Annotated in this window: 51 protein-coding genes and 1 tRNA gene (1 of these 52 cut by a window edge); 39 read left to right on the top strand and 13 right to left on the bottom strand. The window is 65.6% G+C overall.

Annotated features, from left to right (window positions below; all coding sequences use genetic code 11):
* Nucleotides 1-1030, bottom strand: the 5' portion of a protein-coding gene (locus tag ACP156_RS18805; RefSeq protein WP_425052911.1) for a PLP-dependent aminotransferase family protein. Its footprint begins 188 nt before the window's first position; only the first 1030 of its 1218 coding nucleotides appear in the window; the start codon lies at nucleotides 1028-1030; its stop codon lies off the left edge, out of view.
* Between the two features lie 237 nt (nucleotides 1031-1267).
* On the opposite strand from ACP156_RS18805, the gene rplK reads away from it, so the two are divergent.
* Together rplK and rplA are read left to right on the top strand one after the other, a co-directional pair.
* Nucleotides 1268-1693: a 50S ribosomal protein L11 gene (rplK, locus tag ACP156_RS18800; protein WP_425052910.1), complete on the top strand. Its 426-nt coding sequence runs from the start codon at nucleotides 1268-1270 to the stop codon at nucleotides 1691-1693.
* 1 nt (nucleotide 1694) lies between these two features.
* Nucleotides 1695-2414, top strand: a complete 720-nt coding sequence (gene rplA / locus ACP156_RS18795; protein WP_425052909.1) for a 50S ribosomal protein L1 — start codon at nucleotides 1695-1697, stop codon at nucleotides 2412-2414.
* A 67-nt stretch (nucleotides 2415-2481) separates the two neighbouring features.
* Here rplA and ACP156_RS18790 read toward each other — a convergent pair whose 3' ends face one another.
* Nucleotides 2482-3261, bottom strand: a complete 780-nt coding sequence (locus tag ACP156_RS18790) for a YkgJ family cysteine cluster protein (RefSeq protein ID WP_425052908.1) — start codon at nucleotides 3259-3261, stop codon at nucleotides 2482-2484.
* 524 nt (nucleotides 3262-3785) lie between these two features.
* Between ACP156_RS18790 and rplJ the strand changes: the two genes are divergently transcribed.
* The 22 genes from rplJ to ACP156_RS18680 all read left to right on the top strand — a co-directional run bounded on the left by rplJ (nucleotide 3786) and on the right by ACP156_RS18680 (nucleotide 32900).
* Complete coding sequence (gene rplJ, locus ACP156_RS18785) at nucleotides 3786-4304, top strand: 50S ribosomal protein L10 (RefSeq protein ID WP_425052906.1); 519 nt, start codon at nucleotides 3786-3788, stop codon at nucleotides 4302-4304.
* 73 nt (nucleotides 4305-4377) lie between these two features.
* The gene (gene rplL / locus ACP156_RS18780; RefSeq protein WP_425052905.1) at nucleotides 4378-4761 is read left to right on the top strand and encodes a 50S ribosomal protein L7/L12; all 384 of its coding nucleotides are present in this window, start codon (nucleotides 4378-4380) and stop codon (nucleotides 4759-4761) included.
* 246 nt (nucleotides 4762-5007) lie between these two features.
* Nucleotides 5008-9144 carry a DNA-directed RNA polymerase subunit beta gene (rpoB, locus tag ACP156_RS18775; protein ID WP_425052904.1) on the top strand — a complete coding sequence of 1379 codons (4137 nt, stop codon included), beginning with the start codon at nucleotides 5008-5010 and terminating at the stop codon, nucleotides 9142-9144.
* A gap of 91 nt (nucleotides 9145-9235) precedes the next feature.
* A complete protein-coding gene (rpoC, locus tag ACP156_RS18770) occupies nucleotides 9236-13477 on the top strand; it encodes a DNA-directed RNA polymerase subunit beta' (RefSeq protein ID WP_425052903.1) in 4242 nt (1413 codons plus the stop codon).
* Between the two features lie 202 nt (nucleotides 13478-13679).
* On the top strand, nucleotides 13680-15422 hold the full coding sequence (locus ACP156_RS18765) for a PHA/PHB synthase family protein (RefSeq protein WP_425052902.1): 1743 nt from the start codon (nucleotides 13680-13682) through the stop codon (nucleotides 15420-15422).
* A gap of 97 nt (nucleotides 15423-15519) precedes the next feature.
* Entirely contained in the window at nucleotides 15520-17349 is a 1830-nt protein-coding gene (gene ilvD, locus ACP156_RS18760) for a dihydroxy-acid dehydratase (protein ID WP_425052901.1), read from the top strand.
* Nucleotides 17350-17438: 89 nt separating this feature from the next.
* Nucleotides 17439-18416 (top strand): sugar phosphate isomerase/epimerase family protein, encoded by a 978-nt coding sequence (locus tag ACP156_RS18755; RefSeq protein ID WP_425052900.1) that lies wholly within the window; start codon nucleotides 17439-17441, stop codon nucleotides 18414-18416.
* A 3-nt stretch (nucleotides 18417-18419) separates the two neighbouring features.
* Nucleotides 18420-19274: a PfkB family carbohydrate kinase gene (locus ACP156_RS18750; RefSeq protein ID WP_425052899.1), complete on the top strand. Its 855-nt coding sequence runs from the start codon at nucleotides 18420-18422 to the stop codon at nucleotides 19272-19274.
* Nucleotides 19275-19349: 75 nt separating this feature from the next.
* Complete coding sequence (locus tag ACP156_RS18745) at nucleotides 19350-20210, top strand: D-amino-acid transaminase (protein WP_425052898.1); 861 nt, start codon at nucleotides 19350-19352, stop codon at nucleotides 20208-20210.
* Nucleotides 20211-20315: 105 nt separating this feature from the next.
* Nucleotides 20316-21128 carry a BtpA/SgcQ family protein gene (locus ACP156_RS18740; protein WP_425052897.1) on the top strand — a complete coding sequence of 271 codons (813 nt, stop codon included), beginning with the start codon at nucleotides 20316-20318 and terminating at the stop codon, nucleotides 21126-21128.
* 141 nt (nucleotides 21129-21269) lie between these two features.
* Nucleotides 21270-22382, top strand: a complete 1113-nt coding sequence (locus tag ACP156_RS18735) for a M42 family metallopeptidase (RefSeq protein ID WP_425052896.1) — start codon at nucleotides 21270-21272, stop codon at nucleotides 22380-22382.
* On the top strand, nucleotides 22379-23866 hold the full coding sequence (locus ACP156_RS18730; protein ID WP_425052895.1) for an FGGY-family carbohydrate kinase: 1488 nt from the start codon (nucleotides 22379-22381) through the stop codon (nucleotides 23864-23866). Before ACP156_RS18735 ends, ACP156_RS18730 begins: the two co-directional genes overlap by 4 nt.
* The gene (locus ACP156_RS18725; RefSeq protein WP_425052894.1) at nucleotides 23863-24414 is read left to right on the top strand and encodes an SIS domain-containing protein; all 552 of its coding nucleotides are present in this window, start codon (nucleotides 23863-23865) and stop codon (nucleotides 24412-24414) included. Before ACP156_RS18730 ends, ACP156_RS18725 begins: the two co-directional genes overlap by 4 nt.
* Nucleotides 24415-24417: 3 nt before the next feature.
* Nucleotides 24418-25155 carry a creatininase family protein gene (locus ACP156_RS18720; RefSeq protein WP_425052893.1) on the top strand — a complete coding sequence of 246 codons (738 nt, stop codon included), beginning with the start codon at nucleotides 24418-24420 and terminating at the stop codon, nucleotides 25153-25155.
* A 182-nt stretch (nucleotides 25156-25337) separates the two neighbouring features.
* Nucleotides 25338-25715 (top strand): fluoride efflux transporter CrcB, encoded by a 378-nt coding sequence (gene crcB, locus ACP156_RS18715; protein ID WP_425052892.1) that lies wholly within the window; start codon nucleotides 25338-25340, stop codon nucleotides 25713-25715.
* Entirely contained in the window at nucleotides 25712-26758 is a 1047-nt protein-coding gene (locus tag ACP156_RS18710) for an RluA family pseudouridine synthase (RefSeq protein ID WP_425052891.1), read from the top strand. The genes crcB and ACP156_RS18710 overlap by 4 nt, the downstream gene beginning before the upstream one ends.
* Nucleotides 26755-27435: an HAD-IA family hydrolase gene (locus tag ACP156_RS18705; RefSeq protein ID WP_425052890.1), complete on the top strand. Its 681-nt coding sequence runs from the start codon at nucleotides 26755-26757 to the stop codon at nucleotides 27433-27435. Before ACP156_RS18710 ends, ACP156_RS18705 begins: the two co-directional genes overlap by 4 nt.
* On the top strand, nucleotides 27432-28151 hold the full coding sequence (locus ACP156_RS18700) for an ATP12 family chaperone protein (RefSeq protein WP_425052889.1): 720 nt from the start codon (nucleotides 27432-27434) through the stop codon (nucleotides 28149-28151). Before ACP156_RS18705 ends, ACP156_RS18700 begins: the two co-directional genes overlap by 4 nt.
* Before the next feature lie 191 nt (nucleotides 28152-28342).
* On the top strand, nucleotides 28343-29362 hold the full coding sequence (locus ACP156_RS18695; protein ID WP_425052888.1) for an amino acid ABC transporter substrate-binding protein: 1020 nt from the start codon (nucleotides 28343-28345) through the stop codon (nucleotides 29360-29362).
* Nucleotides 29363-29497: 135 nt separating this feature from the next.
* Nucleotides 29498-30766: an amino acid ABC transporter permease gene (locus ACP156_RS18690; protein WP_425052887.1), complete on the top strand. Its 1269-nt coding sequence runs from the start codon at nucleotides 29498-29500 to the stop codon at nucleotides 30764-30766.
* A gap of 1 nt (nucleotide 30767) precedes the next feature.
* The gene (locus ACP156_RS18685) at nucleotides 30768-32084 is read left to right on the top strand and encodes an amino acid ABC transporter permease (RefSeq protein ID WP_425052886.1); all 1317 of its coding nucleotides are present in this window, start codon (nucleotides 30768-30770) and stop codon (nucleotides 32082-32084) included.
* Between the two features lie 12 nt (nucleotides 32085-32096).
* On the top strand, nucleotides 32097-32900 hold the full coding sequence (locus tag ACP156_RS18680) for an amino acid ABC transporter ATP-binding protein (protein ID WP_425052885.1): 804 nt from the start codon (nucleotides 32097-32099) through the stop codon (nucleotides 32898-32900).
* A gap of 168 nt (nucleotides 32901-33068) precedes the next feature.
* Here the strand turns inward: ACP156_RS18680 and ACP156_RS18675 are convergent, their stop codons facing one another.
* From ACP156_RS18675 to argB, 3 genes are read right to left on the bottom strand one after another with little or no spacing between them, the layout of a single operon-like run.
* On the bottom strand, nucleotides 33069-33578 hold the full coding sequence (locus tag ACP156_RS18675; RefSeq protein WP_425052884.1) for a SixA phosphatase family protein: 510 nt from the start codon (nucleotides 33576-33578) through the stop codon (nucleotides 33069-33071).
* On the bottom strand, nucleotides 33575-34261 hold the full coding sequence (locus ACP156_RS18670; protein WP_425052883.1) for a ferredoxin: 687 nt from the start codon (nucleotides 34259-34261) through the stop codon (nucleotides 33575-33577). Before ACP156_RS18670 ends, ACP156_RS18675 begins: the two co-directional genes overlap by 4 nt.
* Nucleotides 34233-35093 carry an acetylglutamate kinase gene (gene argB, locus ACP156_RS18665; RefSeq protein WP_425052882.1) on the bottom strand — a complete coding sequence of 287 codons (861 nt, stop codon included), beginning with the start codon at nucleotides 35091-35093 and terminating at the stop codon, nucleotides 34233-34235. The genes ACP156_RS18670 and argB overlap by 29 nt, the downstream gene beginning before the upstream one ends.
* 102 nt (nucleotides 35094-35195) lie before the next feature.
* Between argB and ttcA the strand changes: the two genes are divergently transcribed.
* The 5 genes from ttcA to yihA all read left to right on the top strand — a co-directional run bounded on the left by ttcA (nucleotide 35196) and on the right by yihA (nucleotide 41045).
* The gene (ttcA, locus tag ACP156_RS18660) at nucleotides 35196-36065 is read left to right on the top strand and encodes a tRNA 2-thiocytidine(32) synthetase TtcA (RefSeq protein ID WP_425052881.1); all 870 of its coding nucleotides are present in this window, start codon (nucleotides 35196-35198) and stop codon (nucleotides 36063-36065) included.
* Between the two features lie 76 nt (nucleotides 36066-36141).
* A complete protein-coding gene (locus ACP156_RS18655; RefSeq protein WP_425052880.1) occupies nucleotides 36142-37692 on the top strand; it encodes a putative bifunctional diguanylate cyclase/phosphodiesterase in 1551 nt (516 codons plus the stop codon).
* Nucleotides 37693-37819: 127 nt separating this feature from the next.
* Complete coding sequence (yidC, locus tag ACP156_RS18650) at nucleotides 37820-39658, top strand: membrane protein insertase YidC (RefSeq protein WP_425052879.1); 1839 nt, start codon at nucleotides 37820-37822, stop codon at nucleotides 39656-39658.
* Nucleotides 39655-40398 (top strand): MOSC domain-containing protein, encoded by a 744-nt coding sequence (locus tag ACP156_RS18645; protein WP_425052878.1) that lies wholly within the window; start codon nucleotides 39655-39657, stop codon nucleotides 40396-40398. Before yidC ends, ACP156_RS18645 begins: the two co-directional genes overlap by 4 nt.
* Nucleotides 40398-41045 carry a ribosome biogenesis GTP-binding protein YihA/YsxC gene (gene yihA, locus ACP156_RS18640; RefSeq protein ID WP_425052877.1) on the top strand — a complete coding sequence of 216 codons (648 nt, stop codon included), beginning with the start codon at nucleotides 40398-40400 and terminating at the stop codon, nucleotides 41043-41045. The genes ACP156_RS18645 and yihA overlap by 1 nt, the downstream gene beginning before the upstream one ends.
* Nucleotides 41046-41057: 12 nt before the next feature.
* Here the strand turns inward: yihA and yidD are convergent, their stop codons facing one another.
* From yidD to rpmH, 3 genes are read right to left on the bottom strand one after another with little or no spacing between them, the layout of a single operon-like run.
* On the bottom strand, nucleotides 41058-41279 hold the full coding sequence (gene yidD, locus ACP156_RS18635; protein ID WP_425052876.1) for a membrane protein insertion efficiency factor YidD: 222 nt from the start codon (nucleotides 41277-41279) through the stop codon (nucleotides 41058-41060).
* Nucleotides 41276-41674, bottom strand: coding sequence for a ribonuclease P protein component (gene rnpA, locus ACP156_RS18630; RefSeq protein ID WP_425052875.1), 399 nt, complete (start codon nucleotides 41672-41674; stop codon nucleotides 41276-41278). The genes yidD and rnpA overlap by 4 nt, the downstream gene beginning before the upstream one ends.
* 37 nt (nucleotides 41675-41711) lie before the next feature.
* Nucleotides 41712-41846: a 50S ribosomal protein L34 gene (gene rpmH, locus ACP156_RS18625; protein ID WP_425052874.1), complete on the bottom strand. Its 135-nt coding sequence runs from the start codon at nucleotides 41844-41846 to the stop codon at nucleotides 41712-41714.
* 289 nt (nucleotides 41847-42135) lie between these two features.
* Here rpmH and ACP156_RS18620 point away from each other — a divergent pair, with 289 nt between their 5' ends.
* From ACP156_RS18620 to ACP156_RS18605, 4 genes are all read left to right on the top strand, one after another.
* On the top strand, nucleotides 42136-42870 hold the full coding sequence (locus ACP156_RS18620) for a TVP38/TMEM64 family protein (RefSeq protein WP_425052873.1): 735 nt from the start codon (nucleotides 42136-42138) through the stop codon (nucleotides 42868-42870).
* Nucleotides 42870-44285 (top strand): dihydrolipoyl dehydrogenase family protein, encoded by a 1416-nt coding sequence (locus ACP156_RS18615; RefSeq protein WP_425052872.1) that lies wholly within the window; start codon nucleotides 42870-42872, stop codon nucleotides 44283-44285. The genes ACP156_RS18620 and ACP156_RS18615 overlap by 1 nt, the downstream gene beginning before the upstream one ends.
* A 16-nt stretch (nucleotides 44286-44301) precedes the next feature.
* On the top strand, nucleotides 44302-45705 hold the full coding sequence (locus ACP156_RS18610; protein WP_425052871.1) for a sensor histidine kinase: 1404 nt from the start codon (nucleotides 44302-44304) through the stop codon (nucleotides 45703-45705).
* 53 nt (nucleotides 45706-45758) lie between these two features.
* A tRNA-Arg gene (locus ACP156_RS18605) sits at nucleotides 45759-45835 on the top strand.
* Nucleotides 45836-46244: 409 nt separating this feature from the next.
* On the opposite strand, the gene ACP156_RS18600 is transcribed toward ACP156_RS18605, so the two are convergent.
* The 5 genes from ACP156_RS18600 to ACP156_RS18580 form a co-directional block, all read right to left on the bottom strand.
* Nucleotides 46245-47024 (bottom strand): citryl-CoA lyase, encoded by a 780-nt coding sequence (locus ACP156_RS18600; RefSeq protein ID WP_425052870.1) that lies wholly within the window; start codon nucleotides 47022-47024, stop codon nucleotides 46245-46247.
* Nucleotides 47021-48235: a CaiB/BaiF CoA transferase family protein gene (locus ACP156_RS18595; protein ID WP_425052869.1), complete on the bottom strand. Its 1215-nt coding sequence runs from the start codon at nucleotides 48233-48235 to the stop codon at nucleotides 47021-47023. Before ACP156_RS18595 ends, ACP156_RS18600 begins: the two co-directional genes overlap by 4 nt.
* Nucleotides 48225-49748, bottom strand: a complete 1524-nt coding sequence (locus ACP156_RS18590) for a tripartite tricarboxylate transporter permease (protein WP_425052868.1) — start codon at nucleotides 49746-49748, stop codon at nucleotides 48225-48227. The genes ACP156_RS18595 and ACP156_RS18590 overlap by 11 nt, the downstream gene beginning before the upstream one ends.
* Before the next feature lie 3 nt (nucleotides 49749-49751).
* Entirely contained in the window at nucleotides 49752-50246 is a 495-nt protein-coding gene (locus ACP156_RS18585) for a tripartite tricarboxylate transporter TctB family protein (protein ID WP_425052867.1), read from the bottom strand.
* Nucleotides 50247-50337: 91 nt separating this feature from the next.
* A complete protein-coding gene (locus ACP156_RS18580; protein ID WP_425052866.1) occupies nucleotides 50338-51321 on the bottom strand; it encodes a tripartite tricarboxylate transporter substrate binding protein in 984 nt (327 codons plus the stop codon).
* Between the two features lie 123 nt (nucleotides 51322-51444).
* Here ACP156_RS18580 and ACP156_RS18575 point away from each other — a divergent pair, with 123 nt between their 5' ends.
* The 6 genes from ACP156_RS18575 to ACP156_RS18550 all read left to right on the top strand — a co-directional run.
* A complete protein-coding gene (locus ACP156_RS18575; protein ID WP_425052865.1) occupies nucleotides 51445-52113 on the top strand; it encodes a response regulator transcription factor in 669 nt (222 codons plus the stop codon).
* 8 nt (nucleotides 52114-52121) lie between these two features.
* On the top strand, nucleotides 52122-53480 hold the full coding sequence (locus ACP156_RS18570) for a sensor histidine kinase N-terminal domain-containing protein (RefSeq protein ID WP_425052864.1): 1359 nt from the start codon (nucleotides 52122-52124) through the stop codon (nucleotides 53478-53480).
* Complete coding sequence (locus tag ACP156_RS18565; RefSeq protein WP_425052863.1) at nucleotides 53450-54499, top strand: ABC transporter substrate-binding protein; 1050 nt, start codon at nucleotides 53450-53452, stop codon at nucleotides 54497-54499. The genes ACP156_RS18570 and ACP156_RS18565 overlap by 31 nt, the downstream gene beginning before the upstream one ends.
* 201 nt (nucleotides 54500-54700) lie before the next feature.
* Nucleotides 54701-56197 carry an aminotransferase class V-fold PLP-dependent enzyme gene (locus tag ACP156_RS18560; protein ID WP_425052862.1) on the top strand — a complete coding sequence of 499 codons (1497 nt, stop codon included), beginning with the start codon at nucleotides 54701-54703 and terminating at the stop codon, nucleotides 56195-56197.
* Nucleotides 56198-56215: 18 nt separating this feature from the next.
* Nucleotides 56216-56785: a CMD domain protein gene (locus ACP156_RS18555; protein ID WP_425049227.1), complete on the top strand. Its 570-nt coding sequence runs from the start codon at nucleotides 56216-56218 to the stop codon at nucleotides 56783-56785.
* 14 nt (nucleotides 56786-56799) lie between these two features.
* A partial coding sequence (locus ACP156_RS18550; protein WP_425049228.1) for an alkylhydroperoxidase domain protein occupies nucleotides 56800-57406 on the top strand: 607 nt, incomplete at its 3' end.

Genomic DNA, 57406 nt, shown 5'->3' with positions numbered 1-57406 from the left:
CGACCGCCGCGAGTTGCGGTGTCGTGACGCCCTCGGGCAGCTTCAGCCACAGGAAAATCCCTCCGGGCGGCTTGGCGAATTCGACCGTCGTTCCAAAACACTCGTCCACCGCGTCGATCATCGCGTCCAGCTTGCCCTCCAGCACGGCATTGCAGCGGCGTACATGGTCGTCGAAGTGGTCGGGGCAGTATTCGGCCAGCATCATCTGTTCCAGCGCGGGCGAGCCGGCATCGGTCTTCAGCGCAATGAGGCGTCCCAAAACCGGCCAGCCGGCGTTGATGTAGCCCACGCGCAAGGCCGGTCCGACGGTCTTCGAGAAGGTGCCGATGTGGATGACCATGCCGCTATCGTCCAACGCCCGCAGCGCGGGCGGCCGTTCATTCGCCCAGACGAGATCGGAATAGCACTCGTCCTCGAAGATCGGCACACCGTGTTGCTTTGCCAACTCTAGCATCCGGTGGCGGCGGTCGAGCGGCAGGATGGTGCCGGTGGGGTTATGAACGGTCGCGATGGTGAAGATGTACTTCGGCCGGATCCCTTTCGCCGCCAGATCGTTCAGCACCGTCTCCAGCGCGTCCATCCGCATCCCCTCTGCATCAAGCGGAACGGGGATCATATCGACTCCCATCGCACGGAGCTTCGAGAAGGTGCCGCCGTAGTTGGTTTCCTCGACGATGACGGTGTCGCCGCGTTCCAGCAGCAGCTTGTTCACCAGTTCCATCGCCTGCAACGAGCCAGAGGTCAGCAGGATGTCATCCGCCGTGGTGTCGATGCCGGAGTAGCGCTTCAGTTTTTGCACGAGGTACTCTCGCAGGGGCCGGTAGCCCTGCGGGCCGCTGCGCAGGCTGTAGGTCGCGATGTCCGCGCCCTCGCGCGACAGCGCCCGGTCCATTGCGGCGCGCAGGTCGTCCACCGGAACGGTTGCGTTGTCGATGTGGCCGCCGATGAAGTTGAACTCGGGAAAACCGGACCAGCGCTTTGCCGGCGCCGGTGTGCTTTCCGGCAGCAGCGGAGAAAAGTCGAACGTCATCGTTTATCCTGTTATCTGTTTCGCTGGACCGTAGGGGGCACAGGACACTGGTGGCAAGCGGCGTGATTGCAGGGCCGCCGGGCTTGCAGAATCCCTTTCCCGGGTGTATGCGCCGCGTCTGTCGTCGGAAGATGGCACCCTGTGTGGGAGGCGAGGGCATCGCGATGTCCGGACCAGACCACATCAACCGAAGCCTGCGGAACGCGTTTCGCGGGTGTTGAGAAAAGGAATTGGCACATGGCCAAGAAAGTAGCCGGCACCATGAAGCTTCAGGTGCCCGCCGGTCAAGCGAACCCCTCTCCGCCGGTCGGCCCGGCGCTGGGTCAGCGCGGCATCAACATCATGGAATTCTGCAAGGCGTTCAACGCCAAGACGCAGGAAATGGAGCCCGGTGCGCCGTGCCCGACCGTGATCACCTACTACCAGGACAAGTCCTTCACGATGGACATCAAGACGCCGCCCGCGTCTTACTATCTGAAGAAGGCTGCCAAGCTGAAGTCCGCCGCCAACAACCCCGGCCGCGAGACTGTTGGTTCGGTGTCTGTCGCTCAGGTGAAAGAGATCGCCGAAGCGAAGATGAAAGATCTGAACGCGAATGACATCGACGCCGCGATGCAGATCATCCTGGGCTCCGCCCGCTCCATGGGCATCGAGGTGAAGTAAGATGGCAAAGCTCGGAAAACGCACCCGCGCCGCGCGCGAAGCCTTCGCCGGCAAGGAAAACCTGTCGGTCGAGGAAGCTGTCGAACTGGTGAAATCGAACGCCAAGTCGAAATTCGACGAGTCGGTCGAGATCGCGATGAACCTGGGCGTCGACCCGCGTCACGCCGACCAGATGGTTCGTGGCACCGTGACCCTGCCCAACGGCACCGGCAAGACCGTTCGCGTCGCCGTGTTCGCCCGTGGCGCGAAGGCTGATGAAGCCACCGCAGCCGGCGCGGACATCGTTGGCGCCGAGGACCTGATGGAAACCATTCAGGGCGGCACCATCGACTTCGACCGCTGCATCGCCACCCCGGACATGATGCCGATCGTCGGCCGTCTGGGTAAGGTGCTTGGCCCGCGCAACCTGATGCCGAACCCGAAGGTCGGCACCGTGACCATGGACGTCAAGGAAGCCGTCGAGGCGGCCAAGGGCGGTCAGGTTCAGTTCAAAGCCGAGAAAGCGGGCGTCGTGCACGCCGGTGTCGGCAAAGCCTCGTTCTCGGCCGATCAGCTGGCCCAGAACGTGCGTGCTTTCGTGGACGCGGTGAACAAGGCGAAGCCGACGGGCGCGAAAGGGACCTATATGAAAAAGGTCTCGATCAGCTCGACCATGGGCCCGGGCGTGTCGATCGACGTGCTGTCGGCCACCGGCAACGCACCGGCCGAAGCCGCCGAGTAAGGCGCTTCACGACTGGAATTCGGAAAGGGCGGGCCTTCGGGTCCGCCCTTTCTGCTTTTGGCGGTGGTCAGCGGCCACCGGCCTTGGCCGCATCCCGGCAGGCATCTTCCAGCGCGCGCGGCTTGTGGCGCGCCGCGTCCAGCGTCGCCGTGCGATCCTCGCCTTCGACCGCGCCTTCGGCGACGCGGGCCATGGCATAGGTCGGAACGCGGGCCAGCCCCTTCAGCAGGTCGCGAGCCAGTGCATGAACGGCGAGATAGTCAAGGTGGCTGCCCAGCAGTCCTGCGCCTGCTTCCTGTCCTCCCTCGGCATTGACCCGGCAGGCCTCGGCATCGGTTGAAATGAACGACCGGCAGATCGTCGGGCGCGCGTCATAAGCGCGGCAGGCGCGGGTCTCGGGGTCGAGCGCCGGGCAGGCAGCCGGATGCCAGCCGCGACCGTCCGGCTGACCGGCAAGCGGGGCGAGCGCGTCGTGCAGCCGTATCGCCTCGGCTTCGGTGATGGTGCCGCCGTCGCCGCCTTGCAGGATACAGCAAAAGGCGCAGCCCTCGGCGCAGGCGGCCTCGGTCACGGCGCGGGGCGGGTTCTGCATAAGCGTATCGCGCGAGACGTCGCCCAGACGAGCCGCCGCCTGTCCGCGGGCCAGTTCCCCGGCGGCCTGCGGCAGCGACATGCCATGCGCCGCCGCGGTGTCGAGATACGCAGCCAACATCCGGCGGGCGCGGGCTTCGGCGTCCTTGCCTGCGCCGGTGGCGCGGGCGCGGTCGAGGCGGGCGCGGAGATCGGCGACAGAGGTCGGGCGGCCCTTTGGCTTGCCGGTTGCGCGGCGGTCGGTGCGGGGGCTCATGCGGGCTGACTGATCCTGTAGCGCGGTGTTTGCCAGAGTATACGGGGCGGACGGTTGCACCGCCAGATGATCGCCCGACGTCACAGAACCGCCCGATTTTTACGCAAGCTCTTGATTTGGGCGGTCCGGTCGCGCAAACTGCCGTCCGTGATGGGTTACCTGGTTCACTTGCCGGACATCGCCTGAGACCGGCACTCCCGCGGCGTTTCGCGTCCGCGTGGATTTTTCTGTCGTTCGGGTCTTCACAATCTTTACACGAGCGTCTAAACACACCGCTTGTCCGGTGCCCGAGTCTCTTGGGTGCCCGGATGATTCGTCCGAGACGGTGGGTGGCCCGAAATCCTTCGACGCCATAATTCCTGCCCGAGACGGGAAGAGACCAAGAATTCTTCGGATGGCCCCCGAACCTTCGTCGGGCCGTTCCGGGGCGAATTGGCTGGACCCGTAAGGACCCGACGCCGGGCATCGCCCGGTGAACTAGGAGCCGGGGGGTCGCCAAGGCCCTCCATACTTGGAGTAAAACTGTGGATAGAGCCCAGAAAGAGAAAGTGGTCGATGAACTCGGCCAGATCTTCGAAAGCTCTGGCGTCGTGGTGGTTGCACACTACGCGGGTCTCACGGTTGCCGAGATGCAGGACCTGCGCGCACGCATGCGTGATGCGGGCGGGGCCGTGCGTGTTGCCAAGAACAGGCTCGCCAAGATCGCCCTGGAAGGTAAGCCGAACGCTTCGATCGCTGATTACCTGACGGGCATGACCGTACTCGCCTATTCCGAGGACCCCGTGGCAGCAGCCAAGGTGGCCGAGGACTTCGCCAAGGATAACAAGAAGTTTGAGATCCTTGGCGGTGCTATGGGCGAGACGGCTCTGGACCGGGCCGGTGTCGAGGCCGTGTCGAAAATGCCGTCGCGCGATGAGCTTATTGCTTCCATCGTCGGCTGCATCGGCGCGCCCGCTTCGAACATCGCCGGCGCCATTGGCGCACCTGCTTCGAACATCGCAAGCATCCTCTCGACTATCGAGGAAAAGGCCGAAGCGGCCTAAGGCAAACGGGATATCCCGCGTGGGGTTGTACCCTCTCGCGTTGGAACACATCTAGGAAAACGGAAACAGTACAATGGCTGATCTGAAGAAACTCGCCGAAGAGATCGTGGGCCTGACCCTGCTCGAGGCTCAGGAACTGAAAACCATCCTGAAAGACGAATACGGCATCGAGCCCGCTGCTGGCGGCGCTGTCATGATGGCCGGTCCGGCTGCCGGTGGCGACGCTGGCGCTGCCGAAGAAGAGAAGACCGAATTCGACGTCATCCTGAAATCGGCTGGCGCTTCGAAAATCAACGTCATCAAAGAAGTCCGCGCCATCACCGGCCTGGGCCTCAAAGAAGCCAAGGAACTGGTCGAAGCCGGTGGCAAAGCCGTCAAAGAAGGCGTTGCCAAAGCTGAAGCCGAGGAAATCAAAGGCAAGCTCGAGGCCGCTGGCGCCGAGGTGGAGCTCAAGTGATTTCCGTCGTCCCGATGCGGGACGGATGAGAAGTTCGAACACGGCTGGATCCGGGCATTCCCGGGTCCAGCCATCCGCGTCTCAGGAAGGGCTTTGCAGCCCAGAGCCCTTCCTAAGGTGCGGAAACCGATCGGGCGGCAGCCGGTGGGACGGCTGCCAGGGATAGATCGGTCCCACCTGACCCAAGGGCGCATTGCCGTAGCCCCGACGGCGATGCGTTTGCGAAGATGAGAGGTGTATTCCCTTATGGCGTCCAGCTACCTTGGCCAGAAGCGTCTCCGTAAATATTATGGCAAGATCCGGGAAGTCCTGGAGATGCCGAACCTCATCGAGGTTCAGAAATCCAGCTATGAGCTGTTCCTGAAATCCGGCGACGCGGTCGAGCCCGCGCTGGACGAAGGCATCAACGGCGTGTTCCGTTCGGTCTTTCCGATCAAGGACTTCAACGAGACCGCCGTTCTGGAGTTCGTGAAGTACGAACTCGAGAAGCCGAAATACGACGTCGACGAGTGCATGCAGCGTGACATGACCTACAGCGCACCGCTGAAGGTTACGCTTCGCCTCATCGTGTTCGATGTCGATGAAGACACCGGCGCGAAGTCGGTGAAGGACATCAAGGAACAAGACGTCTTCATGGGCGACATGCCCCTGATGACCCCGAACGGCACGTTCATCGTGAACGGCACCGAGCGCGTCATCGTTTCCCAGATGCACCGTTCGCCGGGCGTGTTCTTCGACCACGACAAGGGCAAGACCCACGCCTCGGGCAAGCTGCTGTTCGCCTGCCGCATCATTCCCTACCGCGGCTCCTGGCTGGACTTCGAGTTCGACGCCAAGGACATCGTGTTCGCGCGCATCGACCGTCGCCGGAAGCTTCCGGTGACCACCCTCCTGTACGCCCTCGGGCTGGACCAGGAGGCGATCATGGACGCCTACTACAACACGGTCACCTACCGGCTTGAGAAGAACCGCGGCTGGAAAACCAAGTTCTTCCCCGAGCGCGTTCGCGGCACCCGCCCGCCGTTCGACCTGGTCGACGCGGCCACCGGCGAGGTGTTTGCCGAGGCTGGCAAGAAGATCACCCCGCGTGCGGTCAAGAAGATCATCGACGAGGGCCAGATCACCGATCTGATGGTTCCGTTCGAGCAGATCGTGGGCAAATACGCCGCGAAGGACATGATCAACGAGGAAACCGGCGCGATCTATGTCGAAGCCGGCGACGAGCTGACGTGGGAAACCGACAAGGAAGGTGAAGTCACCGGCGGCACGCTGAAAGAGCTGGTCGACGCGGGCGTCACCGAGATCCCGGTTCTGGACATCGATAACGTCAACGTCGGTCCGTACATGCGCAACACCATGGCGCAGGACAAGAACATGGACCGCGGCACGGCGCTGATGGACATCTACCGGGTCATGCGCCCGGGCGAGCCGCCCACCGTCGAGGCTGCGTCGGCCCTGTTCGATACCCTGTTCTTCGACAGCGAGCGCTACGACCTTTCGGCCGTGGGCCGCGTGAAGATGAACATGCGCCTGGCTCTGGACGCGCCGGACACGCAGCGGACGCTGCGCAAGGAAGACATCGTCGCCTGTGTGAAGGCGCTGGTCGACCTGCGGGACGGCCGTGGCGAGATCGACGACATCGACCACCTCGGCAACCGCCGGGTGCGCTCGGTCGGCGAACTGATGGAGAACCAGTACCGCGTCGGTCTGCTGCGGATGGAACGCGCGATCAAGGAACGCATGTCGTCGGTCGAGATCGACACCGTCATGCCGCAGGACCTGATCAACGCGAAACCGGCCGCCGCCGCCGTGCGCGAGTTCTTCGGCTCGTCGCAGCTGTCGCAGTTCATGGACCAGACCAACCCGCTGTCCGAAGTGACGCACAAGCGTCGCCTGTCGGCGCTTGGCCCGGGCGGTCTGACCCGCGAACGTGCAGGCTTCGAGGTGCGCGACGTTCACCCGACCCACTATGGCCGGATGTGCCCGATCGAGACGCCGGAAGGTCCGAACATCGGCCTGATCAACTCGCTCGCCACGTTCGCCCGCGTGAACAAGTACGGTTTCATCGAGACCCCGTACCGCGTGGTCAAGGAAGGCCAGGTCACGGACGAAGTGCACTACATGTCCGCGACCGAGGAAATGCGTCACACCGTGGCGCAGGCCAACGCGACGCTGGACGACAACGGCAAGTTCGTGAACGAGATGGTCAACACCCGCCAGTCGGGTGAATACACGCTTGCGCCGAACGAGGCCGTCGACCTGATCGACGTGTCGCCGAAACAGCTGGTGTCGGTCGCGGCGTCGCTTATTCCGTTCCTGGAAAACGACGACGCCAACCGCGCTCTGATGGGCTCGAACATGCAGCGGCAGGCCGTGCCTCTGCTGCAGGCCGACGCGCCCTTCGTGGGGACCGGGATCGAGGGCAAGGTCGCCATCGACTCGGGCGCCGCGATCCAGGCACGCCGGGGCGGGATCATCGACCAGGTCGACGCGCAGCGGATCGTTATCCGCGCGACCGAAGACCTGGAGCCGGGCGATCCGGGCGTCGACATCTACCGGCTGCGCAAGTTCCAGCGTTCGAACCAGAACACCTGCATCAACCAGCGTCCGCTGGTGAAGGTGGGTGACAAGGTCGGCAAGGGCGAGGTCGTGGCCGATGGTCCGTCGACCGATCTTGGCGAACTGGCTCTGGGTAAGAACGTGGTCGTCGCGTTCATGCCGTGGAACGGCTACAACTACGAGGACTCGATCCTGATCTCCGAGCGTATCGTGCGCGACGACGTCTTCACCTCGATCCACATCGAGGAATTCGAAGTCGCCGCCCGTGACACCAAGCTTGGGCCGGAAGAGATCACCCGTGACATCCCGAACGTCGGTGAAGAAGCGCTGCGCAACCTCGACGAGGCTGGCATCGTTTACATCGGCGCCGAGGTCGGACCGGGCGACATTCTTGTCGGCAAGATCACTCCGAAGGGCGAAAGCCCGATGACGCCGGAAGAAAAGCTTCTGCGCGCCATCTTCGGTGAAAAGGCTTCGGACGTGCGCGACACCTCGCTGCGGCTGCCGCCGGGCGACTTCGGCACGATCGTGGAAGTCCGCGTGTTCAACCGTCACGGCGTGGAGAAGGACGAACGTGCCCTCCAGATCGAGCGGGAAGAGGTGGAACGCCTGTCGCGCGACCGCGACGACGAGCTGCACATCCTCGAGCGCAACATCTACGCGCGTCTGAAGGACATGATCCTCGGCAAGACCGCGGTGAAGGGTCCGAAAGGCGTCAAGCCGGGCTCGGAAATCACCGAGGACCTGCTGGAGATGCTGTCTCGCGGCCAGTGGTGGCAACTTGCGCTGAGCGACGACGCCGAGGCCCAGATGGTCGAGGCGCTGAACGCGCAGTTCGAGGCCCAGAAGCGGGCGCTGGACGCACGCTTCGAGGACAAGGTCGAGAAAGTCCGTCGTGGCGACGACCTGCCGCCGGGTGTCATGAAGATGGTCAAGGTCTTCGTCGCGGTGAAGCGCAAGCTGCAGCCGGGCGACAAGATGGCCGGCCGTCACGGCAACAAGGGCGTTATCTCGCGCGTGGTGCCGATCGAGGACATGCCCTTCCTTGCGGATGGTACTCCGGTCGACTTCGTTCTGAACCCGCTCGGCGTGCCGTCGCGGATGAACGTCGGCCAGATCCTTGAGACCCACATGGGCTGGGCCGCACGGGGTCTGGGCATCCAGATCGACGACGCGCTGGGGTCCTACAAGCGGGACGGCGACCTGACTCCGGTCAAGGAAGCGATGCGGATCGCCTATGGTGACGATGTCTACGAAGAAGGCATCGCCGGCATGGACGACGACCAGCTTCTGGAAGCGGCGGGCAACGTGACCCGTGGTGTTCCGATCGCGACTCCGGTCTTCGACGGCGCCAAGGAAGCGGACGTCAACGACGCGCTCAAGCGGGCCGGCTTCAACGAAAGCGGCCAGTCGGATCTGTTCGACGGGCGGACGGGCGAGAAATTCGCGCGGCCGGTGACGGTGGGGATCAAGTACCTGCTGAAACTGCACCACCTTGTCGACGACAAGATCCACGCGCGGTCGACCGGCCCGTACTCGCTTGTTACCCAGCAGCCGCTGGGCGGTAAGGCGCAGTTCGGCGGTCAGCGTTTCGGGGAGATGGAGGTCTGGGCTCTGGAAGCTTACGGCGCCGCCTACACCCTGCAGGAAATGCTGACGGTGAAGTCGGACGACGTGGCGGGCCGGACCAAGGTCTACGAAAGCATCGTCAAGGGCGAGGACAACTTCGAGGCGGGCGTTCCCGAGAGCTTCAACGTGCTCGTCAAGGAAGTCCGCGGCCTCGGCCTGAACATGGAACTCCTGGATGCGGAGGGGGAAGAGTAAAGGTGCGCGACCAGCGCGCACCCTACCAACCGTAGGGTGCGTGGCTTCCACGCACTTTCCCCCTCCCAACGCCCCTGATTAGGAATTCGAGATGAACCAGGAACTGACCACCAACCCGTTCAACCCGCTTGCGGCGCCGAAGACCTTCGACGAGATCAAGGTCTCGCTGGCGTCGCCCGAGCGGATCCTTTCTTGGTCCTACGGTGAGATCAAGAAGCCCGAGACGATCAACTACCGGACCTTCAAGCCCGAGCGCGACGGCCTGTTCTGCGCCCGTATCTTCGGGCCGATCAAGGACTACGAGTGCCTGTGCGGCAAGTACAAGCGGATGAAGTATCGCGGCGTCGTCTGCGAGAAATGCGGTGTGGAAGTCACGCTGCAGAAAGTCCGCCGCGAGCGTATGGGCCACATCGAACTGGCCGCGCCGGTTGCGCACATCTGGTTCCTGAAGTCGCTTCCGTCCCGGATCGGCCTCATGCTGGACATGACGCTGCGTGACCTCGAGCGGATCCTGTACTTCGAGAACTACGTCGTCATCGAACCGGGTCTGACCGACCTGACCTACGGCCAGCTGATGTCCGAGGAAGAGTTCAACGACGCGGTCGACGCTTACGGCGGCGACGCCTTCGAGGCCGACATCGGCGCCGAGGCGATCCGCAAGATGCTGGCCAACATCGACCTCGAGTCCGAGGCCGAACAGCTGCGCGCGGATCTGGCCGAGGCCACCGGCGAACTGAAGCCGAAGAAGATCATCAAGCGTCTGAAGATCGTCGAGAACTTTCTCGAGTCGGGCAACCGTCCCGAGTGGATGATCATGACCGTGATCCCGGTCATTCCGCCGGAACTGCGTCCGCTGGTTCCGCTGGACGGCGGCCGCTTCGCGACGTCGGACCTGAACGACCTGTATCGCCGGGTGATCAACCGGAACAACCGCCTGAAGCGTCTGATCGAGCTTCGTGCGCCGGACATCATCATCCGGAACGAAAAGCGGATGCTTCAGGAATCCGTCGACGCCCTGTTCGACAACGGCCGTCGCGGCCGCGTTATCACCGGCGCGAACCGTCGTCCGCTGAAGTCGCTGTCCGACATGCTGAAAGGCAAGCAGGGCCGCTTCCGCCAGAACCTTCTGGGTAAGCGCGTCGACTTCTCGGGCCGTTCGGTCATCGTGACCGGCCCCGAGCTGAAGCTGCACCAGTGCGGCCTGCCGAAGAAGATGGCGCTCGAGCTGTTCAAGCCGTTCATCTATTCGCGGCTGGAAGCGAAGGGTCTGTCGTCGACCGTGAAGCAGGCGAAGAAGCTGGTCGAGAAAGAGCGCCCGGAAGTCTGGGACATTCTCGACGAGGTGATCCGCGAGCACCCGGTTCTTCTGAACCGCGCGCCGACGCTGCACCGTCTGGGCATCCAGGCCTTCGAACCCACGCTGATCGAAGGCAAGGCGATCCAGCTGCACCCGCTTGTGTGTTCGGCGTTCAATGCTGACTTCGACGGTGACCAGATGGCCGTCCACGTGCCGCTTTCGCTGGAAGCCCAGCTGGAAGCCCGCGTGCTGATGATGTCGACGAACAACGTTCTGTCGCCCGCCAACGGCGCGCCGATCATCGTTCCGTCGCAGGATATGATCCTTGGCCTGTATTACATCACGATGCAGCGCGAAGGCATGAAGGGCGAGGGAATGATCTTCGCCGACACCGACGAAGTTCAGCACGCGCTGGATTCCGGCGAGGTCCACCTGCACGCCAAGATCACTGCGCGTGTGAAGCAGATCGACGAGGAAGGTCAGGAAGTCTGGCAGCGGTTCGAGACGACACCGGGCCGTGTGAAGCTCGGCGCGCTTCTGCCGCTGAACGCCAAGGCTCCGTTCGAGCTGGTCAACCGTCTTCTGCGGAAGAAGGAAGTGCAGCAGGTCATCGACACCGTCTACCGTTACTGCGGTCAGAAAGAGTCGGTCATCTTCTGTGACCAGATCATGTCGACCGGCTTCCGCGAAGCCTTCAAGGCCGGCATCTCTTTCGGCAAGGACGACATGCTGATCCCCGACACCAAGTGGGGCATCGTGAACGGCGTCCGCGAGCAGGTGAAAGAGTTCGAACAGCAGTACATGGACGGCCTGATCACCCAGGGCGAAAAGTACAACAAGGTGGTCGACGCCTGGTCGAAGTGTTCGGACCAGGTTGCCGACGCGATGATGGGCGAGATCTCGGCGGTTCGGTACGACGATGCCGGCGCAGAGCTTGAGCCGAACTCGGTCTACATGATGTCGCACTCCGGTGCGCGTGGTTCGCCGGCTCAGATGAAGCAGTTGGGCGGGATGCGCGGCCTGATGGCCAAGCCGTCGGGCGAGATCATCGAGACACCGATCATCTCGAACTTCAAGGAAGGCCTCACCGTGCTGGAGTACTTCAACTCCACCCACGGCGCCCGTAAGGGTCTGGCCGACACCGCGCTCAAGACAGCGAACTCGGGTTACCTGACCCGTCGTCTTGTGGACGTGGCGCAGGACTGCATCGTGCGCCAGCACGACTGCGGCACCGAGAACTCGATCACCGCCGAAGCCGCCGTCAACGACGGCGAGGTGGTGGCGTCGCTGGCAGAGCGTATCCTGGGCCGCGTTGCGGCAGAGGATGTGCTGAACCCCGGCACCGACGAGGTTCTGGTGGGCAAGGGCGAACTGATCGACGAGCGTAAGGCCGACGCGGTGGAATCCGCCGGCATCGCCGCGATGCGCATCCGCAGCCCGCTGACCTGCGAGGCCGAGGAAGGCGTCTGCGCCATGTGCTACGGTCGCGACCTTGCACGCGGTACGATGGTGAACCAGGGCGAAGCCGTGGGCATCATCGCGGCTCAGTCGATCGGTGAACCCGGCACGCAGCTGACGATGCGGACGTTCCACATCGGCGGCATCGCGCAGGGTGGTCAGCAGTCCTTCCTCGAGGCTTCGGCTTCGGGCAAGGTCGAGTTCCGCAACCCCAACATCCTGACCAACGCCTCGGGCGAGCAGATCGTTGTGGGCCGGAATATGTCGCTGGCCATCGTCGACGAGAACGGCGTCGAGCGGGCAACGCACAAGCTGGGCTACGGCACCAAGGTCTTCCCCGAGGATGGGGCGACCGTGGCGCGTGGCGACAAGCTGATCGAATGGGACCCGTACACCCTGCCGATCATCGCCGAGAAGGACGGTTCCGTCCGTTTCGTCGACCTGGTTGCCGGTCTGTCGGTCCGCGAGGACACCGACGAGGCCACCGGCATGACCCAGCGGATCGTGTCCGACTGGCGTGCCGCGCCGAAAGGCAGCGACCTGAAGCCCGAGATCATTCTCGTGGGCGAGGATGGCGAGCCGGTCCGCAACGATGCGGGCAACCCGGTGACCTATCCGATGTCGGTGGACGCCATTCTGTCGGTCGAAGACGGTGTGAAGGTTCAGGCCGGTGACGTTGTCGCGCGTATCCCGCGCGAGGGCGCCAAGACCAAGGACATCACCGGTGGTCTGCCGCGGGTGGCGGAACTGTTCGAGGCGCGTCGTCCAAAGGACCACGCGATCATCGCCGAGATCGACGGCTACGTGCGGTTCGGACGCGACTACAAGAACAAGCGTCGCATCGCGATCGAGCCGGCGGACGAGTCGATGGAGCCCGTCGAATACATGGTGCCCAAGGGCAAGCACATCCCGGTGGTCGAAGGCGACTTCGTCCAGAAGGGCGACTACATCATGGACGGCAACCCTGCGCCGCATGACATCCTGTCGATCATGGGTGTCGAAGCGCTTGCCGATTACATGATCGACGAGGTGCAGGACGTGTATCGACTGCAGGGTGTGAAGATCAACGACAAGCACATCGAGGTGATCGTTCGCCAGATGCTGCAAAAGTGGGAGATCCTCGACTCTGGCGACACGACGCTTCTCAAGGGCGAGCACGTCGACAAGGTCGAGTTCGACGAAGCCAACGAGAAGGCCGCGGCCAAGGGCGGGCGTCCCGCTCAGGGCGAGCCGATCCTTCTGGGGATCACCAAGGCTTCGCTGCAGACCCGGTCGTTCATCTCGGCGGCATCGTTCCAGGAGACCACGCGCGTCCTTACCGAGGCTTCGGTGCAGGGCAAGCGCGACAAGCTGGTCGGCCTGAAAGAGAACGTGATCGTCGGCCGCCTGATCCCGGCCGGTACCGGTGGCGCGACCCAGCGGGTCCGCCGCATCGCTCAGGAACGCGACAGCAAGGTGATCGAAGAGGCACGGGCCGAGGCGGAAGCCGCCGCAGCTCTGGCCGCCCCGGTTCAGGACTTCATGTCCGAGGACGACTTCGACGCCGGTCTGGTGGAAACGCCGGAAAGCCGCGACTGATCGACGGACTGATCTGAAACAGGAAACGCCCCGCCCGGAAACGAGCGGGGCGTTTCGCTTTGCGTGGGGCGACACCTGGCGCCCTGCGGGGGCCGGGCGCGTCCTGACCTGGATCAAGGCGCGGGCTACGTGTCCGTGTCACATTCAGCGGCGACAATGCTTCCTGCGCCACCTGCCGCAGGCCCGCCGGAAAGGCCCAATCATGAACAAGCTTCTGCCCCTGCCGGATCGCCCCGGCAACATGCCCTTGGCGGACGATATCGCGCCCGCCTACCATGCCATCAACCGCGTGGTCCGCTCGCGTATCGCCCAGTCGACATCCGGAACCTCGCCCTATTCCATAGGCTCTGCATGGATCGACTGGATGCGGGACGCAGCGACCGCGCCCGGTCTCGGCGCCGAACTGGCCGAACGCTTCTGGCGCGACCAGTGGCTCGCATGGCTGGGCGCGCTGGACGCCGAAGGGGGCCTTGTCCCCGACCGCAGCGACCACCGCTTCGACGCGCCCGAATGGGATCGCCTGCCGTTCCGGTTCTGGAAGCAGTCCTTCCTCGCCGCGGAAGACTTCTGGGCGCGGGCCGCGCAGGGCACGGGCCGGTTGAACCGCCACACGGCCGATCGCATCGCGTTCCTGACCCGGCAGGTGCTGGACGCGATGTCGCCGTCCAATGCGATCGCCACCAATCCCGTCGCGCTGAAACGCACGATCGAAACGCTGGGCCTGAACCTCGTACACGGGGCGCAACTGATGGCCGAGGACGTGGCCGAGGTGATCTCGGGCCAGCCGTCGGCCAGTGGGACGTTCCGCGTGGGCGAGACCATTGCCTGCACGCCCGGAGAAGTCGTGTATCGCAACGAGTTGTTCGAACTGATTCAATACCGGCCCACGACCGAGAAGGTGCATGCCGAGCCGGTGCTGATCGTGCCCGCTTGGATCATGAAATATTATATACTCGACCTCAGCCCGGAGAACTCGATGGTGCGCTTCCTGCTGGATCAGGGGCACACGGTGTTCTGCATCTCGTGGGTCAACCCGACGGCAGAGCTTCGCGAGAAGGGGCTGGACGCCTATCGCCGTCACGGCGTGCTGGAGGCGCTGGAGCAGGTGAACCGCATCTGTCCCGACCAGAAGGTTCACGCATGCGGGTACTGCCTTGGCGGTACGATCCTTGCCATCACCGCTGCGGCGATGGCCGGGAAGGGGGACGACCGCTTCGCCTCGATCACGCTGATCGCGGCGCAGACCGATTTCACCGAGGCCGGCGAACTGATGCTGTTCGTGGACGAGACTCAGGTCGGCTTCCTTGAAGACCTCATGTGGTCGCAGGGCTATCTCGACAGCGCGCAGATGGCCGAGACCTTCCAGTTCCTGAAGGCGCGCGACCTGATCTGGTCGCGGCACGTTCATCGCTATCTGATGGGCGAGGACGAGCGCGAGTTCGATATCGCGGTCTGGGCCAAGGATGCCACGCGCATGCCTTACCGGATGCATTCCGAATACCTGCGCGGCCTGTTTCTGGAAAACCGGCTGACCGCCGGACGTTTCGACGTGGAAGGCCGGGTGATCGCGCTGAAGGACATCACGGCCCCGTTCTTCGTGCTTGGGACCGAGCGGGATCACATCGCCCCGTGGCGGTCGGTTTACAAGGCGGCACTGTTCACCAACAACGATCTGACCTTCGCGCTGACAGGGGGCGGCCATAACGGCGGCGTGCTGTCCGAGCCGGGCCACAAAGGGCGCCGCTATCGCTTGGGTCACCGGACGCCGGGCAAGCGGTACATGGATCCCGATACGTGGTTCCGGAATCACGAGCCTGTCGAGGGGTCATGGTGGGAGGCCTGGGCCGACTGGCTGAACCGGCAGAGCAACGGCAAGAAGGTGGCCCCGCCCGAAATGGCGGCGTCGCTTGGGGCCGCGCCGGGGCACTACGTTCTGGTGCACTGAACCGGTCGGAACGATCGAAAGCTGTTCCAGCGACTCCGCTTATGGCGCTCGCCCTTTTCCTGCGTTAAACCGTCTCCGCTAGCCCGGAGGATCAGCAATGCCGTATTACCGTTCCCGCACCACTACGCATGGCCGCAACATGGCCGGGGCCCGTGGCCTTTGGCGTGCGACCGGCATGAAGGACGAAGACTTCGGCAAGCCGATTATTGCCATCGTGAACAGCTTCACGCAGTTCGTACCCGGCCACGTGCACCTGAAGGACCTTGGCCAGATGGTCGCGCGCGAGGTCGAGGCCGCTGGCGGTGTCGCGAAGGAATTCAACACCATCGCCGTCGATGACGGTATCGCGATGGGCCATGACGGGATGCTGTACTCGTTGCCCTCGCGCGAGATCATCGCCGACTCGGTCGAGTACATGGTCAACGCCCACTGTGCCGACGCGATGGTCTGCATCTCGAACTGCGACAAGATCACCCCCGGCATGCTGATGGCCGCGCTGCGGCTGAACATCCCGGTGGTGTTCGTGTCCGGCGGCCCGATGGAGGCCGGCAAGGTCACGTGGGACGGCAAGGAACATGCGCTGGACCTCGTGGATGCGATGGTCGCCGCGGCCGATGACAACTATTCCGACGAGCAGGTCGAGGCGATCGAACAGGCGGCGTGCCCGACCTGCGGTTCGTGCTCTGGCATGTTCACCGCGAACTCGATGAACTGCCTGACCGAGGCGCTGGGGCTGTCGCTGCCGGGGAACGGCTCGACGCTGGCGACTCACGCTGACCGCAAGCGGCTGTTCGTCGAGGCCGGGCACCTGATCGTGGACCTTGCCCGCCGTTATTACGAGGGCGAGGACGCAAGCGTCCTGCCGCGCAACATCGCCACCTTCGAGGCGTTCGAGAACGCGATGTCGCTGGACATCGCGATGGGCGGGTCGACCAACACGGTGCTGCACCTTTTGGCCGCCGCGCATGAGGGCGAGATCGACTTTACCATGGCCGACATCGACCGGCTGTCGCGCAAGGTGCCCTGCCTGTGCAAGGTCGCGCCCGCGAAGAACGACGTGCATATGGAAGACGTCCACCGCGCCGGCGGGATCATGGCGATCCTCGGCGAACTGGACCGCGCGGGCCTGCTGGATACGAAGGTGAACACCGTCCACTCCGGCACCATGGCCGACGCGCTGGAACGCTGGGACGTGAAGCGGACCAAGGCGAATTCGGTCCACGAATTCTTCGCCGCCGCTCCGGGCGGTGTGCCGACGCAGGTCGCCTTCAGCCAGTCGCGCCGCTACGAGACGGTCGATCTGGACCGCGAAGGCGGTGTGATCCGCGCCAAGGAACACGCCTTCAGCCAGGACGGCGGGCTTGCGGTGCTGTACGGCAACCTCGCCGAGGACGGCTGCATCGTGAAGACGGCCGGCGTCGATGAATCGATCCTGAAGTTCAGCGGCCCGGCGCATATCTTCGAGTCGCAGGACGACGCGGTCAGCGGCATCCTCACCGGCAAGGTGAAGGAAGGCGAGGTCGTGCTGATCCGCTACGAAGGTCCACGCGGCGGGCCCGGCATGCAGGAAATGCTGTACCCGACCAGCTATCTGAAATCGAAGGGCCTTGGCAAAGCCTGCGCGCTTGTGACCGACGGCCGCTTCTCGGGCGGGTCCTCGGGGCTGTCGATCGGTCACGTCTCTCCCGAGGCGGCCGAGGGCGGCACCATCGGGCTGGTCGAGCAGGGCGATCTGATCGAGATCGACATCCCGAACCGGACGATCAACCTTGCCGTGGACGATGCGACGCTTGCCGCGCGGCGCGAAGCGCAAGAGGCGAAGGGCTGGACCCCCGCCAAGCCGCGCAAGCGCAAGGTGACGACCGCGCTCAAGGCCTATGCGGCGCTGACCACCAGCGCGGCGAAAGGGGCCGTGCGTCAGATCTGACGACATAGCGTCCGGGAGGACCCTTCGGGGCGGACGAAACAGGGGGGCGCCCGCCTGCGAAAGGGCGGGTGCCGGGGGAGGAGAGACCGGTGACCAAGTTCGCGACGCGACTGAATTCCTTTGCCGCGCGGGCAGAGGCGGAATGGCCTGACCTCAAGGGAAAGCCGACCGCCCTGATGTGCGCGCAACGGGCGGCCAAGGTTCCGGGCCTGACCCATGTCGACCTGAACTATCCCGACCATGTACCGGGCAACCCCGCCGAGGTGGCCGCGACGATCCGCGATTGCGGGCTCGACGTGAACGGGCTGGCGATGCGGTACTACACCAACCCCGCTTTCAAGCTTGGCGCCTTTACCCATCCCGACCGCGCCGTCCGGCAAGAGGCCATCGACCAGACCAAGGCCGGCATCGACGCCGCGCTTGCGATGGGCGCACCGCTGATGACGCTGTGGCTGGGTCAGGACGGCTTCGACTACAGTTTTCAGGGCGACTACGCCCGCATGTGGGACGATGAGATCGCAGGCATCCGCGAGGTCGCGGCCCACGCGCCGGAGTGCATGATCTCTATCGAGTACAAGCCCAACGAACCCCGGTCTTATGCGCTGATGCCCGATGTCGCGACCACGCTTCTGGCGATCGACGAGGTGGGGCTGCCGAACCTTGGCGTGACCCTCGATTTCGCGCATGTGCTTTACGCCGACGAGATGCCCGCCTTCGCCGCCACGCTGATCGCGCGGCGGTCGCGTCTGCTGGGGGTTCACCTGAACGACGGCTACGGCAAGCGGGACGATGGCCTGATGGTCGGCTCCGTCCACCCGCAGGCGACGCTGGAACTGCTGTGGCAGATCGCGCGCGACGGCTTCGACGGGGTGATCTACTTCGACACCTTCCCCGACGCGTCCGGCATCGACCCGGTCGAGGAATGCGCCGCCAATATCGAGATGACCGAACGCCTGATCGGCATGGCGAAACGTGTGGCCAGGGACAATGCGCTGCACGAGGCCATCGCGGCGCAGGACTCACCGCGCAGCCAGCGCGCGGTGCAGCGGATTCTTGGCGGGGAATAGGCGATGACCGTCGCGGTCGTCGTCGGCAGCCTGCATTACGACATCTTTGTCGACGCGCCGCACCGTCCCGGCGCCGGTGAGACGGTGACGGCCCGAAGCTGGACGCCGAAGTTCGGCGGCAAGGGCGGCAATCAGGCCGTCGCGCTGGCCAGTTACGGCTGCAACGTCCAGATGGTGTCGGCTGTCGGCGACGACGGTTTTGCGCCCTTCCTGCTGGACCGTTTGGCGGCGGGAGGAGTCTCTGCCAAGCATGTCGCGCGCGTTGCCGGGGTCGGCTCGGGGATGAGCGTCGCCATCGGGGACGACGCGGGCGACTACGCGGCGGCTATCGTATCCGGCGCGAACCTGTCCATCGATCCGCAGGCCGTGGCGGACCCGGCGCTTTGGCAGGGCGCGGCGTTCCTGCTGTTGCAGAACGAGGTGCCCGAGGCGGTCAACGTCGCCGCTGCGATGGCTGCCCGTGGCAACGGAGCGCGCGTCTGCCTGAACGCCGCGCCGATGCGCCCGCTGGGCGAAAACCTTGCCGCGCTGGTCGACATCCTTGTGGTCAACCAGCCCGAGGCCGAGGCGATCTGCGGCGCGCAGGTCGGCACGCTGGAAGACGCGCGGCGCGCGGCGAGGATGCTGGCAGACCGCTTTCCCGTCGCAATCGTCACGGCAGGCGGTGCGGGTGTCGCGTTTGCCGCGAAAGAACTGGACGGCGCGGTTCCGGCGCTGCCGGTCAAGGTCGTCTCGGCCCACGGCGCGGGCGACCACTTCATTGGCGCGCTTGTCTCGGCACTGGCGCATGGCGAGGCACTACCGGATGCCGTTGCCTCTGCCAATGCAGCCGCGGCCCGGCATGTGTCCGGCGGCTGAAGCCTTCTGCGTTTTCCCCTTTTCCTTGCCGCTGCGGCGCGGCATGTAGGGCAAAGCAGCTTAAGGAGACCGCCGATGACCCGCACCGTCTATGTCAATGGAGAGTACGTGCCCGAGACCGAGGCGAAGGTCTCCGTCTTTGATCGCGGGTTCCTTTTCGCGGACGGCGTCTATGAGGTGACAAGCGTTCTGGACGGCAAGCTGGTGGACTTCGACGGTCACGCCAAGCGGCTGGAACGGTCGCTGAACGAACTGGAGATGAAGGCCCCCGCGACCCGCGACGAGTTGCTGGAAATCCATCGGCAGCTGGTCGAGAAGAACGGCATCGTCGAGGGCCTGATCTATCTGCAGATCACCCGTGGCGCGCCCGGCGACCGTGACTTCGCCTATCCCGCCGCCGATGTGCCTTCGACGTTGGTGCTGTTTACCCAGAACAAGCCGGGCCTCGCGGACAATCCGACAGCGAAGACCGGCATCAAGGTCATCTCGGTCCCGGACGTGCGCTGGGGCCGCCGTGACATCAAGACGGTGCAGCTGCTGTACCCGTCGATGGGCAAGATGATGGCCAAGGCCGCCGGCTGTGATGACGCGTGGATGGTCGAAGACGGCAAGGTGACCGAGGGCACCTCGAACAACGCCTACATCGTGAAGGGCGGCAAGATCATTACCCGTGAACTGTCGAACGACATCCTGCACGGCATCACCCGCGCCGCCGTTCTGAAGCTGGCGCGCGAGGCGCAGATGGAAGTCGAAGAGCGCAGCTTCACCATCGAAGAGGCCCAATCGGCGGACGAGGCGTTCTTCACCTCGGCCTCGGCCTTCGTAATGCCGGTGGTCGAGATCGATGGCGTCGCCGTTGGGTCCGGCACCCCGGGCCCGATCGCGGCACGGCTGCGCGAAATCTACCTCGACGAAAGCCGCAAGGTCGCGATCTGACCCTGTGTCCCGCCACCCACGCGGATCTGCGCGCGGGGGCCTTTCCCTTCGCATGTGAACCTGCGTAGGTTGCTCCCGAAGGCGTCCGCGCCGATGGGAGGATTCATGAGCAAGTTCACCGCCGTTTTTGGCGATACGAAACCCGTGATCGGGATGGTGCACCTTGGCGCGCTGCCCGGTTCACCCCTGCATGACGAAGACGCCGGGCTGGACGGCCTTGTCGCCGCCGCCCGCGCGGACCTGAAAGCGCTGCACGACGCCGGCTTCGATGCCGTCATGTTCGGGAACGAGAACGACCGGCCCTACGAATTCGACGTCGACACCGCCTCGACCGCGACGATGGCCTATGTGATCGGCCGGCTGCGCGACGAAATCACCGTGCCCTTCGGCGTAAACGTCCTGTGGGACCCCGAAAGCAGCATCGCGCTTGCCGCTGCCACCGGCGCGTCCTTCGTGCGCGAGATCTTCACCGGCACCTACGCCAGCGACATGGGGCCGTGGACCCCGGACGCGGGCCGCGCGATGCGCTACCGCGACCGGCTGGGCCGCCGCGACCTTGCCATGCTGTTCAACGTCTCGGCCGAATTCGCCGACAGTCTCGACCGCCGGTCCCTGCCGGACCGGGCACGGTCGGCGGTGTTCTCCTCGGTTCCCGACGCGGTGCTGGTCTCGGGCCAGATCACCGGCGAGGCGGCGCGGTTCGAGGATCTGGAAGCGGTGAAGGCGGTTCTGCCCGACACCCCCGTGATGGCGAACACCGGGGTCAAGCACGCCACCGTCGCCGACATCCTGCGTGCTGCCGACGGCTGCGTCGTGGGGTCCGCGCTGAAGATCGACGGCGATACGTGGAACCCCATCGACCCCGAACGCGCGAAGGACTTCATGGACCGTGCACGCGCCGCGCGGGGCGGACGGTGAGCGTGCTGGTGATCCTGTCGGGGCCGCCCTCCCGTGCCGCGGTTCGGGCGCGGGCGTATGAACCCTGCGATCGCGGCCTTCGCGTCGATACCTCAACATGCTCTGCCGACGCAGCGGCGGACCGGATAAGGGAGGCCATCGATGTCCTCTGACATGCGCACCCGTCTGGAGCGGGACCTGACCGACCTGATGCTGATCCCGGGCCTGTCCGGCCACGAGGACCGCGTTCGCCGCGCCATCGCGGGCCGGCTTTCCAAGGTGGGTGTGAAGACCCGGTCCGACCGGTTGGGCAACCTTATTGCGACATTCGAGGGCGGTTTTGACGCGCCCACGGTGATGATCTTTACACATATGGACCAACTGGGGTTCATCGTCCGCAAGGTTGAGGATGACGGCATGATCCGGGTCGAGCGGCTTGGCGGAGTGCCGGAGCGGGCGCTGGCCTCGCAAGCAGTCATCCTGTGTACCGGCGCGGGCGACGTGCCCGGCATTATCTACAACAAGTCGCACCACGCCACCCAACCGGACGAGAAGTACACCGTCGCGAAAGCCCCGGACCTGCGGATCGACACCGGCCACGGGTCGAAGGCCGCGGTCGAGGCGGCGGGCATCCGTATCGGCACCCCGGTCGTCTACCGCCCCAACGTCCTGCCCATGGCGGACGGGCGTATCGCCGGGACCTCGGTCGATGACCGGGCGGGATGCGCCGTGCTTCTGGAACTGGCCCGCGCGCTGGCGGACCGCGTAGGTGGGCCGACCGTGCATGTCGTCTTTACCACGCAAGAAGAGTTCAACCTGCGCGGCGCGCAGGTGGCGGGGCAGGCGCTGAAGCCCGACATCGCGATCCAGATCGACCTGATGCTTGCCACCGACACGCCCGAGATGGCGGACAGGGGTGAAATGACCCTTGGTGGCGGGCCGGGTATTTCGCTGTATTCCTTCCACGGGCGCGGCACGCTGAACGGAGTCATCCCGCACCCCTCGGCAGTGCGCCTGTTCGAAGATGCCGCCGCCGATGAAGGTTTGCCCCTGCAACGCTCGGCGCAGGTCGGAGTTCTGACGGACCTGTCCTATATCCAGCTTGTCGGCGAAGGCGTTGTCGCAATCGATGTCGGTTTCCCGATGCGCTATTCGCATTCCAGTCTCGAAATGTGCGATCTGTCAGACCTTGAACAGCTTACACAGCTGCTGACCGCCGCCGTCGCGCGGATTGGGCCGGACTTCCCGCTGCTGCGAGACGGAGAGCCCGAATGACCTATACCCTCGGCGTTGATATCGGCACCTTCGAATCCAAGGGCGTCCTTGTGGACGGCGCCGGGGCCATCGTCGCACAGGCCACCGCCCCGCACGAGATGATCGTGCCGCGTCCCGGATGGGCCGAACACCGGGCGGACGAGGACTGGTGGGGCGACTTCGTCTCGATCACCCGCGAGTTGCTTGCCGGCTCTGGCATCGACCCGTCCGACATCGCCTGCGTCGCCACCTCTGCCATCGGCCCCTGCATGCTGCCGGTCGACGAAGAAGGGCGGCCGCTGATGAACGGCGTGCTCTATGGCGTCGACACCCGCGCCAGCGCCGAGATCGAGGACCTGACCGACAGCATCGGCGCCAGGGTGATCCTCGATCGCTGCGGCAATGCCCTGACTTCGCAGTCGGTCGGTCCGAAGATCCTCTGGCTCGCCCGCAACCGGCCCGAGATCTTCGCGAAGACCGCGAAGGTGCTGAACTCTACCAGCTACCTCAACTTCCGGCTGACCGGCGACTACACCATCGACCATTACACCGCCGCCAATTTCAGCCCCCTTTACGATGTGACCCGTTGCGACTGGACCGACGCGCTGGCGGATTTCCTGCCGCTCGACCGCCTGCCGCGCCTGCTGTGGTCGACCGAGATCGCGGGGCATGTGACCGAGGCGGCTGCCGCTGAAACGGGCCTTGCTCCGGGCACGCCGGTCACCGCCGGCACCATCGACGCCGCAGCCGAGGCGGTCAGCGTCGGCGTCCGCGCGCCCGGTGACATGATGATGATGTACGGCTCTACCGTCTTTATCATCGAGGTTACCGCGGACCGCGTCACCGACCCGCGCCTGTGGTACGCGCCTTGGCTTTACCCGGGCAGCCATGCCTCGATGGCGGGGCTTGCGACCTCGGGCACGCTGACGCACTGGTTCCGCGACCGCTTCGCGCGGGAACTGCCGCGGTCCGAGGCGTTTCCAGCCCTCGCCGCCGAAGCCGCCGAAAGCCCGCCGGGCGCGAACGGCCTGCTGATGCTGCCCTATTTCTCGGGCGAGCGGACACCGATCCACGACCCGCAGGCCAAGGGCGCTTTCTTCGGCCTGAACCTGACCCACTCCCGCGGCGATATGTACCGCGCCCTGATCGAGGGCATCGCCCACGGCACCGCGCATGTGTTCGACACCTACCGCGAGGCCGGGGCCGCGCCGAGCCGCGTGCTGGCGGTGGGCGGCGGGGTGAAGAACGCCACCTGGCTTCAGGCGACCTCTGACATCGGCGGTGTGCCGCAGGTGGTCTGCGACAAGACCGTGGGCGCGTCCTATGGCGACGCCTTCCTCGCGGCCTGCGCCGTGGGCCGCGCCGAACCGGATGACATCGACCGGTGGAACCCCGTCGCCCGCGACATCGCGCCCGAGACGCATGACATCTACGCGCGTCACCATCCGCTGTTCCTGAGGCTTTACGAGCAGACGAAGGACATCGCGTCGGAGCTGGGCGAATGAAGGGCGCCGACACCGCACTGGCGGAACTCGGCGCCGCGCTGTCCGGCATCGAACCGGCGCAGGTGGACACCGCCTGCGCACGCATCGCGGCTGCCGGTCGCATCGTGGTCTATGGGTGCGGGCGCGAGGGGCTGATGATGCGCGGGCTCGCGATGCGCCTCGCGCATCTCGGGCTGGACGCGCATGTGCAGGGCGAGATGGCGACGCCGCCCGTGGGCTCCGGCGACCTGTTCTTCGCCTCCGCCGGCCCGGGCGAGCTGTCGACCGTCACCGCGCTCATGCGGGTGGCGCGCGAGGCGGACGCCGAGGTCCTGCTGCTCACCGCAGAGCCCGCCACACCCTCGGCCGCGCTGGCCGACGCGGTGCTGGCGATCCCGGCGCAGACCATGGCACGCGACACCGGGGCAGGGGCCAGCGCCGTCCTGCCGATGGGTTCGGTCTTCGAGGGCGCGATGTTCCTGCTGTTCGAACTGATGGTGAACGATTTGCGCACCCGCCTTGGCGAAACGCCCGAGACCATGCGCGCCCGGCACACCAACCTGGAGTGATCCATGCGCTACGAACTGATGCTGCCCCACCAGATCCGCGCCGCCATCGCCGCGAACACGCCGGTCATCCTGCCGCTCGGCGTGCTCGAATACCACGGCGAGCACATGGCCGTCGGCATGGACACACTTGCCGTCACCCGCGTCTTCGACCGGCTGGAGCGGGAAATCGACCTCGTGATCCTGCCGCCCTTCACCTATGGCGCGGCCAGCCTCGCCGTCGCCGGGCCGGAAAGCGGCACCGTCCATGTGGATGCGGACCAATTCAAGCCTTTCGCCGAGGCGCTGTTCACCGGCCTTCTGCGCACCGGCTTCCGTAACATCCATGCCGTCGTGCACCACCAGACCGAGAACTTCGCCGCCGGCATGCCGACCGATCTCGCCTTCCGCTTCGCCGCGCGGCAGGCGCTGTTCCGCTTTCTCGAAGCCGAGCGCGGCGAGGGTTGGTGGGGCAAGGCCGAGATGGCGGACTACTACGCACAGCACGACGCCGGATCGGACCCGTTCAACTGGATCTCGGTGCACCCGCTGATGGATGAAAGCCTGACCGCACAGTACCCGTTCGACCATGCGGGCATCGGCGAGACCTCCTTGATGATGGCGCTCGCGCCGGAAGTGGTGGACGCCGCCCGGCTGGACGAGAACACCGCCTGGTACACCCAAAGCGCCCGCGACGCGTCGGCGGAGCTCGGCGAAAAAGGCGTCGGTCTGATCCTCGATCGTTGGCGCGCGCTCCTGACGTAAGCCGCCGATCTTCGCTTCTTCTCTTTCCAAATACCTCGGGGGAGTCGCTAAGCGACGGGGGCAGAGCCCCCTTTCTTCATATCTGAGCGCACCTCCGGTGCGACGGGGGCAGATCCCCAATCCCCCCATGAAACAAGCGGCCACGATTGACTCTTCCCCTTCAAGCCTCCAAGTGACCGCGCATGTTGCACACCCTTTCCATGGTCGCCCTCGGAGGCGCGGTCGGCGCGTCCGGCCGATACCTGACCGGCCTCGCCGCGATCCGGCTCATCGGGCCGGGTTTCCCTTGGGGCACGCTGATCGTCAACGTCGTCGGGTCCTTCCTGATGGGCGTGATCGTCGTCGCGCTGGCAGAGTTCAGCGCCAACCGGTTCGCGCCGCTTCTGATGACCGGCCTCCTGGGCGGGTTCACCACCTTCTCGGCCTTCTCGCTGGACGCGGTGACACTGTACGAGCGCGGCGCGCTGGGCACGGCGGCGCTTTACGTGATCGCCTCGGTGGTTCTGTCGCTGGGGGCGCTGTTCGCGGGTCTCGCCGTGGCGCGCGGGGTGGCGGCATGAGCGGCGTTCAGACACTGACCGTCGGCCCCGACGAGGGCGAACAGCGGCTCGACCGCTGGTTCCGCCGCCAGTTCCCGCATGTCCCGCAGGGCCGCATCGAGAAGATGTGCCGCAAGGGCGAGATCCGGGTCGACGGCGGGCGCGTGAAGACCTCGACCCGCGTCGGGCCGGGGATGCAGATCCGCGTCCCGCCGCTGCCCGAACCGGGAGAAGAGCCGACGCTGCCGGCACAGCCGAAGATGTCGGACAAGGATGCCGAGATGATCCGGTCCTGCGTGCTCTGGCGCGACGACTACATCATCGCGATCAACAAGCCGCCGGGTCTGCCCACGCAGGGCGGCAGCAAGCAGACGCGCCATGTCGACGGACTGTCCGAGGCGCTGCGGTTCGGTTATGACGAAAAGCCCCGGCTGGTGCACCGGCTGGACAAGGACACCTCGGGCGTCCTGCTGCTGGCGCGCACCCATGCGGTTGCTCAGGGGCTGACCGCCGCGATCCGTCACAAGCTGACGCGCAAGATCTACTGGGCGCTCGTCGCCGGTGTTCCGACGCCGTATCTGGGCGAGGTTCGCTATGGGCTTGTGAAGGCCGGCGGGCACGGCAAGGGCGGCGAGGGGGAGAAGATGCACGTGGTTCACCCGCGCGACATCGACAAGACGCCGGGCGCGAAACGGGCGGACACGCTGTATGCCACGCTCTACCGCGTCGCCAGCCGTGCAAGCTGGGTCGCGCTCGAGCCGATCACCGGCCGGACCCACCAGCTTCGCGCCCACATGGCCGCGATCGGCCACCCGATCATCGGTGACGGCAAGTACGGCGGGTCGGGGCAGGAGAACCTTGGCGACGGCTGGGGCGCGCAACTTGGCGGCATTATCTCGAAGAAGCTGCACCTGCACGCGCGGTCGATGACCTTCGAGCACCCGGTGACGCGGAAAGCCGTCACGGTGACCGCGCCGCTGCCCGAGCACATGGCGCAAAGCTGGGAGACGCTCGGCTGGACAGAGGATCTTGCCGCCGACGATCCGTTCGAGCAGGTGAAGTGAACGACCGGCTGAAACTGGTGATCTTCGACGTGGACGGGACTCTGGTCGAAGGAGAGCAGCACATCGTCACGGCGATGGCGCAGGCGTTTGCCGCGCACGGTTTGCCGCAGCCCGCGCCCGCCGATGTGCGCGCCGTGATTGGCCTGTCGGTCGAGATCGCCGTGTCGCGCCTGTCGCCCGGTCTCGACGAGGGAACCTGCGCCGCCATAGGCCGCGCTTACCGCGAAGCCTATCGCGACATCCGCCTGACGATGGGCGCCGCCGAGATGAGCCCGCTGTTTCCCGGCATCCGCGCCGTTCTGGACGACCTTGCTGCCGACCCTTGGACCCTGCTTGCGATTGCCACCGGCAAGTCGCGGCGCGGGCTGGATGCGCTGATCGAGGGGCACGGTCTGACCGGACTGTTCATCTCGACCCAGACCGCCGACGAACACCCGTCGAAACCGCATCCCGCGATGATCGCGGCTTGCCTTTCCGATGCGGGGGCGGAAGCGGGCGATGCGGTGATGATCGGCGACACGAGCTATGACATGGAGATGGCCCGCGCCGCTGGCGTCCGGTCCCTCGGTGTGACCTGGGGCGCGCATGCCGCCGACCGGCTGGCGGCGGACGCCCTCGTGCACCGGGTCGAGGACCTGCCCGGCGCTATCGGGGCCCTGCTTGGAGAACCCGCATGACGGAATGGAAAGCCCGCCGTTTCTGGAAACAGGTGACCGTCGAGCCGCGTGACGGTGGATACGGCGTGAAGCTGGACGACCGGCCCGTGAAGACCCCCGGCAAATCCGATCTCGCGGTGCCCAGCCGTGCGCTGGCCGAGGAGATCGCCGCCGAGTGGGCCGCTCAGGGCGAGGTGATCGCGCCGCTGACCATGCCGTTCACGCGCGCCGCCAACTCGGCCATCGAGAAGGTCACGCCCCAGCGCTTCGAGGTCGCCGAGATGTTGGCGGCCTACGGCGACAGCGACCTGACCTGCTACCGTGCCGGCGCACCCGAGGGTCTGGTGCAGCGGCAGGCCGAAGCGTGGGATCCGTTGATCGAATGGGCCGCCGAGACCTACGGGGCGCGGCTGATTCCCGTCGAAGGCGTGATGCACCAGCCCCAACCCGACGCCGCGCTTTCGGCTTTGTCGGCCGAGGTTCACCGCATGACCCCGTTCGAACTGACAGGCTTCCACGATCTCGTGTCCATATCGGGTTCGCTGCTGATCGGGCTGGCCGCGACTCGCGATCTGCTTGCGGTGGAAGAGCTGTGGAAAAGATCGCGCGTGGACGAGACTTTTCAGGAAGAACAGTGGGGTGTCGACGAGGAGGCAGCCGAACTCGCAGCGGCAAAGCGCACCGATTTTCTCAGGGCGCACAGGTTCTTTCACCTGTTGTCCGGCGAGTGCCATTAAAAACTGCGCCTGACGAAAAATCAGGCTGTTGACCCCTTTCTTTCGTCCACAGCAGCCTTGACCTTCCAGTCAATTCTCGACCACACTCCCTCGCGTTGAGGGGGGTTCTCTGCCTTCACATGATCTCAATCCGGCCAAAGGGCCGGGAGAAACGCCCGACGGGAAGGGCGGTAACTCAGGAAGAGGTAAACATGAAAAAATCCGTATTTCTTGGCGCACTAACCGTCGCCGGCATGGCTGCTGGCGTGGCCTCGGCCGCAACGGTTGACGACGTCAAGGCCCGCGGCACGCTGAACTGCGGCGTGGCGACCGGTGTGCCCGGTTTCGCTGCGCCCGACGCCAACGGGGAATGGCAGGGCTTCGACGTCGCCGTCTGCCGTGCCGTTGCTGCCGCCGTGCTGGGCGACCCGACTGCCGTTGAATTCGTTCCGACCACCGGCAAGACCCGTTTCACCGCGCTTGCGTCGGGTGAAATCGACATGCTGGCCCGGAACACCACCTGGACCTTCTCGCGCGACGTGGACCTCAAGTTCACCTTCGTCGGCGTGAACTACTACGACGGTCAGGGCTTCATGATTCCGAAAGAGCTGGGCGTGACCTCGGCCAAGGAACTTGATGGAGCCACCGTCTGCATCCAGACCGGCACCACCACCGAGCTCAACCTCGCGGACTTCTTCCGTGTGAACAACATGAGCTACGAGCCGGTTCCGATCGAAACCAACGCCGAAGCCCAGCAGCAGTACCTTGCCGGTGCCTGCGACGTGTACACCACCGACGCTTCTGGCCTCGCCGCGACCCGCGCCACCTTCGAGACCCCGGCCGATCACGTGATTCTGCCGGAAATCATCTCGAAAGAGCCGCTGGGCCCGCTGGTGCGCCACGGTGACGACGAGTGGGGCGACATCGTCCGCTGGACGCTGAACGCGCTGATCGCCGCCGAAGAATACGGCGTGACCTCGGCCAACCTGTCGGACATGGCTTCGGCCGCCACCGACAACCCCGAGATCAACCGTCTGCTCGGCACCGAGGGCAACCTCGGCGAGATGCTGGGCCTCGACGCCGACTGGGCCGTGAAGGCTCTGGGCGTCGCCGGCAACTACGGCGAGATCTTCGAGAAGAACATCGGTGAGTCCACCCCGATCGGTCTGGCCCGCGGCCTGAACGCTCAGTGGACCAACGGCGGCCTGCTCTACGCACCGCCGTTCCGGTAACACGGACACGGCGAAGGGCGCGGGTCAAACCGCGCCCTTCTGCCATATAACAACAAGAATAAGCCGCACCCGCAGTTCCAGGAACGCCGATAACGGCGTCGGGAGGAGAGGCCGCGGGGCAAACAGGGGAATTTCATGACGACCTTGACGGACCCACCACGGGAGTCGTTCAGGCTGAGCATGCTGATCTATGACACCCGGTATCGTTCTCTGACGATCCAGGTTGTCGCGATGATCGGCTTCATGCTGCTCGCCGCCTGGCTCATCAACAACACGCTCGCCAACCTGAACACGCTCGGGAAACCGATCGAGTTCGGCTTCTTTGCCGAGCCCGCCGGGTATGACATCAACCAGATTCTTGTCGAGTACAACAACCAGGACTCGCACCTTCGTGCGGCGTTTGTCGGGTTGCTGAACACGCTTCTGGTCGCGTTCCTCGGCTGTATCACGGCGACCATCGTCGGTGTCCTCGTGGGTGTCCTGCGCCTGTCCAACAACTGGCTGGTCGCGCGCATCATGACCGTCTACGTCGAGATGTTCCGCAACGTTCCGGTCCTGCTGTGGATCGTGCTGGCGATGGCGGTGCTGATCGAAAGCCTTCCGGCGCCAAGCGCGTTCCGGGGTGACGAGCCCGAAGCGACGATGAAGCTGTTCGACACCGTCGCGATCACGAACCGCGGCGTCTATGTCCCCGAACCGCTGTTCTCGCGCTCGCTGGGCAACTTCCACCTGTTCGGAAACTCGCCGCTGAGGTTCGACGTCTCGCTGGACCTGATCGTCATCCTTGCGGTGCTGATTGCCAGCATCTTCGGAATGCGCACGATGTCGGCCCGCGCCAACCGCATCCAGGAATCGACAGGCGTCCGGCCGAAGACGTGGCACATCAACCTGGGCATCCTGATCGTACCGATGGTGATCGTGCTGGCGCTGCTGGGCTTCCACCTTGGATACCCGGAACTGCGCGGCTTCAACTTCGGCGGCGGTACGCACCTGCGGAACTCGCTGATCGCCCTGTGGCTGGCGCTGTCGCTCTATACCGCGGCCTTCATCGCCGAGATCGTCCGGGGCGGCATCCTTGCCATCTCGCGCGGCCAGACCGAGGCGGCGAACGCCCTTGGCCTGCGTCCGGGCAAGACGATGCGGCTGGTGATCCTGCCGCAGGCGCTGCGGGTCATCATCCCGCCGCTGATCTCGAACTACCTGAACCTGACCAAGAACTCGTCGCTGGCGATTGCCGTGGGCTACATGGACATCACCGGTACGCTGGGCGGGATCACGATGAACCAGACGGGTCGCGAGCTGGAATGCGTGCTGCTTCTGATGCTCGTCTACCTTGTCATCTCGCTGCTCATCTCGGGCGTGATGAACTGGTACAACAACCGTGTGAAGCTGGTGGAGCGGTGACATGAGCGATACGCATGAAGAAACCATCCGTTTCGTCCGCGACAGCATGCTGCCCCAGCAAGAGCCGCCGGCGTCGTCCGTCGGCGCCATCGGCTGGGCGCGGGCGAACCTGTTCTCGGGGCCGGTCAACACGGTTCTGACGATCATCTCGCTGGCGTTCATCGCCTATGTGCTGGCCGGGGTTCTGCCCTGGGTGTTCCAGTCGGTCTGGACCGCGGATTCGCTGAACGAATGCCGCGAGATCATGCAGGCCACGTGGGGCGAGACCCACGGCCACGCCTGCTGGGCGGTAATCAACGAGCGTTGGCTGCAGCTGCTGTTCGGGTTCTATCCGTCCGAGCTGTACTGGCGCCCGATCCTTGCCTTCGTCCTGCTGCTGGTGGCCGTTGCGCCGGTGCTGTTCCCGTGGGCGCCCAACAAGCTTCTGTGGGTCACGGCGGCTTATCCCTTCGTGATGCCGTGGCTGATGTGGGGCGGCACCATCTGGGGGCCGATCTGCGTCGCCATCGGCTTTGCGATCCTGTTCTTCGGCGCGCAGTTCCTTGCGTCGCGCATCGGATCGCTGGCGGGACTGATCGTGGCGGTCGTCGCGGCGCTGATCTGGTGGCTGTTCATCGTGGGTCCGCTTTCGGGCGAACTGGGCCAGGCGATGAACATCGGGCTTGAACCCGTCGCCTCGCGCAACTTCGGCGGCTTCATGCTGTCGATCCTGATCGGCGTCGTCGCCATCGGCTGCTCGCTTCCCATCGGGATCGTGCTGGCGCTGGGCCGCCAGTCGGACCTGCTGATCGTCAAGGCGATCTGCGTGGGCTTCATCGAGTTCATCCGGGGCGTGCCGCTGATCACCCTGCTGTTCGTGGCCTCGACGCTGCTGAACATCTTCATGCCGCCGGGCACCAACTTCGACATCATCCTGCGGGTGATGATCATGGTGACGCTGTTCGCCGCGGCCTACATGGCCGAGGTGATCCGCGGCGGCCTGGCCGCGCTTCCCAAGGGCCAATACGAAGGCGCCGACAGTCTTGGTCTCGACTACTGGCAGTCGCAGCGGCTGATCATCATGCCGCAAGCGCTGAAGATCTCGATCCCGGGGATCGTGTCGACCTTCATCGGGGTGTTCAAGGACACCACGCTGGTGTCGATCATCGGCCTGCTCGACCCGCTCGGGCTGTCGAACTCGATCCGCTCTGACTCGGCGTGGAACGGCATCTACTGGGAGCTGTTCGCCTTCATCGCCTTCCTGTTCTTCATCTTCTGTTTCTCGATGTCGCGCTACTCGATGTATCTCGAGCGCCGGCTCAAGACGGACCACCGGTAAGGAGACCTCTCTATGACCGAAATTCACAACGAACCCGTCATGGACCGCGCGGTCGACAAGAGCCACATGAAGGTCTCGGACGAGGTCGCGATCCAGATCACCGACATGAATAAGTGGTACGGCACGTTCCACGTTCTGCGGGACATCAACCTGACCGTCTACCGGGGCGAGCGGATCGTGATCTGCGGACCCTCCGGTTCGGGCAAGTCGACCCTGATCCGCTGCATCAACCGTCTGGAGGAACACCAGGCGGGGCAGATCGTGGTGGACGGGACCGAGCTGACGTCGGACCTGAAGAACATCGACAAGATTCGGTCCGAGGTCGGGATGTGCTTCCAGCACTTCAACCTGTTCCCGCACCTCACGATCCTGGAAAACTGCACGCTGGCGCCGATCTGGGTTCGCAAGATCCCCAAGAAGGAAGCCGAAGAGACGGCGATGCACTACCTGGAAAAGGTGAAGATCCCCGACCAGGCCAACAAGTACCCCGGCCAGCTGTCGGGCGGCCAGCAGCAGCGGGTCGCCATCGCGCGGTCGCTGTGCATGAAGCCGCGGATCATGCTGTTCGACGAACCGACCTCGGCGCTGGACCCCGAGATGATCAAAGAGGTTCTCGACACCATGATCGAGCTCGCGGAAGAGGGCATGACCATGCTCTGCGTCACGCACGAGATGGGCTTCGCGCAGGCGGTGGCGAACCGGGTGATCTTCATGGACCAGGGCCAGATCGTCGAACAGAACGAGCCCAAGGAGTTCTTCAACAACCCGCAGTCCGACCGGACCAAGCTGTTCCTCAGCCAGATCCTCGGCCACTGAGCGCGGCGGGCATGACATTCAGGGCCTCCGGCATTGCCGGGGGCCTTTTTCTTTTGGCGCGCCCGCGCCGCCTTCTTTGGTCCGCAAATATCCTGGGGGAGGCCCGCAGGGCCGGGGGCAAAGCCCCCAACGGCGGCCGTGTCGAGGGCCATCCGTCCGCCGGACGTCTTAGCCTTCCAGATCGGCGGGCGCGGTGAAATCCACCACGCTTCCCATGCCGGGCGCCAGTTCGTTCCACCCGTCGGCATCGAAGTCGGCCACGAGCGTCGCGCAGGTCGGGTAGTCGTGGAACCGCTTGTGCTGGGGCGGGATCGCCACGATGGCCGAGGCGAATTGCGAGATGCCGGGATTGTGGGCCAGTAGCAGGACGTTGCGGGCGCCCTTTGCACCGCGCAGCGCCTTCAGGATCGCGCCGGGGCCGGCGAGGTACAGGGCCGGTGTCCACTCGATCCGGCCCGGCGGCGGCAGGTGGCCTTTCATCCGCTCCCACGTTTCCTGTGTGCGGATCGCGTCCGACGACAGCACGAGATCGGGAAGATAGCCCTTTTCGGCCAGCCAGCCGCCGACCGCCTCTGCGGCGCGTTTGCCGCGTTTGTTGAGGGTGCGGGCATGGTCCGACAGCTCGGGGTCGTCCCAGCTTGACTTGGCATGGCGGGTCAGGATCAGGCGCAGGGTCATCCGTGAAAGGCTCTCATGTGGAACCCCGACTGGCCCGGCAGACGTCCGTATCGCGCGGACACCGGGCAGGCGCGTCGCACCGCGCATCCGTTGTCCATGCAATCCCTGCCGTCCGGCCCGTCGAGGAATCGATGGCATGCCTCAAGATCGTAGCCAGCCGGGGTCAGCGCGCCAACCGGGCAGGCGGTCGCGCAAGGCTGGCCCTGGCAGGTGTTGCAGGGCCGTTGCGGGGTGGGCGGCAGCGGCAGGCGCTGGCGCAGGGCCAGCGCGCCACGGTAGGACACCATCAGCCCGGCCCGGTCGTGGACCAGAAGCTGCACCGGGGATGGCCATGCCCGCCCGCTGCGCTCGGCCCAGCGGATGAACGGGCGCCATGGCGGGCCGCCGAAGGGGAACAGGGCCGTCGCCCCGGTCGCGACCGCGATGTCCCCGATCACGCGCGTCGACCAGCGGTCCATCGGATCCGCACGGCCGTCCGCGAACTCGGGCTCGGTGCTTGCATGGGGCCAGAAGCCCGGCTCGCGCGGGCCAAGCAGCAGGATCGTCCCCGTCCCCTCGGGCGCGTCGTCATCCGGTTCCGGGTGGAAGGCGCCGAACACCTCGAGGCAGGCCGCCGCAAGCCGCCCGGCCAGATCGCCCGGCAGGGCGAGCCCGTCAGCCGCGGATGAGGGTGCCCGCGCCATGCTCGGTGAACAGTTCCAGCAGGCAGGCATTGGGCGCGCGTCCGTCAAGGATCACCACGCCACGCACGCCCGCCGCCATTGCGGCCAGGGCGGTCTCGGTCTTGGGGATCATGCCGCCGGCGATAACGCCGTCGTCGGTCAGCTGGCGCACCTCGGCGGCGGTCAGCTGGGTCAGGACGTTGCCCTCGCCGTCCTTCACGCCGGCGACGTCGGTCAGCAGCAGCAGCCGGTCGGCCTTCAGCCCACCGGCGATCGCGCCGGCGGCGGTGTCGCCGTTGACGTTGTAGGTCTCGCCCGCGCGGCCGGTGCCGATGGGCGCGACCACGGGAATGATGTTCGACGAATGTAGCTGGCGGATCAGGGTCGGGTCGACCTCGACCGGCTCGCCCACGAAGCCCAGCGACGCGTCGGCAGGATCGCAGACCATCATGTTGGCGTCCTTGCCCGACAGGCCGACCGCACGGCCGCCTTCATCGTTGATCGCCTGCACGATCCGCTTGTTGACCCGGCCGGACAGCACCATCTCGACCACCTCGACGGTGGCCTCGTCGGTGACGCGCTTGCCGCGGACGAATTCGCTTTGGATATCCAGCCGCTTCAGCATGTCGTTGATCATCGGGCCGCCGCCGTGCACCACGACCGGGCGCACGCCAACCTGTTGAAGCAGCACGATATCGCGGGCAAAGCTTGCCATCGCCGCCTGATCGCCCATGGCGTTGCCGCCGAACTTGATGACGACCGTCGCGCCGGAATAGCGCTGCAGGTAGGGCAGCGCCGTGTTCAGGGTGCGTGCGGTCACGATCCAGTCGGGGTTCATCTGGCGGGTTTTCATGCTGTCTCCCTCGTTGTCGTCCCTGTTAAGCGTGATCCGGAGGCGGCTCAAGCCCTGCCGAGATTGCCTTTGCACCCCGCGCAAGCTAGGAGAGCGGCCATCATGCTAGACGAATCCGACGACATCCATCCGCTCTTTGCCGGCGCGCCCGCGACCACGGAGTTCAAGAAACTCCGCAAGCGGATCGTGCGCGATACGCGGGATGCCATCGAGAAATACGGCATGATCGAGCGCGGCGCCCGCTGGCTGGTTTGTCTGTCGGGCGGCAAGGACAGCTATACGCTGCTTGCGGTGCTGCACGAGTTGCAGTGGCGTGGACTGCTGCCGGTCGATATCCTGGCCTGCAATCTTGATCAGGGTCAGCCGGGTTTCCCGGCGACGGTGCTGCCCGAGTTCCTGCAGGCCAAGGGTGTGCCGCACCGGATCGAGTATCAGGACACCTATTCCATCGTGATGGACAAGGTGCCTCAGGGCCGGACCTACTGCGCTTTGTGTTCCCGTCTGCGCCGTGGCAACCTGTACCGCATCGCGCGCGAGGAAGGCTGTTCCGCCGTCGTGCTGGGCCACCATCGCGACGATATTCTCGAGACCTTCTTCATGAACCTGTTCCACGGCTCGCGGCTGGCCACGATGCCTCCGAAGCTGGTGAACGAGGAAGGCGACCTGTTCGTCTATCGCCCGCTGGCCTACGTGGCCGAGGCCGATTGCGAGAAGTTCGCGCGCGCGATGAATTACCCGATCATCCCTTGCGATCTGTGCGGCTCGCAGGACGGGCTGCAACGGATGCAGGTCAAGGCGCTGTTGGACCAGTGGGAGAAGAACCACCCGGGCCGCCGACAAAAGATGTTCCGCGCCCTGATGAATGCGCGGCCGTCGCATCTGCTGGACCCGGGCCTGTTCGATTTCGCCGGGCTAATGCGGGAGCCTAGCGCATTCGATGAAAATGCGCCGGAAGTTCCCAAGCTTTCTTAACCTGACGCACAGGCCGCTTTCCTAACCTGCCCCAGACCGCCGGGCCCCCTGCCGCCCGGCCCAAGGGGACCGGGCCATGCCGCGTATTTTCAGCCAGTTCACGCAACAGATTTTGACGAGCGCCCGGACGGCATTCGTCGGGCCGCAGATCCTTGCCTTCGTGCCGGCGCTGACGCTTGGCGGCTACTGGTTCGGGGGCGAGGGGTTGTTGCTGTTCATGGCGATCTTCGTGCCGGCGGCGATGGGGCTTGTCGGGCTTTTCGTGCCGGTGCGCGCCGCGGTGCAGGCGGATGCGAATGGCGACGCGATCACCGGCCTGCCCCTGAAGTCCGCCGTTCTGGCAACCCTTCAACGCGCCTTCGAACGGGACGGCGAAGCCAATTCGCGCACCGCCGCGCTGGTGCTGGAAATCGACGAGTTCGAATCGTTTCGTAACACCTATGGCGCGGATGCGGCGGATCAGGTGCTGGGGCAGCTTGCCGAACGCATCGGCTCGACGTTGCGTCAGGGCGACACAGCCTGCCGCCTGCAGGGCGCGACCTTCGCCGTCGCCTTGGCCCCCGTGCGCCGGCTTGATCTTGAGGCGATGATACAGGTGGCCGCGCGGATGCAGCAGGCCATCGGCGCGCCCATCGTCATCGGCGGTATGCGCCTGTTCCTGTCCGCGTCGATCGGGTTCTGCCTGCCGCGCCGCGCGGCGGAACGGACGCCGGACGCCTGCCTCGACGCAGCAGAGACGGCCTTGCGCGACGCACAGGCCAGTGGCGTCGGCGCGATCCGCGCCTTCGCGCCGCAGTCGCCGCGCAAGAAGGTGAAGCGGACGGGCCTTGCCGAAGAGGTCTCGGACGCGCTGGAGGCTGGCCAGATCCGGCCGTGGTTCCAGCCGCAGATCAGCACCGACACCGGCGACATCGCGGGGATGGAGGCTTTGGCGCGGTGGGAGCATCCCGAGCGCGGGGTCATCCTTCCGGGCGCGTTCCTGCCCGCCATCGCGGCGTCGGGTCTGAGCCAGCGACTGGGAGAAGTGATCCTGAACCACAGCATGACGGCCCTGCGGGACTGGGGCGCCGCGGGCGAGCATGTGCCCAATGTCGCTGTGAATTTCAGCCACGAGGAACTGGCCGACCCAACCCTGTGCGACCGCATCCGCTGGGAACTCGACCGCTTCGACCTGTCGCCAGACCGCCTGTGCGTGGAAATCCTGGAGACGGTCATCTCGCGGTCAGAGAACGATAGCATCACCCGCAACGTGACCCGTCTGAACGAACTTGGATGCAAGATCGACCTGGATGATTTCGGCACCGGGCATGCCTCGATCGCGAACATCCGACGCTTCTCGGTCGGGCGGATCAAGATCGACCGGTCCTTCGTGACCCGGATCGACACCGACCGCGACCAGCAGTCGCTTCTGACCGCGATCCTTGAAATGGCGGAACGTCTGGGGATCGAGACGCTGGCCGAAGGTGTCGAAACCGTGGGGGAACACGCGCTGCTGGCGCAGCTTGGCTGCAACTATGTCCAGGGCTTTTCGATCGCGCGGCCGATGCCGTTTGCCGAGACGCTGGACTGGATCCGCATCCACCGGCAGCGCCTGTCCGACCAGCCGCGCATCGCGCGCGAGGCGTGATGACCGCGAACATGGCCCCGATCCGACCGTAGCGTAGCGGTCACCTTTCCGGGATTCCGCTTGACCTTTCCGGCCTTGGATTGTTGAACCTGCGCTGACCTGACTTCAGCGAATTGGCATACGGTTCATGGACGACCAGAACAAGAACCTCATTCTGGCAACGGCTCTTTCTTTCGCGGTGATCCTGGGATGGTTCCTGCTGTTCCCGCCGGAAGAACCTCCGCTCGACCCGGAAACGGACGTGATCGAAACCACCGAGGGCGAGCTTGCGGCTCCACCGCCGACTGCGGCTGGCGACCCGGCAAGCCCGGCCGGACCGGCGGGCGAAACCCCGGCTCCGGCGCAGGAAATCGCGCGCCTGCCGATCGACACGCCGCGTGTCGAAGGCTCGATCTCGCTTCTTGGCGGCCGCATCGACACGCTGCGCCTGAAGGACTACCGCGAGACGCTGGATCCCGACAGCCCGACGGTTCCGCTGCTGTCGCCCGTCGGCGGCAACGGCGCCTATTACGCCCTGTACGGCTGGACCCCGGCTGGTGACCTTGGCTTTGACGACGTGCCCGGCGCCAACACCGAGTGGACCGTCGAAAGCGGCGAGACCCTGTCACCCGGCAATCCCGTGACCCTTGCGTGGGACAATGGCAACGGTGCGATCTTCCGCCGGACGCTGACCATCGACGAGGACTATCTGTTCACCGTCACCCAAAGCGTCGAGAACACGACGGATGCGGCGCTGCGTCTTGCGCCCTACGGCATCGTCGCGCGCCATGGCGAACCCGACACCGCCGGCTTCTTCATCCTGCACGAAGGCGTCGTCCGCCAAAGCGACAACTCGCTTGAGGAGCTGGGCTATTCCGATCTTCCCGACCTCGATTTCGTCGAACGCGAAGGGGCCCGGGCCGAGGTCATCGACGTGGCCGAGGATGGCTGGATCGGGTTTACCGACAAGTACTGGATGACGACGCTGATCCCGGAACCGGGCCAGCCCTTCCAGTCGGTCGCGAAATACGTGCAGAACGCCGAGATCTACCAGGTCGAAAGCCGTCTGCCCGCGATCACCGTAGAGGCGGGCGCGACCGGCGAGGTCTCGACCATGCTGTTCGCAGGTGCGAAAGAGTGGGAGACGATCCGCGATTACGAAGAAAACCTCGGCATCCGCAACTTCGTCGACTCGATCGACTGGGGCTGGTTCTTCTTCCTCACCAAGCCGATCTTCCGGGCGCTGCATTTCCTGAACGGCCTGATCGGGAACATGGGCTGGTCGATCCTTGCCCTGACCCTGCTGATCAAGGCGATCCTCTTCCCGCTGGCCTACAAGTCCTACGTCTCGATGGCGAAGATGAAGGAACTTCAGCCCGAGATGGAGAAGCTGAAGGAACGCGCCGGCGACGACCGCCAGAAGATGCAGCAAGGCATGATGGAGCTGTACAAGAAGAACAAGGTGAACCCCGCCTCGGGCTGTCTGCCGATCCTGTTGCAGATCCCGATCTTCTTCTCGCTCTACAAGGTGATCTTCGTCACCATCGAACTGCGGCACGCCGCATGGTTCGGCCCGTTCCGCGACCTGTCCGCGCCGGACCCGACCTCGATCTTCAACCTGTTCGGAGCGTTCCCCTGGGCCGCGCCCGAACCGGGCACGACGCTGGCGCTGATCTTCATCGGTATCCTGCCGCTGTTGCTGGGCATCTCGATGTGGCTGCAGCAAAAGCTGAATCCGGCGCCGACCGACCCGGCGCAGCAGATGATCTTCGCGTGGATGCCGTGGGTGTTCATGTTCATGCTGGGCGGCTTCGCCAGCGGGCTTGTGGTGTACTGGATCACGAACAACACGATCACGTTCACCCAGCAGTACATCATCATGCGCAGCCACGGGCACAGGCCTGACGTCTTCGGCAACATCAAGAAAAGCTTCAAGCGGAAGAAAACCGCCGAAGCGGCCGCCGGAAAGGGCAAGCCCAAGAAATGACCGCACGCGTCTCGGGGCTCTGGCGTTTCCCGATCAAGAGCCACGGGCGCGAGCAACTGGATCGGACGGACCTGCGGCAGGGCGAATGCCTGTCGTGGGACCGTGCCTGGGCGGTGGCGCACGAACAGTCTAAGGCCACCAACGCGGAATGGTCCCGCTGCGCGGCGTTCACACGCGTCGCTTCGGCGCCCGCTCTGGCGGCGATCACGGCAGCGGTGGACGAGGGGACGACCACGGTCACGCTGCGGCACCCCGAGCGGCCTGACCTGACCTTTCAGCCGGATCAGGACGCAGACGCTTTCCTTGACTGGGTGCGCCCGCTGATGCCCGAGGGGCGTGCGATGCCGGTGCGTATCGTCCGCGTGCCGGGCCGGGGCATGACGGACGCTGACTTCCCGTCGATCACGCTTTGCAATACGGCCTCGCACGCGGCGGTCGAGCAACGGATCGGTCAGGACCTGTCGATTCACCGCTGGCGTGGCAACATCTGGATCGACGGACCCGAACCCTGGGCCGAATTCGACTGGGTCGGACGCGACATACGGATCGGCGAAGCGGTTCTGCGTGTCCGAGAACGGACGGAACGCTGTATGGCGACGACCGCGAATCCCGAGACGGGCGCGCGCGATGCGGATACGCTGGGAACGCTCGACACGTTCGGGCATCGCGACTTCTCGGTTCAGGCCGAGGTGGTCGAGGGCGGCGCGGTCGCCGTCGGCGACAAGGTAGAGGTGCTGTGATGGAACCGGTCTTCCCGCTGGTCGAAGTGTCGGACCCCGAGCGCAACGAAGGCGCGCGGCTGTTTCAGGGCGAGATCGACTTTCTGAAGGGCGTCGTGGCGATGAACGGTCTGCCACCGGCGGACCGGATGGAGATCTGCTTTGCCGGTCGGTCGAACGTCGGCAAGTCGTCCCTGATCAACGCGCTGACGGGCCGTCGGGCGCTGGCGCGGACGTCGAACACGCCGGGCCGCACGCAAGAGATCAACTTCTTCACCGTGGGTGACGGGCTGTTCCTTGTCGACCTTCCCGGCTACGGCTTCGCAAAGGCGCCTCTGCCGGTGGTCGAGAAGTGGCAGCGCCTGCTGCGCGCCTATCTCACCGGTCGCCAAAGCCTGCGCCGCGCCTTCGTGCTGGTCGACTCGCGCCACGGCGTGAAGGATCCGGACGAAGAGATCATGAAGGAACTCGACCGCGCTGCGGTGACCTTTCAGGTCGTGCTGACCAAGACCGACAAGGTGAAGGCTGCCGAGCTGGACAAGGTGCTGGAGCAGGTCCGTCAGCGTCTTGCAAAGCACCCTGCGGCGTTTCCGGGCATCATCACCACCTCGTCCCAGAAGGGCGACGGGATCGACACGCTGCGTGCCGTGATCGCGGGGCTGGACTAGGCGAAGCCGCCGTCAGTCCGGCACGTTGTCGACGCCAGAACCGCCCCACGGGTTGCAGCGGGCGATACGGCGCAGCGCCAGCCATCCGCCCTTGATCGCTCCGTGCTTTTCCAGCGCTTCCAGAGCGTAGACAGAGCAGGTCGGCGTGAAGCGGCAAGAATGGCCGATCCATGGCGACAGCAGCAACCGGTAGGCATGGACAGGCAAGGCCACGATGCGGGCGAAGGGGCTCATGCGCCGTGGATCCGGGACAGGGCGGTGTGCAGGTCCGCCTTCAGCACGTCGAACGGTCGGCGCGCGGTTTCGCCGGCCCGACCGATCAGGACATAGTCCCAGCCCGGCTGTCCTTCGATCGGCAGCACAAGCCGCGCGATCTCGCGCAGGCGACGCTTGGCACGGTTGCGGGCCACGGCGTTGCCGACCTTCTTGGAACAGGTGTAGCCAACCCGAACAGGCGTCTGTGACAGCTCTGACGGATCGCGGCGGCGGGCCTGCAGGACGAAGCCCGGCATCGCCTGCCGCTTCGCGCGGTTGGCTTTCAGGAAATCGGGCCGGTTCTGAAGAACGGACAGCCCAAAAGGCACCGCCGGCGGCTTCCGGATCTCGGAGGCCGCCGGCGGTGTCGTCATTGGAACCTCTGCCCCGGTAGTGGGCGCGGCTGGGCGATCAGGCGCTCAGACGCTTCCGGCCACGGGCACGGCGAGCGTTCAGGACCTTGCGGCCAGCTTTGGTCGCCATGCGCGCGCGGAAGCCGTGCCGCCGCTTGCGGACCAGGTTCGAGGGTTGGAATGTGCGCTTCATCGCGAAACTCTCCGTCTGGCCGGCCACGCAAAAGGATTCGCGGGCCGCGTCATATTCGAAGCCCGGTCTTTAGGGGGAGCCGTGCGCCCTGTCAACCAATCCTCAGGCGGAATGTTTCAATTCCACGAAGGAAGTCGCGGCGCATGGTCCCGACCCCGGAAACAGGCCGCTTTCCATGTAACAAACCGGGCATTTGCCTCAATAGCCATCACTCGCCCGTGAGGGCCCTGTTCCCACCGCACGCGCCACGCCATTCTCTGAGCGAAACGCGGCGAAGGAGCGACCGGGCATGACAGTCGAAACGGGCAGCACACGGGGGCAGGCGATCTTGCGCAAGCTGCCCATCGTTGTCATCGCCGTCGTTGCCATGCTGGGCGCATTCACCCTGCGCGAATACCTCAGCTTCGATGCGCTGCGCGACAATCGCGAGGCGCTGTTGGACTTTCGCGACCGGAACTGCCTGCTGACGGTTCTCGTCTTCATGGGGCTCTACACGCTGATCGTGACCTTCTCGTTGCCGGGCGCCACGATCTCGACCCTGACCGGCGGGTTCCTGTTCGGGGTCTTTCCCGGCGCGGTGTTCAATATCGTCTCGGCCACCATCGGCGCGACGCTGCTGTTCCTTGCCGCGCGTCGCGGGCTGGGCGACCGGCTGGGGGCGAAACTTGAAGGCAGCGAGGGCATGGTAAAGCGCATCAAGGACGGCATCGACGAGAACCAGTGGTCGATGTTGTTCCTGATCCGCCTGATCCCCGCGGTGCCCTTCTTCGTGGCCAATCTTGTACCCGCCTTCGTGCAGGTTCCGACGTGGCGCTATGTCGTCACGACGTTCTTCGGGATCATGCCCGCGGCTGTCGTATTCACCTCGGTCGGCGCCGGTCTTGGCGAGGTGTTCGAGCGCGGCGAGACTCCAGACCTGGGCATCCTGTTCGAGCCACATATCTTGTTCCCCATCCTCGGCCTCTGCGCGCTTGCTGCGCTGCCGATGGTGCTGAAGGCGATACGCGGCAGAAAGGGGATCTGATGCCCGAGACGATCAAGGCGGACATCTGCGTCATCGGCGCCGGCTCGGGCGGGCTGAGCGTGGCGGCTGGGGCGGTTCAGATGGGCGCGAAGGTCGTGCTACTGGAAGGCGGCAAGATGGGCGGCGACTGCCTGAACTACGGCTGCGTCCCATCCAAGGCGCTGATCGCCGCCGCCGCGCAGGCCCATGCGATGACGGCAGGTGAAACGCTTGGCGTGTCGCCCGTGACGCCCAAGGTCGACTATGCCGCCGCTATGGAGCACGTGCGCCAGACCATCGAGACCATCGCGCCGGTCGACAGCCAGGAGAGGTTCGAGGGGCTCGGCGTGCGGGTGATCCGCGAGTGGGGCCGGTTCGTCTCGGACCGCGAGGTGCAGGCCGGTCCGTACGCAATCCGCGCCCGCCGGTTCGTCATCGCGACCGGTTCTTCGCCGATGGTACCGGCGATCCCGGGGCTCGAGGATGTGCCCTATCTTACCAACGAGACGCTGTTTGGCCTGCGCGAGAAGCCCGCGCATCTGCTGATCATCGGTGGCGGTCCCATCGGGATCGAGATGGCTCAGGCGCATCGGCGGCTGGGGTGCGAGGTGACGGTGATAGAGGGCGAAACCGCGCTTGGTCGCGACGACCCCGAGGCGGCGGCGCTGGTGCTGGAGAAGCTGCGCGCCGAAGGCGTTCGAATCGTCGAAGGTGCGAAGGCACAGAAGGTGTCGGGGGGCAGCGACGGGATTACTGTCGAGACGGGGCAGGGCGCGTTTACCGGATCTCACCTGCTGGTGGCGGTGGGCCGCAAGGTGAATACCGACAGGCTGGATCTGCACAAGGCGGGCGTTGAAACCGACGGCGGCGTCGTGGTGGGGGACAATCTGCGCAGCACCAACCGCCGCATTTACGCGGTGGGCGACGCGGCGGGGCGGCAGCAGTTCACCCACGTCGCAGGTTATCACGCGGGCGTCGTGGTCCGCGCCTTGTTGTTCGGCCTTCCCGCAAAGGCCAAGGACGCGCACCTGCCGCGGGCCACCTATACGGACCCCGAGCTTGCACAAGTCGGGCTGACCGAAGCCGAAGCCCGCACCGAATACGGTGGGCGGCTAGAGGTGGTGCGCACCGACTACGCCGAGAATGACCGGGCCATCGCCACCGGGCGGACCACCGGTTTCGTCAAGGTCATGATCGTCGGCGGCCGCCCCGTGGGCGCCACGCTGGTCGGTGCGGAAGCGGGCGATCTGGCTGCAACCTGGTCCCTTGTGATCGCCAACCGATTGAAAATGAGTGCGGTCAGCGCAATGGTCGCGCCCTATCCGACACTCGCAGAACTTAACAAGCGGGCCGCGGGGGCCTATTTTAGCCCGAAGCTGTTCGATAACCCGTCCGTGAAGCGGGTCGTCGGGCTGGTTCAACGGTTACTGCCCTGACGGGCAAAGGTCTTTTATGGCTGTTAATTCGCTTTCGGGTCGCTTCCTGATCCTAACGGCGGTGTTCGTGATGTTCGCGGAGGTGATGATTTTCGTCCCCTCGGTGGCGCGGTTCCGCGAGGACTATCTGCAGCTGCGTCTCGAAAAGGCGCAGATCGCCTCGCTTGCGCTTCTGGCGAACGACATGATCGACGCCGGGCTGGAGCGCGAGCTTCTCGAGAACGCGGGCGTCTACAACGTCGTGCTGCGGCGGGACGAGGCGCGGCAACTGATCCTGTCGTCCGAGATCCCGGCCCCGGTTGCGGCAACTTTCGATCTGCGCGATCCGACCGGGATAGAGCTGATCCGCGACGCGATGCTGCGGCTCCTGCACAGCGGCAACGACGTGATCCGGGTGATCGGTGACCCGGTGCGTGAAGCGGGCCAGCTGATCGAGGTCACGATGGACAGCGCGCCGATGCGGGCCGAGATGGTCGACTATGGCTTACGCATCCTTGCTTTGTCAGCGGTGATCTCGGCCGTCACCGCGCTGTTGCTGTTCCTTGCGGTGCGCGGGTTCATCGTGCGCCCGATCAAACGGGTCGTCGCGGCGATGACAAGCTATGCCGAGGCGCCGGAAGACGCGCGTCGCATCATCGTTCCGACGGCGGGCGTGAAAGAGCTGCGCGACGCCGAGGTGGCGCTGGCCGAGTTGCAGACGCACCTCAGCGGCGCGCTGCGGCAGAAGGACCGGCTGGCGCAACTGGGCGGCGCGGTGGCCAAGATCAGCCACGACCTGCGCAACATCCTCACCACGGCGCAGCTGTTCGGCGACCGCCTCGAGCGGTCCGAGGATCCGATGGTGAAACGCGCCGCGCCGAAACTGGTCAGCTCGATCTCGCGCGCGGTGAACCTGTGCGAATCGACGCTCGCCTTCGGCAAGGCCGAGGAACCGCCGCCCGCGCTGGATCGTCTGATGCTGGCCGATCTGGTGGCCGACGTGGTCGAGGCAGAACGCCTTGCCTGCGGCGATCACGATGTCAGCTTCTCCGAAGACGTGCCGGCCACCCTGTCGATCCGAGCCGACCCGGAACAGCTGTACCGCGTCATCGGCAACCTGCTGCGCAACGCCCGGCAGGCCATCGTTGCAAGCGGCGAGGCGGGAGAGATCGCGGTGCAGGCGGAAGAAACCGACCGAGACTGGATCGTCCGCATCCGCGACACGGGCCCGGGCCTGCCCGCAAAGGCGCGCGACCACCTGTTCCAGCCGTTCCAGGGCGGCACACGCAAGGGCGGCTTCGGGCTGGGCCTTGCGATCGCACAGGAACTGATCCGCGGTCACGGTGGCCGCCTGATGCTGGAGACAACGGGTCCCGAGGGCACCACCTTCACGATCCATCTGCCCAAGGTGGTCGTCGAACTCGACGCCGCGGCAGAATAAACAAATCGCCCTTGCAAAGCCCCGGCGAGACCGTTAAATCGCCCTCACCCCGCGCGCTGGTAGCTCAGTTGGATAGAGTACTTGACTACGAATCAAGGGGTCGGGGGTTCGAATCCTCCCCAGCGCGCCACTTCCTCCCTTAGACGGTCCGGATTATCAGGTACTTACCCTGAGACACGCCCTGTGTGTGGTAATGCATGCGGTAACGCATGCCAGTCACTCTCGTCTCCTTTAGAGCGACGAGCCTTAACCGAGCGAACTAACGAACGCGGGCTAAACGGGGCGCAGGGCAGGCCGCCCACGCGCACATCGCTGCAATAGTGCTCCAACGCGTGATGTGGGAAGTCGCGGGCGGCGCTTTGGGGGGCGCCGTCAGCACTCTGTGAAGGATTGGCTCGCGACACCTGTACCCTGAGACGGACATGACGACGACCAATGGCAGTCGCAGCGGCTCGCCTTGGTCGAACGTGGTCACGCGTGTCTTGTGCCGCTCCAGCCGGGCTTCACGACGGACGCGCGCAACGCCCCCGACCCGCGCATCACTCCGGGTCGAATGTCCAGCGGTAGGCTGGTGGGGTGGGGCCCTTGTTTCGGCCGCCTTGCTGCATCTGTTCCCACGCGTGCGCGAGGATGCCGACAGAGCGGGACAGGCCGAAGAAACCGCGCGCCAGCGGTGGCGGGCAGCCGAGTTCTGCGTAGATGACGGCGGTGGCGCCGTCGATGTTCATCGGCACCGGCTTGCCGCGCTCGGCGGCGAGATGCGCCTCGATCGCGCGTCCGATCCCGGCGATATCGCCACTGACCGCGCCCGACGCGGCGGCGGCATCGACCAGTTCAAGCAGCCGTGGTGCGCGCGGATCTACGGGCTTGTGGAACCGGTGCCCGAAACCGGGGATGAACTTGCCATGCCCGGCTCGCCAGTCGTCCAGCACGCGGGGCAGGGCGTCGGGCCCGGCTTGATCGGCCAGACGATACAATTCCACGGCCTGCTCTCCTGCGCCGCCGTGTACGTCGCCAAGCATGTTCAGACCGGTCGCCATCGCCGATTGCAGGCCGATGCCGCAGGTGGCCGCCATGCGCGCGGCGGCGATGGACGGGGCTTGCGGCCCATGATCCACGGCCGCCACGAGGGCGGCTTCGAACAGGGTTTCGCGCCCGCCCGAGATTTCCTCGCCGGTCACCATCAGCCAGATCATCTGTGCGAAACCGGTGTTGCCGATCAACTCCTGCACCGGTCGGCCGCGCAGATGGATCCGGCCGGGCTCCATGTCGATGATCCGGGTCCGCCACCAGTCGCTTACGTCGCTGTTGTCGCTCATGTCACACCCTCTGCCCGCAGTTGCGCGATCTCGGTTTCGGAATAGCCGAGCGTCGCGAGAATGTCCGACGTGTCGGCGCCCAGCGCGGGGGGAGGCGTATCGACGGACGGGCGGACGGCATCCACCATTGCTCCGATCCGCACGAGAGAGAACGCCCGGTCCACGCCCGGCGCGCCGTCGAACTGCGCCAGCAGCCCGCGTTCCGTGATCTGCGGATGCGCCAGTACCTCCGGCACCGTCAGAACCGCGCCGGATGGCACGCCCAGCGCGTTCAGCTCCCGCGCCCAGTCCCGCGCGGGGCGGGTGGTCAGCACGGTTTCCAGCTCGGCCTTCAGCCGCAGCCGATGCGCCTTGCGGTCCTCGCGCGTGGCGAAGTCGGGATGCTCCAGCAGGTCCGTGCGCCCCAGATGCCGGGCCAGAAGGTCCCACTGCTCATCCTTGTTGGCGGCGATGTTGACCAGCCCGTCGGCGCATTGAAACGCGCCCGATGGCGCCGACGTGGGATTCTCGTTGCCCTGCGGCACGGGCTCGACCCCGCCGACAAGGTAGTTCGACACCACCCACCCCATCGTCGCCAGCACGGAATCCAGCATCGAGACGTCGATGTAGCAGCCGCGTTTCGGTGCGTTCAGGGCCGAGGCGATGGCCATTGCCGCTGTCAGGCCGCCCACGGTATCCGCCAGCGGATACCCGACCCGAAGCGGCGCGCTGTCGTCGTCCCCGGTGATCGACATGACCCCGGATGCACCCTGAATGATCTGGTCGTAGGCCGGACGGCCCGCCCATGGACCGTCCTGCCCGAAGCCGGAAATCGCGCAGTAGATCAGCGCTGGGTTCTCGGCTTTCAGGACGTCATAGCCAAGTTCCAGCCGGTCCATCACGCCGGGGCGGAAGTTCTCGACAAGCACGTCGGCGGTGGCCACCAGCCGTTTCAGCACGTCCTTGCCGCGCGGATCCTTCAGGTTCAGCGTGATGGACTTCTTGCCCGCGTTCTGGGCGAGAAACGAGATCCCCATGCCGTTCGCGGAAAGCCCGGCATCGGCGCCGAGGTTGCGGGCAAGGTCACCGCGGCCCACCGCTTCGACCTTGATGACCTCGGCGCCGAGATGCGCCAGTTGGTGGCAGGCAAAGGGCCCCGCCAGCACGTTGGTCAGATCCAGCACCCGAAGCCCGGCCAGTGGCCGGGCCCCGGCCCCGCGTTCAGTCGCCATCGGCGACGCCTTTTGCCCGTGCCCTTGCGCGCCGCGCACGGTAGCTGGGCAGGATCACAAGGATTGCGGCCAGAACCAGCAGGGCCAGCGTCATCGGGCGTTCCATGATGAAACCCAGTCCGCGGTAAAGCTGCATCGACCGGGCGAAGTTGTCTTCAAGCATGGTGCCCAGAATGAACCCGATCAGCGCCGGCGCAAGCGGATAGTCCGCGAAGCGCAGGATCGTCGCCATCACCCCCAGCCCGACAAGGATCAGCAACTCGGTCGCGTTGTTCTGGCCGATGTAGGCCCCCATCAGGGTGAAGAACAGGATGAACGGGATCAGGTAGTTGCGCGGGATCGCAAGGATCTTGGCGATGTAGGGGATTAGCGGCAAGTTCAGGATCAGCAGAACGAGGTTGCCGATATACATCGAAATGATGACGGCCCAGAAGATGTCCGGTTCGTCCACCATCAACCGCGGCCCTGGCGTCACGTTCAGCGCGATCAGCGCGCCCAGCAGGATCGCCGTGGTGCCCGAGCCGGGAATGCCCAGCGTCAGAAGCGGCACGAACGAGCCGGTGCAAGCTGCGTTGTTCGCGGTTTCCGGCGCGGCGAGTCCCTTGACCGAGCCTTTGCCGAACTCCTTTTGCTCTTCCTCGGACGCGATGTTGCGCTCGACTGCATAGCCGAGGAACGAGGCGATCGTGGCGCCTGCGCCCGGCAGCACGCCGATGAAGAAGCCCTGCACCGATTGCCGCGCGATCACCGGCGCGATGGCGCGGCCTTCCTCGCGGGTGAAGCGCAGGTTGGTGATCTTGCCGGAGTCGCCTTCGTCGCCCTGCTTCGACCGCGCGGGGTTCAGAACCAGGAACATGGCTTCGGGCAGGGCGAACATGGCCATCGCCAGCGTGATGAACGAGATGCCGGACTGCAGGTCCATCATGCCCAGCGTGAACCGCGGCATGTTGAACAGGGCGCCTTCGCCGACGGTGGCAAGGATCAGGCCGAGGATTGTCATCATCAGCGCCTTGGCGACCTGCCCGGTCCCTGCGAAGGCCGCGATGGCAGAGAGGCCCACGACCATCAGTGCGAAATACTCGGCCGAGTGGAACAGCAGCGCGACCGAGGACAGCGCCGGCGCGAAGATCGCCAGCAGGATTGCGCCCACCGTGCCGCCACAGAAACTGGCGACGGCGGCGATGGTCAGGGCCTTCCCGGCCTGTCCCTTTCGCGCCATTGGATAGCCGTCGAACGATGTCGCAACCGTCCCCGCGACACCCGGCGCGTTCAGCAGGATCGACGAGGTCGATCCGCCGAAAATAGCGCCATAGTAGACACCGGCCAGCAGGATCAGTGCGGCGGTCGGATCGCCCATCGAGATCGCGACCGGGATCATGATCGCGATGATCGACATCGGCCCCAGCCCCGGAAGCATGCCGATGAAGGTGCCGATCAGGCAGCCGGCGACAACCATCAGAAGGTTCTGGATCGAGAACGCGGCCTGCAGGCCCATCAGGATTCCGTCAAGCATCGCTTAGATCCCCATGAAATACGGCAAGGGCCGCAGGAAGATGCCAAGTACCTGCTGAACCAGATACCAGACCACCCCGGCGGCGATCATCGCCACGGGGATCATGATGTACCACTTGCGCTCGCCGAGGATGGCGCTGCCAAGGGCAAGGAAAAGGGTGGTGGAGATCAGAAAGCCCGCCGGGCGCAGCGCCAGCGCGTAGATCACCATCAAGCCAAGCAGCAGCAGCGCCTGGCCCAGCTTGTACTCGGTCAGCCGGCGATAGTTGATGTCGGTCGCGCCGGGTTCTTTCTCGCCCGTGGACGGCTCCAGGCCGAACAGGACGATCAGGCCGACCACGATGCCCATGATCGAAAGAACCTTGGGAAAGGTCGAGGGCCAGACCGGGTTCCGCTGCATGAACGGCGGCAAGAGATGGTCCATGGTGAAGAAGGCTAGGTAGCCGTACGCACAGCAAAAGGCGATAAAGACGAGCGCGATCCAGCGGTCGAGCGCCATGGGTCTCCCTCCGATAGCTTGAACATTTGAACGAGAAAGGCGGGCCGATCTCCGGCCCGCCCGAATGGTCAGTTCCCGACGGGAACCGTCATCAGAGGAAGCCCAGCGTCTTCATCAGGTCGCCGATTTCCTTTTCCTGCGCTTCCAGGAAGGCACGGAAATCTTCGCCCGGGTTGAAGATGTTGACCCAGCCATTGCGCGCGCGGACGTCTTCCCAGGCTTCGGTGTCGTACATCTGCTCCAGCGCAGACACGTACTCTGCCACCTTCTCGTCCGAGACGCCCGGAGCGGCGAAGAAGCCGCGCCAGTTCACGAACACGGTCTCGATGCCCTGCTCGGTGAAGGTCGGCGCGGTGTCGTAGGCCGGCACACGCTCGGGCGCGGTCACGCCCAGAATGCGGACTTCGTCCTGTTCGGCCAGCGCGATGGCTTCCGAGAAGCCGGTCGACAGCGCGTCGATTTCGCCCGACAGAAGGCCGGCCATCGCCTCGCCACCCGCGTCGTAGGGGATGTAGTTGACCGAGATCGGGTCTTCGCCCGCGGCCTTCATGACCATGGCGGCGACAAGGTGGTCCATGCCGCCGGGCACGGAACCGCCGCCGATGGCAAAGTCGGGGCCCTGCTCGGCGAAGGCAGCCAGCAGGCCGGCCATGTCGGTGATCTCGCTGTCGACGGGCACGACGATGGCGGCATAGTCGCCGATGGTGCCGGCAACCAGCGTCAGGTCACGGAAGCTTTGCGGGAAAACGCCGGTCAGCGAACGGATCACGATGGGGGTCGAGTTGACCATCAGCGTGTTGTCCAGGCTTTCGGCGTTCTCGATCATGTAGGCGATCGCGACCCCGCCGCCGCCGCCCGACATGTTTTCGTAGCTGGCGGTGCCGACCAGACCGGATTCGGTCAGCGCTTCGCCGGTGCCGCGTGCGGTGCCGTCCCAGCCGCCGCCGGCGCCGCCGGGGATCACGAAGTGAAGCTGATCGAGAACCTTGTGGCCTTCGGCGTGTGCAAGACCGGAAAAGGCCATCGTGGCCGCAGCAGCGGCAAGCACGACCCGGCGGGTCATGTTCATATTCATGCGGTTTCCTCCCGTTTGACAGGGCGGCATCTGCCGCCCATGCTTTGCACTAACCACAAAAAGCTGACACGGGCCTGACACGCGGACGCGGATTTCGCCCGTCCGGCACCGAAAGGCGGTTGCGTGCGATTTCTATTGGTCGAGGATAACGGCGAACTGGCAGAGGCGGTGGTGAAACGCCTGGCGCTCGACGGGCATGCGGTGGATCACGCGGCATGCCTTGCAGAAGCCAAGGAATTCCTCGCCGGGGCCAGCTATGACCTGATCCTGCTGGACGTGATGCTGCCCGATGGCGACGGGCGCGCCTTTCTCGCCCAAAGCCGGGCGCATCTGGAAACACCGGTTATCGTCCTGACGGCCCGTGCGCAGGTGTCCGACCGAGTTGGCGCGCTGGATCAGGGCGCGGACGACTACATCACCAAGCCGTTCGATTTCTCGGAACTCGAGGCCCGCTGCCGCGCGGTGCTGAGGCGGCGCGGCGGGTCCGCCCGGAACGAGATCGCGATGGGCGACGCGCTGTTCGACCCGATGTCCGGCAGCCTGCGCCTTGGCGAGGACTGCGTCACCCTTCGCAACCGCGAGACGCGCCTGCTAGAGATCTTCGCCCGCCATCCCGGGCAGACCCTCTCGAAAGGTCAGCTGCTGGATCGGTTATTCTCGTTCGACGCGGAAGTGACGGAGAACGCGATCGAGGTCTACGTCGGCCGCCTTCGGCGCCGCATCGGTCCGATGGGTCTGAGGATCGAGACGGTCCGGGGGCTTGGCTACCGGTTGGAGACGGCGGCGGGATGATTCGTTCGATGTCGATCGGCCGGCGCCTGACGCTGTTGCTGGCCGGTGTCGCGGCGCTGTTGTCGCTGCTGTCGTGGTCCATGGTGTCGGGCCTTGCCCGACAGGCGGCGGCGCGGACGCAGGACAACGTGCTGGCCGCTTCCGCCTCGACCATCGCCGAGACTTTGCGCAGCGAGCAGGGAGAGGTGCGGCTGGAACTGCCCTATTCCGCCTTTTCCATGCTGGGCGCGATCAGCGAGGACCGGGTGTTTTACCGGGTGACTGCGGGCGAGCGCCTTCTGACCGGATATTCCGATTTGCCCGCACCCGAGCCCGATCAGGCGAACAGCCGGGTCACTTTCGGGAACGGGACCTATCGCGGCACGGAAGTGAGGATGGTAAGCGTCCGCCGGGTCGTGCTGGCGGGGGACAGGCCGGTTTCGGTGATTGTGACCGTCGCGCAGACGCTGGACGGGGTCGCCGCCATCTCGGGTCAGATTTCGCGGTTTGCGGCGGGGCTTTCGCTGGCGTTCTTCGTTCTGGCCGTGGGGTTGTCCGAGATTGCCGTCCGCACCTCGCTGCGCCCGTTGAACAGCTTCGCGCAGTCGGTCTCGCGGCGCGGTCCGTCCGACCTTCGGCCGTTGCGTCCGGGCGCGCCCGCCGAGCTGGTCCCGCTGCGCGGGGCGCTGAACCGCCTGATGGAACGCCTTGCGCAATCCATCCGCCGTTCGGAAGATTTCATTGCCGAGGCGGCGCATCGCGTTCGCACTCCGTTGGCGACGGTCCGCGCGCAGGCGGAAATCGCCCTGCGCTCCACGTCGGACGCAGAGGATCGCCACCGGCTTCGTCAGATCATCCGCGCGGTGGACGAAAGCTCGCGATCCGCGGGTCAGCTTCTGGACCATGCGACGGTGGCGTTCCGGGCGGAACATCTGGCCCGCGATCCGGTCGATCTGGCCGAACTCGTGAACCAGACGACCGAGGCGCTGACCCCGACCGCGGAAATGAAGGACATCGAACTGAAGGCGACGACCGTCTCGGTTTCGGTTCACGGCGACGCCGTCCTGCTGTATTCCGCGCTGCGCAACGTTCTGGACAACGCGATCAAGTACTCGCCCGAAGACACGACCGTGCGGATCGACATCAGCGAAGCCGGGGCAGAGGCCCGCATCTCGATCGGCGACGAGGGGCCGGGTTTCGGTGCGGGGCCCGCCGAGGAGTTGAAGGAGCGGTTCCGGCGGGGGGGGAATACCGAAGGTGTCGTCGGATCCGGCCTCGGGCTTACCATTGCCGCGGACGTGCTTGCGGCCCACGGCGGGCGGCTTGACCTTGGCGCGGGGCAGAAGGGAGAAGGTGCATGCGTTACACTCGTCTTGCCCACGTCCTAGCGCTGTGCGTCGGTCTGTTGGCGATGGCCGCCTCGGCGCAAGAGATCGAGGACCACAAATCCTATCCCGGCACAGGCGACCGCACGCTTCGGATCATCTCGACCGCCGACCTCGAGGTGTTCGAGCCCTACATCCTGGCGTTTCAGGAAGACCGTCCCGACCTGACCGTGGATTACACGGTTGCCTCCTCGATAGAACTGTACCGCGCCATTCGCGGTGGCGGGGTTTACGATCTGGCGCTGTCCTCGGCCATGGACCTGCAACTGCAACTCGCGAATGACGGTTTCGCCCGCAGTTACCGGTCCACCCAGACCGACGCCCTGCCCGAATGGGCGCGGTGGCGGGATCTGATCTTCGCCTTCACCGCTGAATCGGCGGTGGTGATCCTTTCGGTGGACAGCCTGCAGGGCGCGCCTTTGCCCCTGACCCGGCAGGAACTGATCCTGCTGTTGCGCGAGCATCCCGAACGCTTTCTGGGCAAGGTCGGCACCTACGACCTGCGCGAAAGCGGCCTTGGCTACCTGTTCGCGACGCAAGAGGCCCGATCCACCGACGCCTATTGGCGGCTGTCAGAAGTCATGGGCCGCCTGGATCCCCTGCTGTATTGCTGCTCTGGGCAGATGGTCGACGACGTCATTTCCGGGCGGCTGGTGCTGGCCTACAACGTCCTTGGCAGCTACGCGGCAGAGCGGCTGGCCGGGGAGACGGGCGGCAAGGTCCAGATCGTCCGGATGCAGGACTTCGCCAACGTAATGTTGCGCACGGCCATCATTCCCGCGACGGCGCAAGAGGTCGAGGCTGCGGGCGCACTGATTGACGGCCTGCTTGAACTGGGCCTTCGCGACGACCCCGGCGACTGGCCCCTGCCGCCCCTGCGCCAGACCGGCGAGGTAAGCTCCGCGGGCTTCGGCCCGATCCGCCTTGGCCCGGCCCTGATGATCTATCTGGACCCGCTGAACCGCCGGGCGTTTCTTGACGAATGGGAAAACGCGATGGAGCAGGACACCGACCCCCGCTGATCCGTGGAGCGAATGGTGTCGGCCGGCAGGCTCGGGCCGTCCCGTTTCCCGTCGTCTTTGCCGCGCATGCGAAACGATATTCGATTGCGGCAGCAGCACGGGCGGCGGCGTGCGACGAAATTTCGGTTCCGGCCCGAATTTCGCAAATCAGTTTCGAGGATTTTCGCGAATAATCGACGTGACATGTCGAGATACGCGAAGATGACGCAAAATCACACCATTTCGGACGAACCCGTTTCCAGCCTGCCGAACCTGACCCGCTTTGCGGCAGAGCTTGGCAGCAGGCCCGACCCCGTCTCTGACCTCCGCGGTGGTCTGATCGGGGATGGCGTGGTGTTTGATGCGGGGTTTGGGCCGCAGTCGCTTCTGTATGCCGACTACACCGCCTCGGGTCGCGCGTTGCGGCAGGTGGAAGGCTTCGTGTCCGAGCAGGTGCTGCCGTTTTACGCCAACACGCATACCGAGGCCTCGTTCTGCGGCGGGGTGATGACGCGGCTGCGCGAGGCGGGGCGGGCCGAGGTGGCGCGGCTGACCGGCGCGGGGCCGGATTGCCACGTGATCTTCACCGGATCGGGCGCGACCGGCGCGCTGAACCGGATCGTGGCGGGGCTGGACCTGGCGGCGCGGGTGGCGGGCGGCGCGCGCATCGCGGTGCTGACCGGGCCTTACGAGCATCACTCGAACATCCTTCCGTGGCGCGAGAGCGGGGTGGAGGTGATCGAGATCGCCGAAGCCGCGACCGGCGGGCCGGACATGGCGGCGCTGGCCGAGGCGCTGCGGCAGGTCGAAGGCTACGATCTGGTCATCGGCACATTCGCCGCGGCCTCGAACGTCACGGGCATCCTGACCGACACCGACGCGGTGACGCGGGTGCTGAAGGCGGCGGGCGCGCTGGCGGTCTGGGACTATGCCGCCGCCGCGCCCTACATCCCGATCGACATGAGCACGGGCGAGACGGCGAAGGACGCCATCGTGTTCTCGCCGCACAAGTTCCCCGGCGGGCCGGGGGCGACGGGCGTTCTGGTCGTCCGCGACGGCATCGGCTGGCGCGCGACCCCGACCGCGCCCGGCGGCGGCTCGGTGCGGTTCGTCTCGCCCTGGGACCACCTGTATTCCTCCAGCCTCGAGGCGCGCGAGGAAGCGGGCACGCCGAACGTGGTCGGCGACATCCGCGCCGCGCTGGCGCTGCTGGTGAAGGACGCGGTGGGCTGCGACCGGATCGCCGAGCGGGACGAGGCGTTCCGCCTTCGGGCGCTGGACGCGTGGTCGAAGGTCCCCGAGATCGAGATCCTTGGCCAGCGCGCGGGCGCCCGGGCGCTGCCGGTGTTCTCGTTCCGGGTGCGGGACGGGCAGGGCGGGCTGGTGCATCACCAGCTGTTCACCCGCATGCTGAGCGACATGTACGGCATTCAGGCGCGGGGCGGCTGTGCCTGCGCCGGGCCCTACGCGCACCGCCTGCTGGATCTCGACCGGCCCGCCTCGCAGGCGGTGACGGCGCAGCTGGACGCCGGGTGCGAGCTGGACCGGCCGGGCTGGGTGCGGCTGAACTTCAGCTATCTCTTCAGCGACGCGCAGGCGGACCGGGTGATCTTGGCCGTGGCCGAACTGGCGCAGACCGCCGCGGGTGTCGCGGAACGCTATGTCGGGGACCCGGCGACGGCGCGCTTTGCGCCGGCCGCGGTGACCGTGAACGGATAACCAACTGGTGAGGATGACATGACGGACGTGATCGACACGCTGGCGGGGCTGCCGCCCGAGTCGGAGCTGCGCGCGGCGCGGCCCACGGCGCGGGAATACGCGCAAAAGAGCTACGAGGCGCTGTTCGTCTCGGTGCGCGAAGGGCTGATGCCGGTGGGCGAGCGGCTGGCGGTGACGTGTTTCGTGGCCGGGCTGCACGGCGACGCGCCGGCGATGGAGCATTACGCGAGGCTGCTGGCCGAGAGCGACGCCGCCGGCCTGTCGGACGCCATCGCGGCCGCGGTCGCGGCGGGCCGGACCGAAGGGCCCTACGGCGCGTTCCCGGCCGGTCCGCTGAGCGCCGAGGACACGCCGGGCATGGTGTTCAAGGCCGACGCCGACGCCCTGGGCGCGCGCCTCGCCGCCGCTTTCGAGCATGCGCATATGCTGGTGTTCCACCCCCGCGACGCGGGCCGCGACGCCATCGTGGCGCTGACCGGGGCCGGGTGGAGCGCCACCGATATCGTCACCCTGTCGCAGATGATTTCCTTCCTCAGCTTCCAGATCCGCGCCGGCGCCGGCCTGCGGGTTCTGGCGGCGGCCAGCTGACCGGAACCGCACCGATGACCGAGACCGTACTTACGCACGAGAACCCCGACGAGCCCAACGTCTTCACCCAGGACATGCTGGGCTGGGAGCCGTGGCTGCCGCCGATGGACGAGGCCGACCTGACCGAGCGCCACTGGACCGCGCTGGTCCAGAAGGGGCGGTCCAAGATGCCGTACTTCATGCTGCTGGCCCGCGATCCGGATATCCTTGAATATCGGACGCGCACCGACATGGACATCTTCTACAACCCGGACGCGGGCCTGCCGCGCGCCGACCGCGAGATGGCCGCCGCCGCGACCTCGCGCTACAACGGCTGCATCTACTGCGCCTCGGTGCATTCGCGCTTCGCCACGCAGCATTCCAAGCGCAAGGACGAGGTGCAGAAGCTGCTGGACGAGGGTGTTTCCGCCCGCATCGACCCGCGCTGGGACGCGATCACTGACGCCGCCGTGGCCCTGACCTCGATCCCGATGACCTTCGGCCCCGACCACATCGAAGCGCTGCGCGCCACCGGCATGGACGACCAGGCCATCGCCGACGCCATCTACGCCATCTCGTTCTTCAACTGGGCCAACCGGCTGATGCTCTCCCTCGGACCAACCACGCCGGGAGAGGCGAAGT

This window comes from Psychromarinibacter sp. S121, assembly GCF_049801035.1.
Taxonomy (GTDB): Bacteria; Pseudomonadota; Alphaproteobacteria; order Rhodobacterales; family Rhodobacteraceae; genus Psychromarinibacter.
Note: the sequence above shows the minus strand (reverse complement) of the source record. Positions and strands in the feature narration are given on the sequence as shown.

Bases quoted from the DNA above. Each gene is read 5' to 3' on its own strand.
- rplK (WP_425052910.1), top strand. From the start codon at position 1,268: ATGGCCAAGAAAGTAGCCGGCACCATGAAGCTTCAGGTGCCCGCCGGT.
- rplA (WP_425052909.1), top strand. From the start codon at position 1,695: ATGGCAAAGCTCGGAAAACGCACCCGCGCCGCGCGCGAAGCCTTCGCC.
- ACP156_RS18790 (WP_425052908.1), bottom strand. From the start codon at position 3,261: ATGAGCCCCCGCACCGACCGCCGCGCAACCGGCAAGCCAAAGGGCCGC.
- rplL (WP_425052905.1), top strand. From the start codon at position 4,378: ATGGCTGATCTGAAGAAACTCGCCGAAGAGATCGTGGGCCTGACCCTG.
- rpoB (WP_425052904.1), top strand. From the start codon at position 5,008: ATGGCGTCCAGCTACCTTGGCCAGAAGCGTCTCCGTAAATATTATGGC.
- rpoC (WP_425052903.1), top strand. From the start codon at position 9,236: ATGAACCAGGAACTGACCACCAACCCGTTCAACCCGCTTGCGGCGCCG.
- ACP156_RS18765 (WP_425052902.1), top strand. From the start codon at position 13,680: ATGAACAAGCTTCTGCCCCTGCCGGATCGCCCCGGCAACATGCCCTTG.
- ilvD (WP_425052901.1), top strand. From the start codon at position 15,520: ATGCCGTATTACCGTTCCCGCACCACTACGCATGGCCGCAACATGGCC.
- ACP156_RS18750 (WP_425052899.1), top strand. From the start codon at position 18,420: ATGACCGTCGCGGTCGTCGTCGGCAGCCTGCATTACGACATCTTTGTC.
- ACP156_RS18745 (WP_425052898.1), top strand. From the start codon at position 19,350: ATGACCCGCACCGTCTATGTCAATGGAGAGTACGTGCCCGAGACCGAG.
- ACP156_RS18740 (WP_425052897.1), top strand. From the start codon at position 20,316: ATGAGCAAGTTCACCGCCGTTTTTGGCGATACGAAACCCGTGATCGGG.
- ACP156_RS18735 (WP_425052896.1), top strand. From the start codon at position 21,270: ATGTCCTCTGACATGCGCACCCGTCTGGAGCGGGACCTGACCGACCTG.
- ACP156_RS18730 (WP_425052895.1), top strand. From the start codon at position 22,379: ATGACCTATACCCTCGGCGTTGATATCGGCACCTTCGAATCCAAGGGC.
- ACP156_RS18725 (WP_425052894.1), top strand. From the start codon at position 23,863: ATGAAGGGCGCCGACACCGCACTGGCGGAACTCGGCGCCGCGCTGTCC.
- ACP156_RS18720 (WP_425052893.1), top strand. From the start codon at position 24,418: ATGCGCTACGAACTGATGCTGCCCCACCAGATCCGCGCCGCCATCGCC.
- crcB (WP_425052892.1), top strand. From the start codon at position 25,338: ATGTTGCACACCCTTTCCATGGTCGCCCTCGGAGGCGCGGTCGGCGCG.
- ACP156_RS18710 (WP_425052891.1), top strand. From the start codon at position 25,712: ATGAGCGGCGTTCAGACACTGACCGTCGGCCCCGACGAGGGCGAACAG.
- ACP156_RS18700 (WP_425052889.1), top strand. From the start codon at position 27,432: ATGACGGAATGGAAAGCCCGCCGTTTCTGGAAACAGGTGACCGTCGAG.
- ACP156_RS18695 (WP_425052888.1), top strand. From the start codon at position 28,343: ATGAAAAAATCCGTATTTCTTGGCGCACTAACCGTCGCCGGCATGGCT.
- ACP156_RS18690 (WP_425052887.1), top strand. From the start codon at position 29,498: ATGACGACCTTGACGGACCCACCACGGGAGTCGTTCAGGCTGAGCATG.
- ACP156_RS18685 (WP_425052886.1), top strand. From the start codon at position 30,768: ATGAGCGATACGCATGAAGAAACCATCCGTTTCGTCCGCGACAGCATG.
- ACP156_RS18680 (WP_425052885.1), top strand. From the start codon at position 32,097: ATGACCGAAATTCACAACGAACCCGTCATGGACCGCGCGGTCGACAAG.
- ACP156_RS18675 (WP_425052884.1), bottom strand. From the start codon at position 33,578: ATGACCCTGCGCCTGATCCTGACCCGCCATGCCAAGTCAAGCTGGGAC.
- ACP156_RS18670 (WP_425052883.1), bottom strand. From the start codon at position 34,261: ATGGCGCGGGCACCCTCATCCGCGGCTGACGGGCTCGCCCTGCCGGGC.
- argB (WP_425052882.1), bottom strand. From the start codon at position 35,093: ATGAAAACCCGCCAGATGAACCCCGACTGGATCGTGACCGCACGCACC.
- ttcA (WP_425052881.1), top strand. From the start codon at position 35,196: ATGCTAGACGAATCCGACGACATCCATCCGCTCTTTGCCGGCGCGCCC.
- ACP156_RS18655 (WP_425052880.1), top strand. From the start codon at position 36,142: ATGCCGCGTATTTTCAGCCAGTTCACGCAACAGATTTTGACGAGCGCC.
- yidC (WP_425052879.1), top strand. From the start codon at position 37,820: ATGGACGACCAGAACAAGAACCTCATTCTGGCAACGGCTCTTTCTTTC.
- ACP156_RS18645 (WP_425052878.1), top strand. From the start codon at position 39,655: ATGACCGCACGCGTCTCGGGGCTCTGGCGTTTCCCGATCAAGAGCCAC.
- yihA (WP_425052877.1), top strand. From the start codon at position 40,398: ATGGAACCGGTCTTCCCGCTGGTCGAAGTGTCGGACCCCGAGCGCAAC.
- yidD (WP_425052876.1), bottom strand. From the start codon at position 41,279: ATGAGCCCCTTCGCCCGCATCGTGGCCTTGCCTGTCCATGCCTACCGG.
- rnpA (WP_425052875.1), bottom strand. From the start codon at position 41,674: ATGACGACACCGCCGGCGGCCTCCGAGATCCGGAAGCCGCCGGCGGTG.
- rpmH (WP_425052874.1), bottom strand. From the start codon at position 41,846: ATGAAGCGCACATTCCAACCCTCGAACCTGGTCCGCAAGCGGCGGCAC.
- ACP156_RS18620 (WP_425052873.1), top strand. From the start codon at position 42,136: ATGACAGTCGAAACGGGCAGCACACGGGGGCAGGCGATCTTGCGCAAG.
- ACP156_RS18615 (WP_425052872.1), top strand. From the start codon at position 42,870: ATGCCCGAGACGATCAAGGCGGACATCTGCGTCATCGGCGCCGGCTCG.
- ACP156_RS18610 (WP_425052871.1), top strand. From the start codon at position 44,302: ATGGCTGTTAATTCGCTTTCGGGTCGCTTCCTGATCCTAACGGCGGTG.
- ACP156_RS18600 (WP_425052870.1), bottom strand. From the start codon at position 47,024: ATGAGCGACAACAGCGACGTAAGCGACTGGTGGCGGACCCGGATCATC.
- ACP156_RS18595 (WP_425052869.1), bottom strand. From the start codon at position 48,235: ATGGCGACTGAACGCGGGGCCGGGGCCCGGCCACTGGCCGGGCTTCGG.
- ACP156_RS18590 (WP_425052868.1), bottom strand. From the start codon at position 49,748: ATGCTTGACGGAATCCTGATGGGCCTGCAGGCCGCGTTCTCGATCCAG.
- ACP156_RS18585 (WP_425052867.1), bottom strand. From the start codon at position 50,246: ATGGCGCTCGACCGCTGGATCGCGCTCGTCTTTATCGCCTTTTGCTGT.
- ACP156_RS18580 (WP_425052866.1), bottom strand. From the start codon at position 51,321: ATGAATATGAACATGACCCGCCGGGTCGTGCTTGCCGCTGCTGCGGCC.
- ACP156_RS18570 (WP_425052864.1), top strand. From the start codon at position 52,122: ATGTCGATCGGCCGGCGCCTGACGCTGTTGCTGGCCGGTGTCGCGGCG.
- ACP156_RS18565 (WP_425052863.1), top strand. From the start codon at position 53,450: ATGCGTTACACTCGTCTTGCCCACGTCCTAGCGCTGTGCGTCGGTCTG.
- ACP156_RS18560 (WP_425052862.1), top strand. From the start codon at position 54,701: ATGACGCAAAATCACACCATTTCGGACGAACCCGTTTCCAGCCTGCCG.
- ACP156_RS18555 (WP_425049227.1), top strand. From the start codon at position 56,216: ATGACGGACGTGATCGACACGCTGGCGGGGCTGCCGCCCGAGTCGGAG.